Here is a 55,378-nt window from a genome sequence, read left to right on the forward strand (position 1 = left end):
GCTGTTGGGCCGACATGCCGGTCGCGGCGGTGCGAAGCGCTTGCATGGTTATCTATCCTTACTGCGGCTTGCCCAGGCGCTCGACGGCGCTCCGGGACAGTTCCGAGGTTTGATCCATCATCTTGGCCACGCTCTCGTAGGCGCGGCTGACCTCGATCAGCTTGGTGATCTGGGTGATCGACTGGACGTTGGAGGCTTCCAGCATGCCCTGGTGGATCACGGCGTCCGGGGCGGCCTGGGGGGTGTCGTTGGTGGTGTTGCGATAGAGGTTGTCGCCGTCCTTGCGGAAGCTGGCCAAGTCGGTCGGACGCACCACGGCGATCTTGCCGGAGCGCTCGGCGCCCTGGCTGACCGTGCCGTCGCGGGCGATGGTGACCGGGCCCTTCAGCGGGTCCAGCAGGATCTCGCCGCCGCCGTCGTCCAGCACGGGCTGGCCGTTCTGGGTGACCAGCTTGCCGTCGGGGTTCATCGTGAAGCGGCCGTCGCGGGTGTAGCGCTCGCCGCCGGCCGTGGAGACCTTGAAGAAGCCCTGGCCTTCCAGGGCCAAGTCGAAGTCGCCGCCGGTCTGGGTCAGGGCGCCCTGACCGAAGTCGCGCGCCACGCCGTCGTCCAGCACGAACTTCACCGGGTTCGCGCCGCCGGCGGTGCGGGCCGGTTTCGCCGGCTCGGTGCGGACCATCAGCTCCTCGACCTTGAAGCCGGTCGTGTTGGCGTTGGCGATGTTGTTGGCCACGATGTCGAGCTCGCGGCGCAGGGTCATCTGCCGCGAAAGTCCCACATAAAGTGCGTTGTCCATGACCGGTTACCGAGACGGCTGGCGCGACAAATGCGCCGCAAGTCAGCAAGCAACCCTCGTGCCAAGTCGAAAAGTGCAGTAATTTCAACGAAAAGGAAGGTTAACGGGACCCCGATGGCGGAGTCTGCCGGGCAGATTCAGCCTGCGGCGAAATGGCTTTCAAAAGACATCGTTAACCATGCTCCACGCATGAGTAGATCCGTAGATTCCAAGGAACCGCGCGCGTGGCCAACAAACCCCCCAAGGACGCTCCCGCCCCGGAAGGCGAAGAGGGCGCCGCCGAGGGCGAAGCTCCGGCTAAGAAGAAGCCGCCGATGATGATCATCATCGCGGCCGCGGCGGCCGTGGTGCTGATCGGCGGCGGCGTGACCGGGTTCCTGCTGCTGAAGCCCAAGCCCGACGCCCACGGCGAGGCGGGCCACGAAAAGCCGAAGAAGAAAGAGAAGAAGAAGGAAGAAAAGGGCGGCCACGGCGGGGGCGGCGAGGGCGCCGCGCCCGTGGCAGGCGCGCCGGTGATCAAGGAAGGCCCCGACGGCGTGGTGTTCTACACCCTGCCGGACATCGTCGTGAACATGCAGGCCGCCGACGGCAAGTCGACCTTCCTGAAGCTGAAGCTGACCTTCGAACTGCCCGACGAGGAAACGGCCGAGGCCCTGACGCCGAACCTTCCGCGTCTGCAGGACATGTTCCAGACCTTCCTGCGCGAGCTGCGTCCGGAAGACCTCAACGGCAGCCAGGGCAGCTATCAGCTGCGCGCCGAGCTGCTGCGTCGCGTTAATCTGGTCGCCGCGCCCTCCAAGGTGAACGCGGTGCTGATCGAGGAGATGCTGATCAACTAGCCCTCGGGCTGGCTGAGGCGAACCGACATGGCGGAAGACATCGACGATCAGGCCGCAATGGCCCAATGGGCCTCGGAAAACCCTCCAGGCGGCGAGGCCGGCGCCAACGAGTTTGGCGACTTCAGCGGCGGCATGGGCGGCTGGGACGACGGCGGCGGCGACGGCATGGGCGCCGAGCGCATCCTGAACCAGGACGAGATCGACAGCCTGCTAGGCTTCGACATGTCCGGCGACGGCAATGACGACCGCACCGGCATCCGCGCGATCATCAATTCGGCCCTGGTCTCTTACGAGCGCCTGCCGATGCTGGAAATCGTCTTCGACCGCCTGGTGCGGTTGATGACGACGTCCCTGCGCAACTTCACCTCCGACAACGTCGAGGTCAGCCTCGACAACATCAGCTCGATCCGCTTCGGCGACTATCTGAACTCGATCCCGCTGCCGGCCATCCTGGCGGTGTTCCGGGCCGAGGAGCTGGACAACTACGGCCTGCTGACGGTCGACTCCAACCTGATCTACTCGATCGTCGACGTGCTGCTGGGCGGCCGCCGCGGCACCGCGGCCATGCGCATCGAGGGCCGTCCCTACACCACCATCGAGCGGGTGCTGGTGCAGCGGATGGTCGAGGTGGTGCTGCATGACGCCAAGGCCGCGTTCGAACCCCTGCACCCGGTGTCGTTCAGCCTGGACCGCCTGGAGACCAATCCGCGCTTCGCCGCCATCGCCCGGCCGGCCAACGCCGCCATCCTGGTCAAGCTGCGCATCGACATGGAAGACCGCGGCGGCCGCATCGAGCTTCTGCTGCCCTACGCCACCCTCGAACCCATCCGCAAGATGCTGCTGCAGCAGTTCATGGGCGAGAAGTTCGGCCGCGACAACATCTGGGAAGGCCACTTGGCCACCGAGCTCTGGACCACCCAGATGGAGGTGCGCGCCGTGCTCGACGAGCAGCAGCTGCCGCTCAGCAAGGTGCTGAACCTGCAGGTGGGCGACACCCTGATGCTGAACGCCACGCCGGACAGTCCGGTAGAGCTGCGCGCCGGCTCGATCCCGCTGACCCGCGGGCGCATGGGCCGCCGCAATCACTCGATCGCCGTGCGGGCCGACGCGCCCCTGAGCCCGGCGGCCAAGAAGGCGGTTCAGAAGCTGAAATGAGCGTGACGGCCATCGCCCTCAACGGTCTGCTGGCGGTCCTGCTGCTGATCGCCCTGGCCTTCGGCGTGCGCCTTGAGCGTCGGCTGAAGGCCCTGCGCGACAGCCACGAGGGCTTCGCCAAGGCCGTGGCCGATCTTGACCGCGCCGCCATGCGGGCCGAGCAGGGCCTGGCTGACCTGCGCGCGGCGACCGACGAAGCCGCCGACACCCTGGCCGACCGCATTTCCCAGGCCAAGGCGTTGGCCAGCCAGCTGGACGAGCGCCTGAACCGGCCGATCGTTACGCCGCCGCCGATGCCTTCTTCAAGGGAGCCAGGCGTTCGCTCCGTCGCCGAGCCGCGCGCGGTCGAACCCCGGGCCGCCCCGCGTCCGATCCGCGCACCCGAGCCGGAGATTCCGCCGGAAACCCCGCGCCGCCTGCGGGCCGAGGATTTCGAGAAGCTGCTGGACCGCGAGGCCCGCATCCCCCGCGACGCCCCGCCGCCTTCCACCGCGCGGCCTTCGGCGCCAAAGGAAACCCCGCGTTCACGGGCGCGGATAGATGATGACCTGTTCGAGGGCCCGGAAGATCCGCCGCGCCCCGGTTCGACCTTTAGGGGCCGTCGATGAAAAACGTTCCGCGCATCCTGCCGATCGTCGGGGTCGCCGTGGTCGGCGTGCTCGCCGTCAACGCCCTGGCCGGCGCCAAGTCCGTTCCGGACCTGCTGAGCGGCGCCAAGGCCTTCGCCGAGGGCGTGGCCAAGCCCGACGCCGACAAGGCCGCTTCGGCCGCTGACGCCGGCAAGGACGCCGCGGCCAAGGCCCCGCCGGCGATCTGCGCGCCGTCGGCCAATGACCTGGCCAAGGAAGCGGGCCTGTCGCCGGCCGAACTGCGCGTGCTGCAGAGCCTGGGCCAGCGTCGCGGCCAACTGGACCAGCGGGAGCAGGACATTGACGTCCAGCTGCAGCTGCTGGCCGCCGCCGAGGCCAAGCTCGACGCCAAGATGAAGGCGCTGAACGGCATGAAGGGCGAGATCCAGGGCCTTCTGGGCCAGGCCGACGCCCAGAAGGAAGCCGAGGCCATGCGCATGGTCACGGTCTATTCGGCCATGAAGCCCAAGGACGCCGCCGCCCGCATGAGCGTGCTGGACGACAGCGTGCGCCTGCCGATCGCCGCCAAGATGAAGGAGCGGACGCTCTCGATGATCCTGGCCAACATGTCGCCGGCCGACGCCAAGATCCTGACCGAGCGCCTGGCCAACCGCCTGTCGGCCGACGCGATCGCCAAGCAGCGCGCCGCCCTGGCCGCCGCCGACAAGCCCGCCGCCGATTCCGCGGTCCAGGCCGCGGCCGCGCCGCTGGCCGGCGCGGGTCCCGAGGCCGGCAAGGCCGGCGGCAAGAAGGCCGGCTAGGACGGGAGCACGGGCGGGGGCATGACGCTGGGAGGGATCCTGAGATCGACGGTCGCGGCGATCTGCATCCTCGGGGTCGTGACCCCGACGGTGTCGATCTCGGCTGCGCCGCGCCAGGTCTCCAAGCCCGCTCCCCGCAAGGCCGCCGCGCCGCGTCCCGCCGCTTCGACGGGCCTCCAGGTCAGGGTCGCCCAGGCCCCCGACTTCACCCGCCTGGAATTCCCCGGCTCGCGCGGCATGCAGGCGCGCCGAGAGGGAACGTCGGTGGTGTTGCGTTTTCCGCGCGACGCCAACCCCAACCTCTCGCCGCTGAACGTCGGCCCGCCGCGTTGGGTCAAGGGCGCCCAGGCGCGCCACGTCGGCGGCGTGGTCGAGATCGTGGTCGCGCTCAGCGACGACGCCGACTTCCGGGCCGGCAACGCCGACGGCGACGACTTCATCAACCTGTTCGCCCGCCAGGACGCGACGCCGGCGTCGACGCCGGCCGCCGCCGTGGTCGCGCGTCGGCCCAATCCGATGCCGGCCAACGGCGCGGTGCCGGTCAAGTTCGCCAAGGTCGCGGGCCAGGTTCAACTCAGCTTCGACTGGGCCAATCCGGCGGGCGCCGCGGTGTTCCGGCGCGGCGAGGCCGTCTGGGTGGTGTTCGACGCTCCGGCCCGGCTGGACATCGGCAAGCTGCCCGCCAGCACCGCTCAATATCGCAACATCCAGGCCTTCAAGGGCGCCGACTATGCGGCGCTGCGCATCAGCACGCCGCAGGGCGCGCCGTTCTACGCCGACGGCGTCGGCTCCAACTGGACGATCGCCCTGGGCGCGGGGACCCAGGATTCGCCCGACCCGATTCGCGTGGCCCGCGACGACAACGCCAGCCCCGCCACCCTGACCGCCAACGTGGCCGGCACGACCAGGATCGCCTGGGTCTCGGATCCGGCGGTCGGCGATCGCCTGGCGGTGGCCACCGCCCTGGCCCCGTCCAAGGGACTGCCGTCGCGCCGCGACTATGTCGAGATGGCCTTGCTGCAGTCGGCCACCGGCCTGGCGGTCGAAAGCTATTCCGGCGACCTGCAGATGACCGCCGAGGGCGACATCGTCCATATTGGCCGCCCCAAGGGCTTGCTGCTGTCCTCGTCCTCCAGCGCCCAGGCCCAGGCCGACGCCGGGGCCGGCGCGCCCCAGGCCCTCGCCATGCCCGCCCTGATCGATCCCGAGCACTGGGCCAAGACCGGCTCGGGCGGCTTCATGGCCCGCTATGACGCCCTGCTGGGCGCCATCCCGGCGGCCAGCGGCGGCGACGGCAAGGGCGACGACACGGCCGCCCGCATGGTCCTTGCCCGTTTCCTGGTCGGCTCAAACCTGTCGTTCGAGGCGATCGGCGTGCTCAACGCGGCCGGCCGCGCCCACCAGACCCTGATGGGCGACGGCGAGTTCCGCGGCCTGCGCGGCGTGGCCAAGGTGCTGGCCCGCCGCTACGCCGAGGCCGAAACCGACTTCGCCTCGCCGGTGCTGAGCGACGATCCCTCGGCCGCGATGTGGCGCGGCTACATCGCCAGCAAGACCGGCCAGTGGGTAGACGCCAACCAGCGGTTCGCCGAGGGCGCCCGCGCGCTCAACATGTTCCCGGCCCTATGGCAGGCCCGTTTCCTGGGCGCCCAGGCCGAGGCGTCGGTCGGCGTCGGGGCGCCCGACACCGCCATTCGCCTGATCAACCAGGCCCTGAAGCTGCCCAACATCCCCGTCGAGGACCAGCTGGAGCTGCGTCTGACCCTGGCCAAGGCCTTCGAGGCCAAGAACGACGTCCGCGCCCTGCCGGTGTTCCAGGCGATCTCGAAGTGCGGCATCGACCGCCTGGCCGCCCCGGCCACCCTGCACGCCATCCAGCTGCGCCTGGCCAAGAACCAGATCAGCGCCGACATCGCCGCCAAGGGGCTGGACGCCCTGCGCTTCCGCTGGCGCGGCGACGGGGTCGAACTGGACACCATCCGCGCGCTGGGCCAGCTGCAGATCAGGCAGGGCCGCTATCGCGAGGCGCTGGAGGTGCTGCACTCGGCCAGCAACGTGCAGTCCGACCTGCCGCAGGCCGTCGCTCTGCGCAACGATCTGAACACCGCGTTCCGCAGCCTGTTCCTCGACGGCCTGGCCGACGGCATGCAGCCGATCCAGGCGGTGGGCCTGTTCTACGACTTCCAGGACCTGACCCCGATCGGCGCCGACGGCGACCAGATGGTCCGCAACCTGGTGCGTCGCCTGGTCGATGTCGACTTGCTGGACGAGGCCGCCAAGCTGCTCAAGTACCAGGTCGACAATCGCCTGAACGGCGTGCCCAAGGCCCAGGTGGCCACGGATCTCGCCTGGATCTACCTGATGGACCGCAAGCCCGAGAGCGCGCTGGACACCATCAACGCCACGCGCACCACGATCCTGCCGCCAGCCCTGAACGCCGAGCGCCGCCTGGCCACCGCCCGCGCCCTGATGGGCCTGGGCCGCTACGACGCCGCCCTGGAGGTGATCGAGGGCGACAAGAGCCGCGACGCCGAGGATGTCCGCGCCGAGATCGCCTGGAAGCAGCACGCCTGGCCCCAGGCCGGTGCGCTTTACGAACGCTCGCTGGCGGACCGCTGGAAGACGCCCGGCGTCCTGAACCCGGCCGACGAGTCCAAGCTGCTGCGCGCGGCCGTGGCCTTCAGTCTGGCCGACGACGACGCCGCGCTGGGCCGCCTGCGCCAGCGCTATGGCGGCTTCGTCGACGGCGCGCGCAATCCCGACGGCTTGCGCGTGGCCCTGGCCGGCGCCGATCCGGGCAGCCTGTCCAGCACCGACTTCAGCAAGGTCACCGCCGACAACGAGGCCTTCAATGGCTGGGTGGCCAAGATGAAGGACCGCTTCCGGGCCCAGGCGAGCAACTAAGGATTTCGTCGGCGTCGCTCTGTGTTCTCTAGACGGCCCAGCCGGCCAAGCCCCGCGTTGGGGCTAATTTCTCCCCGCAGCATCGCCTGCGCGGTCGCCATTTGCAGCGCGCCCGCGTTCAGCCCGCCCAGGCGGTGAACCTTCGCGTTCGAAAAGCGATTGGTCCGCTGGCGGCCCAGGCCCAAACGCCTTAGTTAGACGCCGCGCGCGCGATCCTGTCGGGACGTCGACACGGGGCCTCGGCCTTCATGTGGCGGGGTCCGCTTGCATTGCTCGAGAGGGCGTGGCATGACAACGTTGTCATAGGGTGGAAGCTTTGGCCAAAGAAACGAACGTCGACCAGACAGGTCGCGAAGTGCTGGTTCTGCTGGGCGGCGCGGGGGATCTCGCGCTTCGCATGTTGTTGCCTTCGCTGTATTTTCTCGAGGTCGACCGCCTCCTGCCGCACGACCTGCGGATCATCGGCCTGGCCCGTCACGACCACACCGCCGACAGCTATCGCAAGCTGGTGCGCGAACAGCTGGGCAAGCGCGCGACCGTCGAGGAATCGGCGTGGAACCGCCTAGCCGCCCGCCTGGACTACCTGTCGGTCGACATCACCAAGGAAGAGGGCGCCAAGGCGTTGGCCGACAAGGTCGGCCCGCACGGCGACCTCGTCGTCTATTTCGCCCTGTCGCCCAGCCTCTACGGCTCGGTCTGCACCGCCTTGCAATCGGCCGGCCTGACTGGCCCCAAGACGCGCCTGGTGCTGGAAAAGCCGATCGGCAAGGACTTCGCCAGCTCGTGCGTGATCAACGGCGCGGTCGGCGCGGTCGTCGACGAAAGCCAGATCTTCCGCATCGACCACTATCTGGGCAAGGAGACGGTCCAGAACCTGACCGCTCTGCGCTTCGGCAACGTGCTGTTCGAGCCCCTGTGGGACAACAAGCACATCGATCACGTGCAGATCACGATCGCCGAGACCGAGAAGGTCGGCGAGCGCTGGCCCTATTACGATGAATACGGCGCCCTGCGCGACATGCTGCAGAACCACCTGCTGCAGCTGCTGTGCCTCGTGGCCATGGAGGCTCCGTCGGGCTTCGACCCGGACGCGGTCCGCGACGAGAAGGTCAAGGTGCTGCGGTCCCTGCGTCCGTTCACCAAGGCCAATGTCGCCCACGACACCGTGCGCGGCCAGTACGTGGCCGGGGTGGTCGAGGGTACGGCGCGCGAGGGCTATCTGGAAGAGGTCGGCAAGCCGTCCAAGACCGAGACCTTCGTGGCCATGAAGGTCGACATCGACAACTGGCGCTGGGCCGGCGTGCCGTTCTTCCTGCGCACCGGCAAGAACCTGCCCGACCGCCGCACCCAGATCGTCGTGCAGTTCAAGCCCGTGCCGCACAACATCTTCGGGTCCGCCGCCCAGGCCGAGACCAAGGCCAACCGCCTGGTCATCGACCTGCAGCCGGACGAGGACATCTCGCTGACCGTGATGACCAAGCGTCCGGGCCTGTCGGAAGAGGGCATGCGCCTGCAGTCCCTGCCGCTGTCCCTGGCCATGAGCGCGGCCGGCAGCCGCCGCCGCATCGCCTATGAAAAGCTGCTGCTGGACGTGTTCCGCGGCGACCGCACCCTGTTCGTGCGCCGCGACGAGGTCGAGCAGGCCTGGAAGTTCGTGGACGGCGTCTCCGCCGCCTGGGCCGAGGCCAAGATCGAGCCCGCGCCCTACGCCGCCGGCACCTGGGGACCGCACAGCGCCACCGCGCTGATCTCGCCCCAGGGCCGGGCATGGAACGAGTAGGCGTGGCGACCATGGCCCTCCCCAAGATCGAGGCGTTCGCCACCCGCGAAGCCCTGTACGACGCCGCCGCCTCGGTCGTGGCCTTGGCCCTGACCGAGGCCGTGGCCAAGCGCGGCCAGGCCGGGTTCGCCGCCACCGGCGGCTCGACCCCGGCCCCGGTCTATGACCGACTGGCGACGATGACCGTCCCCTGGGACAAGGTCGTCGTCACCCTGACCGACGAGCGCTTCGTGCCGCCGTCCGACCCGAGCAGCAACGAGGGCCTGGTTCGTCGCCACCTGCTGCAAGGCGAGGCGGCCAGGGCGGGCTTCGCGCCGCTGTATTTCGACGGCGTGGCTCAGGAGGCGGTCCCGGCGAGGGCCGAGGCCGGGGTGGCCAAGGCGCTGCCGTTCGGCGTGACCCTGCTGGGCGTCGGTCCCGACGGCCACTTCGCCTCGCTGTTCCCCGGCAACCCGAAACTGGCGGAAGGCCTGGATCCCCGGTCCGAACGCACGGTGATCGCCGTGCCGCCCGGCCAACCCGCGCCGGACCTACCCCGGATCAGCTTGACCTTTCAGGCGTTGATCCAGTCGTCGCTGATCGTGCTGCTGATCACCGGCGGCGCCAAGAAGACGTTGCTCGAAGGTCCGGTCGATCAAGGCTTGCCCATCGCCGCGATTCTGAACCAGGACCGCGCCCCGGTCCGTATCCTCTGGGCGGAGTAGTCCCATGGCCTTGAACCCTGTCATCGCTGAAGTCACCGCGCGGATCATCGAGCGCAGCCGCGACAGCCGCGCGACCTATCTGGCCAACCTCGACGCAGCCGCCGCCGCCCAGCCGGGCCGGGCCAAGCTCAGCTGCGCCAACTGGGCCCACGCCTTCGCCGCTTCGCCGGCGGTGGACAAGGTCCGCGCCCTGGACGTCAACGCGCCCAACCTGGGCATCGTCTCGGCCTATAACGACATGCTGTCGGCCCACCAGCCGCTGGAGGAATATCCGGCCCTGATCAAGGACGCGGCGCGCGAGGTCGGGGCCACGGCCCAGTTCGCCGGCGGCGTTCCGGCCATGTGCGACGGCGTCACCCAGGGCCGTCCGGGCATGGAGCTGTCGCTGTTCTCGCGCGACGTGATCGCCATGGCGACCGGCATCGCCCTGACCCACGACGCGTTCGACGGCGCGCTGTATCTGGGCGTCTGCGACAAGATCGTGCCGGGCCTGCTGATCGGCGCCCTGACCTTCAGCCACCTGCCGGCGATGTTCGTGCCGGCCGGGCCGATGACCTCGGGCCTGCCCAATTCGGAGAAGGCCCGCATCCGCGCCCTCTACGCCGAGGGCAAGGTCGGTCGCGAGGAACTGCTGGCCGCCGAGAGCGCCAGCTACCACGGCCCGGGCACCTGCACCTTCTACGGCACCGCCAACACCAACCAGATGCTGATGGAGCTGATGGGCCTGCACCTGCCCGGCTCGGCCTTCGTCCATCCGCACACCCCGCTGCGCACGGCCCTGGTCAAGGAAGCCGCCAAGCGGGTGGCGGCCATCACCCACAAGGGCAACGACTGGATTCCGGTCGGCCGGGTGATCGACGAGAAGGCCGTGGTCAACGGCGTGGTCGGCCTGATGGCCACCGGCGGCTCGACCAACCTGGCGCTGCACCTGGTGGCCATGGCCCACGCCGCCGGCATCATCCTGACCCTGGAAGACCTGGACGACATCTCCAAGGCCACGCCGCTGCTGGCCAAGGTCTATCCGAACGGCTCGGCCGACGTGAACCAGTTCCACGCCGCCGGCGGCATCCACTTCGTGGTCAAGGAACTGCTGAAGGCCGGCCTGGCCCACGAAGACGTCCTGACCGTCGCCGGTCCCGGCCTGTCGCGCTACACCCAGGAGCCGGTGCTGGTCGACGGCGAGCTGGCCTGGCGCGAGGGCGCGGACGAGTCGCTGGACCTCAACATCCTGCGCCCGGCCTCCGACCCGTTCAGCCCGGAAGGCGGCCTGCGCCTGCTGACCGGCAACCTGGGGCGCGGCGTGATCAAGGTCTCGGCCGTGAAGCCAGAGCACCAGGTGATCACCGCCCCGGCGGCCGTGTTCCAGGAGCAGGAAGACTTCATCGCCGCCTTCAAGCGCGGCGAGCTGGATCGCGACGTCGTCGTTGTGGTCCGCTTCCAAGGCCCGTCGGCCAACGGCATGCCCGAGCTGCACAACCTGTCGCCGTCGATCTCGGTGCTGCTGGATCGCGGCTTCAAGGTGGCTCTGGTCACCGATGGGCGGATGTCGGGCGCCTCGGGCAAGACCCCGGCCGCGATCCACATCACGCCGGAAGCCGCCAAGGGCGGGGCCCTGGCCTATGTCGAGGATGGCGACGTCATTTCGCTGAACGCCCACACGGGCGAGCTGAAAATCCTGGTGGACGAGGCGACCCTGCGCGCCCGCACGCCGGCGCAAGTCCCGGCGTCCAAGCCGGGCTTTGGACGGGAACTCTTCGGCCTGCTGCGTTCGGGGGTCGGCGCTTCCGACCACGGCGCATCGGTGCTGTTTGCTTAGGAAGTGACGGATATGAGCGGCTTGAACTCCATCGGACTAGGCCTGGTCGGCGACATCGGCGGAACCAACGCGCGGTTCGCCCTGGTCGATTTCGATGGGGCCGACCCCAAGCTGATCGAGCCGACCTCGTACAAGGGCGAGGACTACGGCCAGGCCGAGGACGCCGTCGAGGCCTATCTGGACAAGATGGGCGTGCGCCATCCCGACCAGGCGGTGGTCGCGGTCGCCGGTCCGATCGAGCATGGCGCGGTGCAGTTCACCAACAGCGACTGGAAGCTGTCGGAGGACAGCCTGCGCCGGGCCGGCGGCTTCCGCACCGCCAAGCTGATCAATGACTTCACCGCCCAGGCCCTGGCCGCCCCGCGCCTGGCGCCCAAGGACTTGCGCCAGATCGGTCCGCTGCAGACCTCGGGCGAGGGCGACCTGGCGATCATCGGCCCGGGCACCGGCTTCGGCGCGGCGGGCATGGTGCGCCGGCACGGCGTCGAGACGCCCCTGACCACCGAGGGCGGCCATATCGCCTTCGCCCCGTTCGACGAGACCGAGGTCGAGATCCTCCGCATCCTGATGAAGCGGTTCGGCCGCTGCTCGATCGAGCGGATCCTGTCGGGCCCCGGCATGGAGGACCTGCACCTCATCCTGGCCGAGGTGGAAGGCCGCAAGACCGACGAACTGACCGCCAAGCAGATCACCGAGCACGGCGTGGCCGGCGACGAATGCTGCAAGGTCACGATCGACCGCTTCTGCGCCATCCTCGGCTCGGCGGCCGGCGATCTGGCCATGGCGCTGGGCGCCAGGGGCGGGGTGTTCATCGCCGGCGGTATCGCGCCGCGGATCATCGACCTGCTGGAAAAGGGCCAGTTCCGCGAACGATTCGAATCGAAGGGCCGGCTCAGCGACTACACCCGCGCCATCCCGACCCACGTGGTGATGAACCCGCACACGGCCCTGATCGGCGCGGCGGTGGCCATGACTCCGGACGGCAAGGCGGCCATTTCTTAGGGCTTTCGGCTCGGCGGCGCCTGTTCCGATCCCTCAAGGCGAGATTTCCACTGGAAGTGGGCTCGCCTTGACAAGGTTGTCATGCCTTTATTGCGTCGCTTGTCGATTTCCGACGCTTCGCGAGGCCGGTCTTGAGTTCCAAGGTTACGATCCACGAGGTCGCCCGCCTGTCGGGGGTGTCGATCAAGACCGTTTCGCGGGTGCTGAACCGCGAGCCGAACGTGAAGACCGACACCCGCACGCGCGTGCAGGAAGCCGTCGCGGCCCTGAACTACCGGCCGAACATCTCGGCCCGCAGTCTGGCGGGGTCGAAGGCCTATCTGATCGGCGTGTTCTTCGACAACCCCAGCCCCGCCTATGTCACCGACGTGCAGCTGGGGGCGATCGCCCGCTGTCGCGAGGAGGGCTACCACCTAATCGTCGAGCCGCTCGACTCCGAGGGCGACGTCGCCGCCCAGGTGGAGCCGATGCTGCACACCCTGCGCATGGACGGAGTGATCCTGACGCCGCCGGTCTGCGACAACGTCGCGGTGCTGGACGTGCTGGAAGCGGAGGGCGTGCCCTATGTGCGGCTGTCGCCCGACCAGGACCAGGATCGTTCGGCCCACGTTCGCATGGACGACGTGCGCGCCGCCTACGAGATGACCGCCCACCTGATCGGCCTGGGCCATACCGACATCGGCTTCATCAAGGGGCACCCCGAGCACGGCGCCTCGCACCTTCGGTACGAAGGCTACGTGACGGCGATGAAGGAGCACGGTCACGCCGTGCGCGAAGATCGCGTCGAGCAGGGTTGGTTCTCGTTCCGCTCGGGCTTCGAGGCGGCCGAACGGCTGCTGGACCGCATCGACCGCCCGACGGCGGTCTTCGCCTCCAACGACGACATGGCCTTGGGCGTGATGGCGGTGGCCAATCGCCTGCGTCTCGAAGTGCCCCAGACCCTGTCGGTGGCCGGGTTCGACGACACCCCTGGGGCCAAGGTTGTCTGGCCGCAGCTGACCACCGTGCGCCAGCCGATCCAGGCCATGGCGGCGGCGGCGGCCGATCTGCTGCTGACCGGCGCGACCCGGACGGAAGGCGAGGCGCCGCCGTCGCGCCTGCTGGACTTCGAACTGGTGGTCCGCGAGTCCACCGGGCCGATCGGCTAGGATTCAGGTTTCTCTGATCCGAAGCCCGCGTCAGGCGTTCGGAATCCCAAGGCCTTTCGCGCCCATTTTTCCGATGGAGGTGGAAAGGCTTCGGCGTTGACGCTAAGTCAGCAATGGCGAATCCAGGCCCGGGCCGCTAGACAACGTTGTCAGGCGGGAAATTCGGGAATGACGTTCGCCAAAAGCAAATCCTTTCTGCCATGCGGTATGTATTGCCGCATTGCAGCATTTTCTAGCCTCTCCGGAGCAGGTTCATGATCCGCGCGCGCCGCTCCCGCATCGTCGCCACCATCGGCCCGGCCAGCAGCTCGCCGGAGATGATCGTCACCCTCGCCAAGGCCGGGGCCGACGTGTTCCGCCTGAACTTCAGCCACGGCAGCCACGACAACCACGCCGCCGCCTACAACGCCATTCGCGCGGCCGAGGCGGTGGTCGGGCGGCCGCTGGGCATCCTGGCCGACCTGCAGGGGCCGAAGCTGCGCGTGGGCAAGTTCGCCGAGGGGCCGGTCACGCTGAAGGCCGGCCAGGCCTTCCGGTTCGACAATGACCCGACGCCGGGCGACGCGACGCGCGTGCACCTGCCCCACCCGGAGATCCTGGTGGCCATGCGCCCGGGCGCGACCCTGCTGCTGGACGACGGCAAACTGCGGATGACCGTGACCGACGCCGGCCCCGGCTACGCCAACACCACGGTGGTCAACGGCGGCAAGCTGTCGGAACGCAAGGGCGTGGCCGTGCCCGACGTGGTGATCCCGATGTCGCCGCTGACGCCGAAGGATCGCGAGGACCTGGCCTTCGCCCTGCGCCTGGGCGTCGACTGGATCGCCCTGTCGTTCGTCCAGGCCCCCGAAGACATGGCCGAGCTGCGGCGCATCGTCGAAGGCCGCGCCGCCGTCCTGGCCAAGATCGAGAAGCCCCAGGCGCTGGAAGTGCTGGGCCCGATCCTCGACCTCTGCGACGGCGTGATGGTGGCCCGCGGCGACCTGGGCGTCGAGATGGCTCCCGAAGAGGTGCCGGTGGCTCAGAAGGTCATCCTGCGCGCCGCCCGCGAGCGCGGCATCCCCGTGATCGTCGCCACCCAGATGCTGGAATCCATGACCAGCTCGCCGACCCCGACCCGGGCCGAGGCCTCGGACGTCGCCAACGCCGTCTACGAGGGCGCGGACGCGGTCATGCTGTCGGCCGAGAGCGCCGCTGGCGACTATCCGGAAGAGGCGGTGACGATGATGAGCCGCATCATCGAGCGGGTGGAGCGCGACCCGCGCTGGCCCGAGCTGATGCAGGCCGAGCAGCCGCACAACGACGAAGACGCCGACGTCCTGGTCGTGGCCGCCGCCCAGGCCGCCAAGGCCGGCTCGACCAAGTGCCTGGTGGCGTTCACCACCACCGGCGCCACCGCCCGCCGCCTGTCGCGCGAGCGTCCGCTGCAGCCGGTGCTGGCCCTGTCGCCGCGCGTCGAGGCCGTGCGCCGCATGTGCCTGGTCTGGGGCGTGGAGGCCCGCGTCAGCGGCCAGCCCGACAGCCTGGAGGTCGTCACTTCCGACGCCGTCGCCAAGGCCGTCGAACTGAACCTGGTCGGCCCGGGCGAGCGCGTGCTGATCGTCGCCGGCACGCCGTTCGGCGCGCCGGGGGCGGCCAACCTGCTGCGCCTGGCCCACGCGCCGTTCCCGACCCGCAAGCGTCGCTAGATAGGCTTTCAGCCGAACGGAAGCGGCAGCAGGCGCTCGTAGCCACGCCGCACGGCGGCGTAGCACTCGCAGGTGATGGCCTCCAGGCCGGCGCGGTCGAGAATGTCGACCACGCCCCGGCGATAGCGGATGAGGCCCTTGGCCTGCAGCGAACCGGCCACGGCCGTGACCGTGGTGCGCTGGACGCCCAGCATGTCGGCCAGGAATTCCTGGGTCAGGCTGATGGTGTCGCCTTCGATGCGATCGCGGCACGACAGCAGCCAGCGGCAGAACCGGGCCTCGACGCCGTGCAGGGCGTTGCAGGCGACCGACTGGATCGCATGACCGAATAGCGCCTCGTTATGGCGATCAACCAGGTCGCGCAGGGCGGAGCTGCGGGTCCAGGCGTCATGCAGGGCCGAGACGCTGATCCGCGAGGCCTGCCCGGAGGTCTGGATGATGGCCCGCACCAGCGACTGGCGCGGCGCCACCGCGGCCATCAAGCCCAAGGCGCCTTCGCGGCCGATCGGCGCGGACTCGATGGCCGCCCCGTTCTCCATCAGGGTCATCAGCGAGATGACGCAATCATGCGGGAAATAGATGGCCTCGATCGGATCGCCCGGATCGTACAGATGACGGCCCTTTTCCAGCTCCTGCTGGACGAGGTGGGGCGCGATCAGGCCGAAATCCTCCGTCGGCAGGGCGGCAAGCAGACGATTTTTCAAGGTGGCGGCGGCCCCGTCGAACGAATCGACCATCGGTAGGCGGAAGGGATTTGAAATCTAGGTTGGAAGTCGCCGCCGCGCTGTCGAGTAGTCGACACAGATGTGATGCGCCAAGAGCCTTCAAAACTAAGTTGGTCGCCTATCCGACGGTACGGGAATAGTTGGGAGCTCGTCGCCGTCCCGTCTCTCTTGTCGTCCTGAGTACATTACCGCTCGCTTATCGAAGCGTCGCCATTCCGCCAACCGACGGAAGCCGAGACTTTCGACGGACCAGCTTCGCCAAGCCATCAGCAGCCATCGCTTGATGAGACTTCATGCGCCCGCCTCGCCGGCGCACCGCCGTCTAGGCCAGCTTGACGTGGGCCTTGTCGCCCAGGTCGGGCGGGCTGTCGGTCAGGTTGGCCTTGGCCACCTCCCAGGCGAAGCGCACTGGGCCGCCCTTGGAGATCCACAGTTCGGCGTCCCGGACATCCAGCCGCAGCAGGGTCAGGGTTGGATCGTCCTTGCCGTCCGGAAACCAGGCGGCGACGATCGGATTCCAGTACTTGTCGATGCGGGCGGTGTCGCGGGCGGTGGACAGAACGCCGCCGATGCAGGCCTGGAACTCCTGGTCCTTGGACTGGACGATCAGCATGGCCTCGGCCCCGTCGCTGGCGTTCTTGGCGAGGTCGGTGTCGTCCCTGGTGAAGAACCAGACCTGGCCGCCCTCCGGCTCGGCGAAGGCGGTCATCGGCTGGAAATGCTGGTGAGCGTTCATCAGGCCCAGCATGCCGAACCGCGCGTCGTCCAGCTCCTTCCAGAGGCGTCTCTCGACGGCGGCCTTGTCGTTGGGATCGGTGCTCATGGCGGTCTTCCTTCTCGCTGGGGAGGAGGGGAGAACTGGTCTGAGCGAGGGCGGTTCCTAGAGCGAAGGTTGGAGCATCGAGCGTCCTTCGAGGCCCGCTGCGCGGACTCCTCTGGATGAGGAATTCAACAGCAGTTCACCTTCCTCATCCCGAGGTGCGAGCCGCAGGCGAAGCCTCGAAGGACGCAACGCGCCTCAGAAGCCGGAGAGTCTGGCATAGCGGTCGCGATGGAACGAGGCCGAACCGAACAGGGCCTCGGCCACGCGGGCCCGCTTCATGTAGAGGCCGGCGTCGTGGGCGTCGGTCATGCCGATGCCGCCATGCATCTGGACCATCTCGTTGGAGGCCAGGTGCAGCACTTCGCTGGCCTTGCCCTTGGCCAGGGAGGCCAGCAGCCGGGTGTCGGAGCCGGCGTCGGCGGCCTCCAGGGCGGCCTCGACGCAGGAGCGGGTGGTCTCCAGGTCCGTGAACAGCTTGGCCGCGCGGTGCTGCAGGGCCTGGAACGTGCCGATCACCTGGCCGAACTGGGTGCGGGTCTTGATGTAGTCCAGGGTGATCTCGAAGGCGGCGGTCGCCGCGCCCAGCATTTCGGCGGCCAGGCCGGCATAGGCGCGGTCGAGCACCGGCTCAAGGATCGCCCAGCCCTTGTCGACTTCGCCCAGCACCGCGTCGGCGCCGACCTGCACGCCGTCGAAAGCGATCCTGGCCGCGCCGCGGCTGTCGATCAGGGCCAGGTGGGTGCGGGTCACGCCGGGGGTGTCGCCAGGGACCAGGAACAGGGTGATCCCGTCGCCGTCGCCGGCCGCGCCCGAGGTGCGGGCGGCGACCACCAGCAGGTCGGCCGCGTCGCCGTCGAGGACGAAGGTCTTGGTTCCGCTGAGCACGAAGCCGGCGCCGGACGTCTTCGCCGACAGGGCGGTGTTCAGCGGCGCATGGTGCGCGCCTTCGTCGACCGCCAGGGTCGCGACAGCCTCGCCCGCCGCGATCTTCGGCAGCCATTCGGTCCTCTGGGCTTCGGACCCGCCCAGCACCAGGGCCGAGGCGGCAACCAGGGCGGTGGAGAGCAGGGGCGAGGCTACCAGATTGCGGCCGGTCTCCTCCAGGATCAGCCCCAGGCCCAGGTAACCGAAGGCCGAGCCGTCGAAGTCTTCGGGCACGATCACTCCGGCCCAACCCATCGCGCCCATCTCGCTCCAGGTCGCCGGATCGAAGCTCTGCTTGCTGCCGCCGTCGCGCAGCTTGCGCAGGGCGCCGACCGGGGCGCTGTCCTGCGTCCAGCCCTTGGCGGCGTCGCGCAGCATGGTCTGTTCTTCGGTCAGGACGGCCATGTCAGGCTTGCTCCAGAGTTTGGTGGCGGACGGCCCAGTCGAGGGCCTGCTCAAGACGGTCGTTGCCCCAGAAGAGCTCGCCGTCGGCGGTGACGAAGCTGGGCGCGCCGAACAGGCCGCGCTCCTGCGCCTGGCGGACGTGCGCCTTCAGGCGGCTCTTGACGGGATCGGTCGCGGCGGCGGCCAGCACCGCGTCCGGCGCCGCGCCGACCGAGGCGATCAGCGGGGCCAGCACCTCGGCCTGTGAGATGTCCTGGTCGTCGACGAAATTGGCCTGGTAGACGGCGCGGCTGAAGGCCGGGGTCCAGCCGTCCTCCAGTCCGCAGATCGCCACGCGGGCGGCCAGCAGCCCGTTGCGCGGGAACTGGCTGGGATGGACCAGCGGCAGGCCTTCCAGGTCGCAGACCCGCTGCAGGTCGCGCCACATGTAGTCGCCCTTGACCGGGAAGGCGTTGAACGGGCTGTCGTTCAGTCCCTGCTGCTCGTGGAACAGCGGCCCCAGCAGGAAGGGACGCCACGCCACGGTCACGCCAGCCGACTGCGCCAGGCGCTCGACGCGCATGGCGGCGGGATAGCTGTAGGTGGAGCCGAACTCGTACCAGAACTCGATCATGGCCAGAACTCGATCATGGTTCCTCGGCGCCCTTACTGGTGATCCAGCAAGCCTAGCACCCGCTTGGCGACGACGTTGAGATTGACCTCGCTGGTGCCGCCCTCGATCGAGTTGCCCTTGGCGCGCAGCATGGCGCGCGGCGCGGCCAGCTCGTCCCTGGTGAAGCCTTCGCCCTCCCAACCCAGGCCCTGCAGGCCCAGGGCCTCGACCAGCAGCTCGGTGCGCTCCTGGTTCATCTTGGCGGCGGCGTACTTGATGATCGAGACGGCGGCGCTGGGGCCCGAGCCTTGTTTGGACTCGGCTTCCGCCCGGCGCACGGTCAGCATGAAGGCGTGGGCGTCCATGCGGTGGTGGGCGATGCGGGCCCGCAGGTCGCCGTCGGCCAGCTTGCCGGACGCGTCGACGCCGACCTCCGTCTTGGCCGCCTCCACCAGGTCCAGCCCGCCGCCCCCGCCGAAGCCCGAGGCCGAGATGTTCTGGCGCTCGTACTGGAGCAGGCGCTTGGCGATGTCCCAGCCGCCGTTGACCTTGCCGACCAGCTGGTCCTTGGGGACCTTCACATTGTCGAAGAAGGTCTCGCAGAACGGCGAGGAGCCGCTGATCAGCTTGATCGGCCGAGCCTCGACGCCGGGCGAGGCCATGTCGAACAGCACGAACGAGATGCCCTCGTGCTTCTTGGTGGTGTCGGTGCGCACCAGGCAGAAGATCCAGTCGGCCTGGTCGGCGTAGCTGGTCCACACCTTCTGGCCGTTGATCAGCCAGTGGTCGCCCCTGTCCTCGCACTTGGTCTGCAGGCTGGCCAGGTCCGAGCCCGCGCCCGGCTCGCTGTAGCCCTGGCACCAGCGGGTTTCGCCGCGCACGATCTGCGGCAGGAAGCGCTGCTTCTGTTCCTCGGTGGCGTATTCCAGCAGCACCGGACCCAGCATCCAGACGCCGAAGCTCATCAGGGCCGGACGGGCCTTCAGGCGACGCAGCTCCTGCTCCAGCACCTTGTTCTCGGCCTTGGACAGGCCGCCGCCGCCATATTCCTTGGGCCACATCGGCGCGGTCCAGCCGCGCTCGGCCATGCGGTCCAGCCACAGCTTGGCGTCGGGGTTCTTCCATTGGAACCGCTTGCCGCCCCAGGGCGCGTCGTCCTCGCTCATCGGCGCGTTCAGCGATGGTGGGTAGTTGGTCTCCAGCCAGGCCCGCGTGTCGGCCCGGAAAGCCTCCAGATCGCCGCCGCCGCCGAAATCCGCCATGGCTGTTCTCCCTACCCGCATCGTTTCGCGACGCTTATGGGCGTCGTCGGGCGGCAGACTACGCCATGGAACGGCGGGGGCAAGCTGATTCAAACGATCGTTCGTCACGCGACGGGCGCCCGCTGGGGACAAGCCGCGCTATAGAGGATCGCGATGACGTGTCCCGCCGGGATTCGCCGATCAGGGGTCTAGATGTCCGCGCCGCAACTGAGGCCTGCCTTCCTCGCCGTCGCGCCGACGCTGTCGGCCATCCTGGCGGCCTGCGCCGGGATCCTGCTGCTGGCCTCGGGCGCGACCCCGTCCGAGCCGACCCGCTTCGCGATCTGGGTGGCGGTGGCCCCGGGGCCGCTGATCGAGGTCAGCCACTTCGTCTCCTCGATCCTGGGCCTGATGCTGGTCCTGCTGGCCTTCGGCCTGCGCGCGCGCCTGGACGCGGCCTGGTGGGCGGCGCTGTTCACCCTGGCCGGCGGGGCGATCCTGGCGCTGTTCAAGGGGCTGAACTGGGAAGAGACGGTCATCCTGACGGCCATCATGCTGGCCATGCTGCCGTTCCACGAGGCCTTTCCCCGCAAGGCGGCCCTGTCGCGGATGGAGATCACGCCCGGCTGGCTGCTGTCGGCCGCCGCGGCCCTGGTCGGGGTGGCGCTGTGCGGCTGGTGGACTTTCGCCCACACCGAATATGCCGACCAGTCGGTGATGAAGACGATCGGCGACCGCGAAGTGGCCCGCGCCATCCGCTCGTCGGCCGCCGCCGCCATCGTGCTGATGGCCATCGGCGTCTGGCGGCTGATCGCCACCCCGGCCACGCCGCCGGTGGTCGACGACACCGACCCGGAGTTCGACCGGGTTCGCGCCATCCTGGCCAAGGCCGAGAACGCCGAGCCGCCCTCGAACCTGGCCCTGCTGGGCGACAAGCGCTTCCTGTTCTCGGCCTCGGGCGAGAGCTTCCTGATGTTCGGCGTGCGCGGCCGCTCGTGGATCGCCATGGGGCCGCCGGTCGGGCGTGACGACGAGCGCATGGAGCTGTTCTGGCGGTTCCGCGAGCTGGCCGACGCCCACGCCGCCCGCGCCGGCTTCTACGCCCTGGGCCCCGCCGACCTGCCCGACAGCGTCGACCTGGGCCTGGCCATCCAGAAGACGGGTGAAAGCGCCGCCGTGCCGCTGGAGGCGTTCTCCCTCGCCGGCCGCCGCCGCGAGGTCCTGCGCCGCAACTGGCGCAAGGCCGGGGAGGGCGGGGCGGCCTTCGAGGTTCTGCCAGCCGACCAGGTCCACACGGTCATGCCGCAGTTGAAGGCGATCTCCGACGCCTGGCTGGCCCACCACGCCGGCGGCGAGAAAAGCTTTTCGATGGGCGGCTTCGACGAGCGCTACGTGGCCGAGTTCCCGGTGGCCCTGGTGCGGGTCGAGGACCGGATCGTGGCCTTCGCCACCCTGTGGACCACGGCCAACAAGGTCTCGTTCTCGATGGACCTGATGCGCTATTCCGATGACGCGCCCAAGAACGTCATGGACTACCTGTTCGTCGAGTTGCTGGGCTGGGGCAAGGAGCAGGGCTACCAGGCGTTCGAGTTCGGCGTCGCACCGCTGGCCGGTCTGGAAGACCGTCCGCTGGCGCCGATCATGTCACGCGTGGGCCGCCTGCTCTACGAGCGCGGCGAGGAAATCTACAATTTCCAGGGCGTTCGCCGCTACAAGGACAAGTACGATCCGGTCTGGCAGCCGCGCTACATTGCCGCGCCTCACAAGTGGGCGATCCCTTTTCTGCTCGCCGATATCGGCCTGCTGTCGTCCGGCGGCGTCTCCGGCCTGACCAAAAGGCCGCGACCTAGTAGCGCGGGTCGCCCGTCTTCATCCCCAGCAGGTTGAGGATATGGGCCGCCATCAGCAGGGCCACGACGGCGCCGGCCACCATCAGCGGCCGCCACGGCACCATGCGCGGACCCTTTAGAACATTGATCGGACGCGCGCCGCGCCAGCCGCAGAAGACGGCGAACAGCAGGGCGGCCACAGCGATGGCGAGGGTCGTCGGGAGGTCCATGCGCCTCTCATGGCCTGCGACAATCGGCCGTGCAAATAGTTAACGTTCATTAACCACAAGGAGCCGAATCTTAGGTACACACGTTAGGAAGGTGCGCCTGTTAACCATCCACAGTTAATCTTGACCATTGCTATATGTAGCGGTTTTGGTCGCGTTTACACGCTAGGAATCGGTGACTAGCGTTGGTTCCCAGGTGCAGAGGGAACGATTCGCATGACGGCCGCGGCGCCATGGAGCGTTAAGGGGATAGACCCCAAGGCACGGGAGGTCGCTAAGGACCTCGCGCGTCGCTCCGGCATGACCCTGGGCGAATGGCTCAATCGCATGATCATCGAGGGCGAGGGCTTCGACGCCGCGTCGCTCGAGGCGTTCGGCGAGCCTAGCCGCCCCTCCCTGGCCGTCAACAACGACCGCGCCAATCCTTCCTATTACGAGACCGCCCGCGGCGGCGCGCCCTCGCGCATCGAAGCCCGCGAGCATCCCGCCGACGAGGTCGGCCGGGTGGCCGTGGCCCTGGACCGGTTGACCGACCGCATCGAGGCGGCCGAGAAGCGTTCGGCCCAGGCCATTTCCGGCATCGACGAATCCGTGCGCGGCGCGCTGCAGCGTCTGGTCGCCGCCGAGCGCGAGCAGGTCGCCGTGGCCGCCCGCTTCGAGGGCGTGGCCGACGAGATCAAGTCCGAGCAGACCCGCGCCGCCGAACGGCTGCGCCGCATCGAGGCCGAAGCGGCCGGCCCGCGCTCGGCCGAAGCGCTCCGGGCGCTGGAAGGCGCCTTGGGCAAGGTCGCCGGCCACCTCTATGAAGGCGAGGCCCGCACCCGCGAGACGATCGCCCAGCTGGAACAGCGCCTGGACGCCCAGGCCGGCGCCGGCGTCGGCGATCCCTCGGCCCTGGTCGAAGAGGTCGTGGCCCGCCTGGGCCAGCGCCTGGAAGCCGCCGAGGCCCGCACGTCCGAGGCCCTGCAGGCCCTCAACACCTCGTTCAGCGCCCTGGACGGCCGTCTGCGGACAGTCGAGAGCAGCAACCCGGGCGAGGGCGTCCAGAAGCGTCTCGACGACCTGGCCGGCAGCCTGACGCAGCGCATGGAAGCCGCTCGGCTGGAAATGGCCGCCAAGCTGCGCGAATCCGCCGACGGCCGCTTCGACCGCATGGAGCGCAAGCTGGGCGAGATGACCGCCCACGTGCAGGCCGCCGAGCAACGCTCGGCCCAGGCCATCGAGCGCATGGGCCGCGAGGTGGTCGGCATGGCCGACGCCCTGAACCGCCGCGTCCAGACCTCGGAAGCCCGCAACACCGCCGCCATCGAGCAGGTCGCCGCCAGCATCGACCAGAAGCTGAACCGCGCCGACAGCGTCCAGGCCCAGGCGCTGGAGAAGCTGGGCGCCGAGATCGCCCGGATCACCGAGAAACTGGCCGAGCGGATCAGCAACGCCGAACGCCGCAACGCCCTGGCCATCGACGATGTCGGCGACCAGGTCACCCGCGTCACCGATCGCCTGAACCAGCGTCACGAACGCACCTCGCAGGAACTGGTCGACCGCATCCGCCAGAGCGAGGAGCGCACCGCTCGCCTGCTGGAGGAAGCGCGCGAGAAGATCGACACCAAGCTGGCCGAGGCCCAGCGCCGCGCCGCCGAACAGGTCGTCGCCGTCCCGGCCCCGCCGCCCGCGCGCCCGGCCCCGTCGCCGTTCGACGACGGCGAGCGTTTCTCGTTTGGCGGCGAGGCCGTTCCCGAAGACGTCTTCCACCAGCCGGCGCCCTTCATCCCGCCGCACGCCCCAGTCTCGACGCCCGCTCGCACCGCCGCGCCGGTCGTCTTCGACGTCCCTGTGTTCGAAGCGCCGGCCTTCCCGGCCAGCGAACCGCCGGCGCTGGAGTTCGGCGACGAGGATTTCGAGGCCGCCGACGGCTTCGTTTCGACGCTGGAGCCAGAAACGGCGTTCGAGCCGACCGCCGATGATGACGGCGACTTCTCGGCCCCCGACTTCTCGGCCCCCGAGTTCGCGAGCTCCGACTTCGCCGCGCCGGAGGAGCCGGTCGCGCCGTCGCGTCCGCTGTCGACCCGCGAGGTGATCGAGCAGGCCCGCGCCGCCGCCCGGCAGGCCGCCCTCTCTGGCGACGCCAAGGGCAAGGACAAGGCGAAGAAGACCGGAACCTCGCTGTTCGCCGGCTTCGGCGCCAAGAAGTCGGAGAAGAAGGTCAAGAAGGGCGCGGTGAAGACCGCCCTGATGGTCTCGGCCACCGCCGCTTGCCTGGGCGTGGCCTCGGCCGGCGCCATCATGAGCTTGGCCCAAGGTTCTGGTCCGTTGCCTGAACGCGTGGCCCAAGGCACGTCCAACAAATCCACCGGCGAGATCCGCGCCGCCGAGGCCGACACCAGCCCGACCGGCGCCCGCGCCGCAGTGGCGCTGACCTCCCAGGCTCCCGTCGAGGCGACCACGATCTCGACCGAAGGCGCGCCAGTCGCGGCCACGCCGCCCGGCGAGAACGCCCAGGCCCTCTATGATGACGGCGTGCGCCGCATCGAGGCCAAGGACCGCACCGGCCTGGACAGCCTGCGCAAGGCCGCCAATCTGGGCCTACCGCGCGCCCAGTTCTACCTGGCCAAGATGTACGAGGTCGGCGAGGGCGGGGTGAAGAAGGACCTGGTCGAGGCCCGCCGCTGGACCGAGCGCGCCGCCACGGCCGGCGAACCTCGCGCCATGCACAATCTGGCCCTCTACTACTACAAGGGCGAAGGCGGCGAGCGGAACTCGACCAAGGCCGCCAGCTGGTTCCGCAAGGCGTCGGACCTGGGCCTGGTCGACAGCCAGTTCAACCTGGCCCAGCTCTATGAAGGCGGCTGGGGCGTCAGCCAGAACCCCACCGAGGCCTACAAGTGGTACCTGATCGCCGCGCGGTCGGGCGACACGGCTTCCCGCGCCCGGGCCGCCGCCCTGCGCGCCCAACTGACCGCCGAGGGCCAGCGGATCGCCGAGCGTTCGGCCAGCGGCTTCCGCTCGCAAGCCGCCGCCCCCGTGCAAGCGGTCGCCTCGGCCGCCGCGCCCAGCGCGGGCCTGGCCACCGCCCAGCGCGCCCTGTCCAAGCTGGGCTACTACCAGGGTCCGCAGGACGGCGTGACCTCGCCGGCCCTGCAGATGGCCATCGCCGCCTACCAGCGCGACCAGAACCTGCAGCCTTCCGGCGCGCTGGACGGCGATACCCTGAGCCGCCTGTCGACCTGGGCCCGCTGATCCCGACGGCCTGTTTCGCCCCTGAAGCTGGATTTCCGAAACCTTTTTGGACGAGCATCCCAGGGTGCTCGTCCACAAGCTGTGTCCTGTGGCCAAATATCGTCCGTGGACCTATGGGCAGACCTCGGTAATAGTCGGTCCCTTCCGGGGGGAAGGGCGTGCGTCGGCATTCACGCCCGAAGGAGTAGGCATGGCGTTCGAAGCAGCAGCGGCCGATCATCCGCAGGATCGCGTGCCGGTTCCTCTGGCCGTATGGGTCTGCGGCCTGGCGACCCTGGTTCCGTTCGTGGTCTGCTCGGCGCTGTTCTGCTACGGCCCGATCGACATGCGCCAGGTGGCGCTGATCAGCCTGCTGGCCTATTCGACGGCCATGATGTCGTACCTGGGGGGCATACGCTGCGGCCTTGAGATCGAGCGCGCCCGCCCGCGCTGGATCACCCTGGGCCTGTCGCTGCTGTTTCCCCTGGCCGGCTTTGGCCTGTTGCTGGGCGGCCTGAAGTTCGAGCCGGCCTGGCAGCTTTCCGGCTTTCTGCTGGTCTTCATCCTCCAATGGCTGTGGGACGTGACCAACCACGAGGGGCCGGCCTGGCGCCCGCGCCTTCGCACCCTGCTGACCTCCGGCGCGGCCATCTCGCTGGCCTTCGCCCTGGAGCAGGCCCTCCACCTGTAGGAACGCCTACTGGGTGACGGCTACCGTTTCCGTGGCCGCCGCGTTCACCGCCGTGCCCGTGACGACGTCGGCCACCGGCGCCTGGACCGCGACCACGGCCGCACTGGCCTCCGATTTCGGCGCGTTGATCAGCGGCGTCGCCTCGTTGAGCGGGTCGGACACGCAGGCCGCCGCCACCTGTTTGCTCAGCTTTTCCGCCTTGCTGTCCTGCTTCATGCCCAGGGCCGCCGAGGCCACGGTGCCGGCCAACGGCACGACGGCGTTGCCGCCCACCTTCAACGCCTTCTTCACCAGGCCGGGCTCTTCGTAGTCGATCGCCTTGGCGCGCAGGGCCTTGCAAGCCTCGGTGTCGTACTTCGGGTCCTTGGCGTCGAGCTTGGCCACGGTCTTGACCGGGGCTTCTCCGGCCAGGGCGACCGCGGGCGCGCCCGACAGGACCAGAACGGCGCCGACGCCGATCAGGATCGGTCGCATGACGATACTCCTTCCAACGTCCCGGGGATCAAACGCCCAGGCGGGAAGGGTGATCCGTCCCGCCAGGCCTCAGTCCGGGCGCAGCGACTTCCAGCCGACCGCGTGCACTCGACGGGGGCCCAGGGCGGCGGCCAGGGCCGGTCCGCCGAACAGGGGGGCGAAGGCCTGGTCCAGGATGTTCAATCCGCCGGTGAAGGCCCCGAAGGCCGGCAGCACCAGGCGCGCGCCGTCGGTGACGAAGCAGCGCCGACGGATCGTGGCCCGGCCGCTGGTCACCCTGGCCGCCGGATGCAGGTGGCCGGCCACTTCGCCGGGCTGGGCGCCGGGCAGGGGCTCGTGGCGGAAGGTCAGGCCGGCGATCGCCGCCTCGTCGACCACGTCGCCGGGCAGGGCGCGGGGGCCGTCCTCGTCATGGTTGCCCACCGCCCAGACCAGTTGGCGACCCACGGCCAGGGCGGCGATGCGAGCGCGGTCCTCGCCCGGCAACCGATCCTCGCCGGCCCCGTCGTGGAAGCTGTCGCCCAGGAACACCAGGGTGGCGGGCGACAGGGCGGCCAGCTCGCGCTCCAGCCGGTCGAGGGTCTCGCGGGTGTCGTAGGGCGGCAGCATCTGGCCGAAGCGCGCGGCGTAGCTGCTGCCCTTCTCGAAGTGCAGGTCGGCCACCACCATTGTGCGCTCGGTTTCCAGCCATAGCGCTCCGGAGTGGCGCAGCACCGCGCGTGCGCCCGCGATCTCGAGCCGCAGGCCGCCGCAATCGCCGATCTGGAACGCCAGGCTGGTCACGCACACACTCTCATCAAGCCATCGCCTCGGCGATCAGGTCTTCCTCGGCCTCGGCCAGGATCATTTCGCCGGCCGCGTCGCCCGGCGCGCGCTCGCGGCCGATCTCCAGCATAATCGGCACGGCGATCGGCGACACGCGGTCCAGCGCCGCATGGCGGATGCGGCCCTGGACCCGCGCCAGCATCTCGCCCAGCCGCGCCACGTCCAGCGAGCCGGTCGCCGCGTCGGCGCGGGCGCAGCGCAGCAGCAGGTGGTCGGGCTGGTGGCGGCGCAGGACGTCATAGATCAGGTCGGTCGAGAACGTTACCTGGCGGCCGGACTTCTCCTGCCCCGGATGGCGACGCTCGATCAGGCCCGAGATCAGGGCGCAGGCCTTGAAGGCGCGCTTCATCAGGAAGCTTTCGGCCAGCCAGGCCTCCAGGTCGTCGCCCAGCATGTCCTGGGCGAACAGCTCGTCCAGGTCCAGGGCGTCCATAGGTTTCAGCGCCCAGATGTTGACCGCGTAGTCGTTGGCCACGAAGCCCAGCGGGCCGATGCCCAGCCGGTCCAGCCGCCGGGTCAGCAGCATGGCCAGGGTGGTGTGGGCCAGGCGACCCTCGAACGGATAGCAGACCAGGTGGAAGCGCTTGCCGTGCGGGAAGGTCTCCAGCAGCATCTCGTCGCGCTCGGGGATGATCGAGCGGACCTTCTGGTGGCCTAGCCATTCCTGGACGTCCGGGGGCAGGGCGGGCCATTCGGCCTCGTCGTGCATCATCGCCCGCACGCGGCCGGCCAGATAGGTCGACAGCGGGAACTTCGACCCGCCCCAGCTGGGCAGCATCGGATCCTTGTCCGGCGCCGGGCTGACGAAGGCGTCGGCCCCGACCAGGCTGTTGAATCGCCACACCTGGCCCGCGAAGATGAAGGTGTCGCCCGGCTTCATCTGCTCGAAGAAGCCTTCCTCGGCCTCGCCGACCTTGCGCCCGCCCATCGGCCTTTTACCGCCGCCGATCCGCACATTGATCATGGCCGGCGAGACGATGGCGCCGACGTTCATCCGGTGGGCCAGCACCGCCTGGGCGTTTCGGGCCCGCCAGAGGCCGTCCTGGCCGGGCACGATGCGGCGGAATTTGTCGTAGGTGCGAAGCGCGTAGCCGCCGGTCGAGACGAAATCGACGACGGTCTCGAAATCCTCCCACGACAGGTCGGCATAGGGGCCGGCGGTGCGGACCTCGTCATAGAGGTCGGTCAGGGCGAAGGGCTCGGAGCAGGCGCAGCCCATGATGTGCTGGGCCAGGGTGTCCAGCGTGCCGATCCGGGCCGGCTCGCCGTCCAGGTGGCCGCCCAGGATGGCGTCGGCGGCGGCGCGGCACTCCAGGTATTCGAAGCGGTTGGCCGGGGCCAGGATGGCGCGCGAGGGCTCGTCCAGGCGGTGGTTGGCGCGGCCGATCCGCTGGACCATCCGCGAGGCGCCCTTCGGCGCGGCCAGTTGGATCACCAGGTCGACGTCGCCCCAGTCGATGCCCATGTCCAGGGTCGAAGTGCAGACCACGGCCCGGATCGCGCCGCGCGCCATGGCGGCCTCGACCTTGCGCCGCTGCTCGGCCGCCAGGCTGCCATGGTGCAGGGCGATGGCCAGGCCGTCGTCGTTCAGCTTCCACAGCTCCTGGAAGGCAAATTCCGCTTGAAAGCGCGTGTTGACGAAGACCAGGGCGGTCTTGGCCCCTTTGATGATCTCGTAGATCTCGCCCATGGCGTGCTCGGCCGTGTGGCCGGCCCACGGCACGCGGCCGCCGGAGACCAGCACCTCGACGATCGGCTGCGCGCCGCCCGAGCCGAGGACCAGGTCCACATCCTTTGCTCCCCTCCCCCTTGTGGGGAGGGGTTGGGGGTGGGGGGCGGCCGGCAGGGCGGCAGACGCCGTGAGCGCGGTTCCCCCACCCCCTGCCCCCTCCCCACAAGGGGGAGGGGAAGAGTTATGGCCCAACCACCGCCGCACCAGGTCCGGGTCGTCCACCGTCGCCGACAGGCCCACCCGGCGCATCCGCGGCGCGAACAGCTGCAGCCGCGCCAGGCCCAGCGCCAGCAGGTCGCCGCGCTTGGTTGGCCACATCGCATGGGCCTCGTCGATGATCACGCAGGACAGGTCGGCGAAATAGGTGCGCGCGCCCTCCCAGGCGCAGAACAGCGCCAATTGCTCGGGCGTGGTCAGCAGGATGTCGGGCGGGCGCAGGCGCTGGCGCTGCTTGCGGGCCTCGCCGGTGTCGCCGGTGCGGCTCTCGGCGACGATGTTCAGGCCCATCTCGCGGATCGGCGTGGCCAGGTTGCGCTCGATGTCGACCGCCAGGGCCTTCAGCGGCGAGATGTAGAGGGTGTGCACCCCGGCCGGGGTGTTGCGCGGCGGGCGTTCGGCCAGCTCGATCAGGCTGGGCAGGAAGCCGGCCAGGGTCTTGCCGCCGCCGGTCGGGGCGATCAGCAGGGCGTCGCGGCCCTGCCGGCCCTTTTCGACCATGGCCAGCTGGTGCGGACGCGGCGCCCAGCCGCGCAAGGCGAACCACTGCTGAAAGCGGGGAGGAAGGGCGGTCGCCTCGGCCATTGACCGGCCTATAGCATGTTCCCGTTCCGTTTCCATGCGTCAACCTGTCTAAGTCCGGCCTTTTGACAAGGATGGTAGGCGGGGCTACCCGAAGGACAGGATCGCGAGGGGCGTGGCGCGCATGGGACGGATGGCTCGGAACGGCCTTGCAGGCTTGGCCTTGGCGGCGATGCTGGCGGTTGGTGCGCCGTCCCTGGCCGCGTCCGCTGCGCCGAAGGCCCCGGCGCGGGCCGAACTGCTGCGCCGCGCCCAGGCCGGCGATGTCGGCGCCTACGACCTGCTGGCCGACAGCTATCTGAACGCCAAGGGCGACCAGCGCGACGTCGAGGCCGCGGTGCGCTGGCTGAACGCCGGGGTCAAGGCCGGCGACACCGGCTGCATGATCGCCCTGGGCAACCTCTATTTCGTCGGCGAGGACCTGGACCAGGACGAGGCCAAGGCGCTGTCGCTGTACAAGGCCGCCGCCGCCAAGGGCGACGCCCTGGGCGCCTACAACGCCGGCCTGGTCTACGAGACCAGCGCCGAGGACCTGACCCAGGCCCTGGGCTGGTACTGGCGCGCCGCGGCGGGCGGCGATGAGGGCGGGATGTACAAGCTGGCCCTGGCCTATCAGCTGGGACGCGGCGTGACCGCCGACGAGACCCGGGCGGTCGCCTGGATGCGCAAGGCCGCCGCCGCCGGCTCGGTCGACGCGATCAACGACCTGGGGACCTACGCCCTGCAGGGCTACGGCATGCCGGTCGACGAGGGTCGGGCGCTGGCGCTCTATGCGGAGGCGGCCCAGCGCGGTTCGGCGGTGGCCCTGGCCAATGTCGCCGCCGCCTATCAGAACGGCGAGGGCGTCGACGTCGACCTCGAAAAGGCCCTGCGCCTTTATGTCCTCTCGGCCCGGGCCGGCAATTCGACGGCCTATTACGCGCTGGGCCAGATGTACGAGGATGGCGAAGGCGTGAAGGCCAGCCTGGCCAAGGCGGCGCAGCTCTATCGGATGGCCGCCGAGAGCGACGACCAGGAGGTGGCGCAAGCCGCGTCGGACGCCGCCGAGCGCCTCGAAGGCGGTTCGTCGGAAACCCCGATCGCCTGACGTTTCCGTTCGCATTTTGTTTCGGGCTCCGAACTGCTAACAAGGGGCCGTGAGCGCCCAGATTCCCACCCTCGATCTTGCCCCGGCCCTGGTGGTGCTGCCCGGGCCGCGGGCCGGCTATGCCGACGGGGCCACGGGCCGGTCGGGCGACGAAGGCGGCGGGCGGCCGCTGCGCACGCCCGACGCCCGCGACCTGTTCGAACACGGCCCTGTCCTGGTCGCCCACGCCTCCATGACCGCCAAGCGGCTGAACCTGCAGGCCCCGGCGCGCGGCCGCGGCGTGTTCGACGTGCTGGAGCTGTACGCCTTTACCCGCCCGGCCACCTTCTGCGCCCCGTCGGCGGTGGGGCTGGCCACCGCCCTGGGGCTGCCCGAGCCCAAGGGCGCTCCCGCCCAGGCCCAAACCCTGCGCGACGCGGCCGGCGCCCTGTTGCACGAACTGGCGATGACGCCCAGGCCGTCGCGCGAGGAGGCCCTGGCGGTCGCCGAGACCCTGGCCCGGGCCGGCTGGGCCTGGGGGCCGGCGGTGGTCGGCGCCCTGCGCTCGGCCCCGGTCGGCAACCAGTTCCGCAGCTCCGGCCTCGACGTCTGGGCTCGCGCGGTGGAGTGGGAAGACCAGGCGCCGCCCGGTGAGCCCGGCTCGCGCCCGGTCGATCCTGAACGCGCCAGCGAACGTCTCCGCGAGCTGCTGCAGCGCTCGGGCCTGGACGAGGCGCGCGAGGCCCAGGACACCTTCGCCCGCGAGGCGGCCTACGCCTTCGCCCCGCGGGAGCGCGAGGGCGAGCCGCAGATGATGCTGGCCGAGGCCGGCACGGGCGTCGGCAAGACCCTGGGCTATCTGGCGCCGGCCTCGGTGTGGGCCGAGATGAACGGACCCTCGGTGTGGATCAGCACCTATACCCGCGCCCTGCAGCGGCAGATCGAGCGTGAGAGCCATTCGATCTATCCCGACCCGCTGGTGCGGGCCCGCAAGGCGGTGGTCCGCAAGGGGCGCGAGAACTACTTGTGCCTGCTGAACTTTCAGGAACAGGTCAACACCGCCCAGCTGGGCAACGGTGACCTGATCGGCCTGGGCCTGGCGGCCCGCTGGGCGCGCGCCAGCCGCGACGGCGACATGACCGGCGGCGACTTTCCGGCCTGGCTGCCGACGCTGTTCGCCATTCCGCCCTCGGTCCAGGCCGGGCCGGCCAACCTGGTCGACCGGCGGGGCGAGTGCATCCACGCCGGCTGCCAGCACTACCGCGTCTGCTTCATCGAGAAGGCCGTGCGGGCCAGCAAGCGCGCCGACATCGTGATCGCCAACCACGCCCTGGTGCTGAGCCAGGCGGCCTTCGACGGGGCCCGGGCGGCGCGCGGCCTGAAGGGCGACAACGAGACCACTTCGCTCAAGCGCATCGTCTTCGACGAAGGCCACCACCTGTTCGACGCCGCCGACAGCGCCTTCTCGGCCGCCCTGTCCGGGGCCGAGGCGGCCGAGCTGCGGCGCTGGCTGCGCGGACCCGAAGGCCGCGGCCGGCGGGGCCGAGGGCTGGAGGCCCGGCTTCTGGACATCATCGGCGAGCGCGAAGGCGCCCGCGGCGCCTTGAACGCCGCCCTGCACGCCGCCGCGGCCCTGCCCGGCGAAGGCTGGTCAGGCCGGATCGCGCCGCCCGACGGTCAGGTCAATCCGATCGGGCCTATTGAAACATACTTGGTCTCGGTGATTGAACAGCTGCGGGCTCGAGTCACCGACCGTCCCGGCGCGGCCGAGCAGGGCCTGCAATGCGCCGCCCGCCCGGCCATCGAGCTGGTGCGCGAGCGGGCCGGCGAGGCGGCCAAGGCCCTGGCGGCCATCGAGGCGCCCCTGCTGGCCCTGGCCCGCCATCTGGAGGACGTGCTCGACGAGGAGGCCGACACCCTGCCCACCTCGGAGCGGGCGCGGATCGAGGGCGCCCTTCGCGGCCTGGATCGCCGGGCGCGCATGACCCTGCCGGCCTGGCGCTCGATCCTCAAGGCCATCGACGAGGACGCCGAGGACGACCCGGAGTTCGTCGACTGGTTCGAGGCCACGTTCCTGTACGGCCGGGTGGTCGACGCCGCCTGCCGCCGCCACTGGGTGGACCCGACCGAGCCGTTGCGCGCGGCGGTGCTGTCGCCCGCCCACGGCGTGCTGGTGACCAGCGCCACCCTGACCGACCCGGCCCTGGAGGACCCCTTCGCCCTGGCCGAGATGCGGACCGGCGCCGCCCGCCTGCCGCAAAGCCCCAAGGTGCTGCGCCTGGTCTCGCCGTTCGACTACGAGAAGAACGCCCGCGCCTTCGTGGTCACCGACGTCGGCAAGGATGATCCGCGCCAGGTGTCGGCGGCGATGCGCGAGCTGTTCCTGGCGGCCGGTGGCGGGGGCTTGGGCCTGTTCACCGCCATCCGCCGGTTGAAGGCCGTGCACGAGCGGATCGCCGCGCCCCTGGCCGACCAGGGCCTGGCGCTCTACGCCCAGCACGTCGACCCGCTGGAGGCCGGCGCCCTGGTCGACATCTTCCGGGCCGAGGAGGACGCCTGCCTGCTGGGCACCGACGCCATCCGCGACGGCATCGACGTGCCGGGCCGCAGCTTGCGCCTGCTGGTCTTCGACCGCGTGCCCTGGCCCCGTCCCGACGTGTTGCACAAAGCCCGCCGGGCGCGGTTTGGCGGCAAGGGCTATGACGATTCGACCGCCCGCGCCCGCATCAGCCAGGCGTTCGGCCGTCTGATCCGCCGGGCCGACGACCGGGGGGTGTTCGTGATGCTGGACGCCGCCGCGCCGACGCGCCTGTTCTCCAGTTTGCCCGAGGGCGTGACGATCGAGCGGGTCAGCCTGGTGGAAGCGATCGAGGCGACCGCCGCATTTTTGTCGGAAGATCGTTCTTAATCAGCGCGATACCAAGTTTGGGTAGAGCGTCCGAAAAGGACGTGTTCGGTCGCGTTTCGGGGAAGTTGCTGTTGGTGTTGCGTAGAGGTTGGACGGTCCTGGCGGCCGTGGCGTTGTTGGGAATCGCGCCGGTCGCTCGGGCCGGTGAGTTCGTGCGCGCCGATTGCCGGTCGGTGGTCAGGCCGACCGACGCCATCCGCTTCGACACCGACGAGCACCTGCGCTGGTACAAGCGGTTCTGGACCGGGACCTGCGATCACCTGTCGTTCTGCTTCTCGGGCTCGCCGAACTGGAACGACATCGTCGGCAAGCTGTTGGCCAAGGGCGGTCCCGCCGAGCAGCCGGCGTTGCTGCCCAAGGCCTGCCGGCTGGGCCAGCTGATCGGCCTGGAATGGGCCAGGGACAAGGACATCCAGAAGATCAGCACCAAGGACCTGAAGGTTTTCAACAGCATGCTCGAGGCGGCCGGCGACCCGCTGAAGGGCGTCGAGGCTGTCGACGCCAAAGCCCGGGCCATGGCCGGCCAGCCCAAGGTGCTCACGCCCAAAAAGCCCTGATAGAGTCGCCCCGCCGACGCAAAGGGGTCGAATTCCTGCAACGCAAAGCGCCTACACACCCGCACGGGGCCAGTGCGAGGAGCGTTGCATGACCAGATCCCAGATCACCGCCGACATGGCCGTCGACGATCAGGCCGATCCCGGCCAGGTCCGTTCGGCCCGGGCCCTGGTGCAGGGCGTGCGCTGGCGCAGTGGTCTGTCTCAGGGCGAGTTCGCGCGGGCCTTCGGCATTCCGCCGGCCCAGCTGGCGGCGCTCGAACTGGGCCAGACCCGGCCGGACGCCGCCCTGACGGCCTATCTGCGGGTGATCGATCACGCGCCGGACATGGTGCGCGAGGCGCTGGAGCGGTTTTGAAGCGGCCGGACGCCCCTCAATTTGTCCCCAGGTCCCACGTCTGGCATGGAGAGGGCGAGCAAGGAGTCTCCGCCTCGTGACCGACGTCCGCACCCACAAGCAGCGCATGCTGGCCGGCGACCTCTACAGCCCCGTCGATCCCGAGGTCATGGCCGATCACGAGGCGGCGGCGGCCTGGATGGGACGCTACAACGCCCTGGACCTGCCGCCGTCGGAGCGTCACGCCCTGCTGCGCGAGCTGTTGGCGGAGGTCGGCGACCGCGTCAGCATCCGGCCGCCGTTCCACTGCGACTACGGCTACAACATCGCCATTGGCGAGGGCGTGTTCCTCAACTTCAACTGCGTGATCCTGGACGTCACCACCGTGACCATCGGCGCGGCCACGACGATCGGGCCACATGTCCAGATCTACACCGCCGAGCATCCGCGCGATCCGGTCGAGCGCCGGACGGGCATCGAATACGCCCGCCCGGTCCGCATCGGCGAGAACGTCTGGATCGGCGGCGGATCGATCATCCTGCCCGGCGTGACCATAGGCGACGACGCCATCGTGGGCGCCGGCAGCGTGGTCACCCGCGATGTGCCCCGGGGCGCGACGGTGGTGGGCAATCCGGCCCGGGTTCGCGGCTAGGCCTTCGCCTTCACCGGCAGCCAGATCTCCAGCCCGCCTTCGCCGGTGCGCGGATCAAACTCCGAGCCGTAGCGCTCGAACAGCGGCGCGTCGGCGGCGTCATAGGCCGAGGCCGGCAGCCAGACGGTCCAGATGGCCCGCATGGTCGCGCGGATCGTGGAAATGTGCTCGGCGTGGCGGAAGACCGCGTAGCGTTGCGGCGGGATGCGCAGGGTGGAGAACCCGGCCGGCAGGTCGGAGAAGGCCGTGACCTCGACCCCGGCCAGATAGTCGAAGTCGCCGTGGTCGTCGGCATTGGCGCAGACGCCGTAGGTGACGTAGGCCAGGTCGCCGCCCACCTGGTTGGGGATGTGGCCCAGGTGGGGGACCAGCCGTCGCCATTGGCTGGGAATGCCGGCGCCGGCGTCGTTGCAGTCATAGTGCTGCTGGACGCCGGCGATCAGCAGCGGGCGGCCGTCTTCGAAGCGAGGCGGGGGCAGGTCGTTGCGGGGCGTGCTGTCGAGCATGATGGGCTCCACCAGAGTCAGGTTGGCGATATCGCGCCTGGCCCGCACCTGTTCGGGCGTGACCCCGAACTGGTCGCGGAAGGCGCGGGTGAACGCTTCGTGCGAGCCGTAGCCGGCTTCCAGGGCCACCGACAGGATGTCGGGAGCCCCTTGCGCCAGCGCCCGCGCCGCTTCCGACAGCCGCCGCGCGCGCAGATAGCCGATCACCGGGCGACCGGTGGCGACCACGAAGGCGCGGGACATGTGGAAACGCGAAATCCCGCCGGCCTCGGCGATGTCGTCCAGGTCGAGAGGCTGGGCGAAATGGCCTTCTATGAACCAGATGGCTTTCTCGACAGGGTTCATGGGCGGGTCTCGCGACGAAGCATGCAGCAGGGATAGCGCGGGCTTCCAGCGGCTATTTGATCGCGATTGCCCTCAGAGCAAAGTCCGCTGCGCCGGTTCGTCGGCCGTCGGCTCCGCGGTCTCGCCTCGGCGGCGCAGTTCGGTTTCGGCGCTGAAGCGGAGGTTCGGGTCGCGATCCTGGGCGAAGGCCCGCAGCGTTTCGATGCCGAGGCGATTCCAGGGCTTGCCGCGTTCAGGACCGGCGGGCACGCGCGGCAGCAGGCCCGGCTCGCGGCTCCAGGCCAGAAGCTGCTCCAGCGGGGCTTCGTCGAGCATGTCGCGCAGATGATGGGCGGTGACGTAGGCGTCCGGCAGGGCCCGATGGGCCGGCAGGCCCAGCTCGCGGACCAGGCCTTCGGGCCTGCGCTGGTAGCGCAGCATCTGGTTGGAGAAGCTGGTCAGGTGCGGCCACAGCCGCAGAGCGCACTTCCACGTGCAGATCCAGGGCGCGCCGCCGGTGAACCTCGGCGTGCAGTAGCGCTGTTCGAAGGCGGCGCGGTGGGCGGCGAGGGCCTGGACGCCGCCTTCGGGCTTCAGGACCTCGCCCGCCACCGCCTTCCAGAACGGCGCGCCGGCGACGTCGTCGTCGATGATGTGGTGCACCGCCATGGTTTCCGGGGTGATCGGGCGACCGGGATTGACCAGTCGGGATCCCCGGCCCTCGTCGACGCGCCAGCGGCCGTCCGGGCCCAGCGTGACATCCTGCCAGCCGATCTCGCAGACGTCATGCGGACCGTTTCCGGCGGTCTCCAGATCGATCACGCGGAGGCGGGAAGCAGCCATGCAGGGGAATATGGGCCCGGTCGCACGGTTAGGGGAGGGGCGAGGCCCTGCCCCTCCGCCTCAGGCCTTCTCCACGAAGCTGTCGATCACCTTCTTGTCGCCGGCCTTGTCGAACGACACGTTGAGCTTGTTGCCCTCGACGCCCGTCACCTTGCCGTAGCCGAACTTGACGTGGAACACCCGGTCGCCGCGCGTGTAGGCGCTGGCCGCCGAGCTGGCCGAGACCGCGACCAGCCGGCCTTCGCCCTCGATCGGCGCCGAGCGGGCGGCCGAGCCGCCGCTGCGCCAAGTGGCGCCGCGCTCACTGAAACCCGCCGTGCGCTCCTGTGCTCGCTTCCAGCCCGGGCTGTCATAGCTGCCGGCGGTGAAGGTGCTGGTCCCCGGATCGTCCCAGCGCGACGACACCGTCTGCTGCATGCCCGGTCCGCCGCCGTAATAGCCGGTCTCCGAGGCCGCATCGACGTGGGCCAGGGGCAGTTCGTCGACGAAGCGCGACGGCAGCTGGCTGGTCCAGCGGCCATAGACCTGGCGGTTGGCCACGAAGCTGATCCGCGCCTCCTCGCGGGCCCGGGTGATGCCGACATAGGCCAGGCGGCGCTCTTCCTCGAGGCCCTTCTCGCCCTTGTCGTCCATGCTGCGCTGGCTGGGGAACACGCCTTCCTCCCAACCGGGCAGGAAGACCAGCGGGAATTCCAGCCCCTTGGCCGAGTGCAGGGTCATGATCCAGACCGCGTCGTCGCCCGCCCCCTTGTCCAGGTCCATGACCAGCGACACGTGCTCCAGATAGCCTTCGAGCGTGTCGAAGGCGCTCATCGACTGGACCAGTTCCTTCAAGTTCTCCAGCCGCGTCTGGCTGGTGGGGCCCTTGTCGAGGCGCAGGGCGTCGGTATAGCCGCTCTCCTCCAGCACCGCCTCCATCACCCGCTGGTGCGGAGTGGTGGCGGCCAGCGCCCGCCAGCGATCCAGGTCGCGCAGGAAGTTGCTCAGGGCCGTACGGGTGCGGGCCGGCAGGTCGTCGCCGCCGATGATCACCCGGGCGGCGTCGACTGTGGAGATCCCCTCCAGCCGGGCGATCTGCAGCAGCTTCTGCACCGAGGTGTCGCCGATGCCGCGCTTGGGCGTGTTGACGATGCGCTCGAAGGCCAGGTCGTCGTCGGGCGACTGGATCAGGCGCAGATAGGCGTGGGCGTCGCGGATCTCGGCGCGTTCGAAGAACCTGGGGCCGCCGACCACCTTGTAGGGGATCTGCAGCATCACGAACCGCTCTTCGAAGGCCCGCATCTGGAACGAGGCGCGCACCAGGATGGCCATGTGGCTGTATTTGCGGCCGGCCCGCTTGGCCTTCTCGATCTCGTCGGCGACCATCCGGCTCTCGGCCTCGCCGTCCCAGACGCCGCTGACCTTGACCTTCTCGCCGCCCGAGGCCTCGGTCCACAGGGTCTTGCCCAGCCGGCTCTTGTTGGCGTCGATCAGGCCCGAGGCGGCGGCCAGGATGTGCTCGGTGGAGCGGTAGTTGCGCTCCAGCTTGATGACCTTGGCGCCGGGGAAGTCGCGCTCGAAGCGCAGGATGTTGTCGACCTCCGCGCCCCGCCAGCCATAGATCGACTGGTCGTCGTCGCCCACGCAGCAGACGTTCTGGCGCCCTTGGGCCAGCAGGCGCAGCCACAGGTACTGGGCGACGTTGGTGTCCTGGTACTCGTCGACCATCACGTACTGGAAGCGCCGCTGGAAGTCGGCCAGCACGTCCGGATTGGCCGTGAAGATCGTGATGTTGTGCAGCAGCAGGTCGCCGAAGTCGCAGGCGTTGAGGATGCGCAGCCGCTCCTGGTACTGGCGATAGAGGGTGATCCCCCGGCCGTTGGCGAACTCGCCCGCTTCGCTCTGCGGCACGCGGTCGGGCGTCCAGCCGCGGTTCTTCCAGGTGTCGATCAGTCCGGCCAGGGCGCGCGGCGTCCAGCGCTTGGCGTCGATATCGGCGGCCTCGATCAACTGCTTGAGCAGTCGTTCCTGGTCGTCGGTGTCGATGATCGTGTAGCTGGATTTCAGCCCCACCAGCTCGGCGTGGCGGCGCAGGATCTGAGCCGCCACGGAGTGGAACGTGCCCAGCCAGCGCAGGCCCTCGGCCTCGTCGCCGATGATGTGGGTGATCCGCTCGCGCATCTCGCGCGCGGCCTTGTTGGTGAAGGTGACGACCAGCAGCTCCCACGGCCGGGCGCGGCCCGTCGCCAGGATGTGGGCCAGGCGGGTGGTCAGCACGCGGGTCTTGCCGGTGCCGGCGCCGGCCAGCACCAGCACCGGGCCCTCGGTAGCCTCGACCGCCGCCCGCTGTTCGGGGTTCAGCCCCTCCAGATAGGTCCGCGCCGGACCCTCCGGTCCGCGCGGGCGGGCCAGGTCGGAGATGCGGGGGGCGGGAAGATCGCCGGGGAAGCCGTCGGAAGAAGGGGACGAGTCGAAGCCTTGGGACATGGAACATATGTAGCACAAAGATCGTCCGGCTTAAGCCCTTGCGCCGATCCGCCGCCCTCCCTGTCAGGAACTTCGCCCTTCACCTGCCGTTTGTTCGAATGGGACGACAACACGGGAGACCAACGTGGCTGAAGAAACCAATACGAGCGGTGGCGGCGGGACCGGCATGGCGTTCATCATCGGGGCCCTGGTGGTCGTGGTGGCGGTGATCGCCTACTTCGTCTTCGCGGGCGGCGTGACCCAGAAGAAGCGGGTCGACATCAACGTGTCCGCTCCGCAGGTCGAGGCGCCCAAGGTTCCCGACGCGCCCAAGCCCGCCGGCTAGGGTCGGCCAACGAGGAGGACGCCATGGCGCGTCATCACGATATCAGGTTGCAGCACCTGGGGGTGGCCGGCCTGACCTTGCTGGGCGTGCTGCTGCTGATCGCCGCCCTGGTGGTCGGCGGCTGGCGCTCCGGCCTGCTGACCGTGCGGTCGGCCGACCTGTCGATGCGACTGCCGGAAAGGCCGGCGCTGCCGCATCGTTCGCCCGATCCCGCGCCCCTGCCGCTTCCCAAGCCGGGGCCGGGCGTCGAGCAGGGCTAGGTCTGGGACGGTCGAAGATCTTTTGGGCCGAATTCCTCGTCCTTCGACAGGTTCAGGATGAGGAATTCTACTCAGCCGCCCTGCAAGTCGGCCTCATCCTGAGCCTGTCGAAGGACGAGGGCGAGCCTCCGGCGCTGAACGCCCAGCTGTCCACAGGTCCTAGATCGTCCCGGCCTTGCCCGCCTGAGCGCGTTGCAGGGCGAACACCCGGCAGGCCGAGGCCAGGGGGCGCTCGCCGCGTCCGGCGTCGATCCGCTGGATCAGGCCGGCGATGCTGATCTTGTCGGCCCCGGCCGCCGCCTGCAGCACGGCCCAGAATTCGGGCTCCAGGGCCAGGGAGGTCGCGTGGCCGGCCAGGTTGATCGAACGCTTCTTCAGACTGCCCATCTCGCCTGTCCCAATTGCCGTTTGGCTGTGCGCCAAGGTTCCCGCGCGGGTCTCTGAACCCTCTTGAATAAAAATGACGCCATGTCATCTTTATCGGGTCCAGCAGGAGCATGCCCCATGATCGCAGTCACGCAAGTGCTCGGTGGGCCAAAGCCTCGCGAACCGATGAGGCGGATGCGCGGCACGTTCAACCTGCAGCCTTTGCGGGCGCTGCGGGCCGTCCGGCGCCTGCTCGCCGACAAGGAGGACACCGCCCAGGTGTTCGAGATCATGCGGGCCTTGTCGGGCAAGGCGATCCCGAACGGCTACCGCCGGCTGCTGAGCACCCCCGAGGGCGGCCGCATCGCCTACGAGCGCGACGAGTTCGCCGAGCGGCTGTCGGATCCGGCGTGGCTGGAACAGTTCGGCCCCGGCACGGTCGGCGCCGCCTATCGTGACTTCATCGCCCCGCGTGGCCTGTCCGCCGCGGGCCTGGCCGAGGAAAGCCGCAAGGTTCGCGAGGGCGACGTCGACGCGGCCCATCCCCTGGCCTGGTACGCACGACGCATGCGCGACGTTCACGACGTCTGGCACGTGCTGACCGGCTACGGCACGGACGCGCTGGGCGAGGTCTGCGTGGTGGCCTTTTCCCACGCCCAGACCCGTAGCCTGGGCTTCGCGGTCATCGCCCTGGCCGGGGCGCGCCATCTGCAGAAGGCGGCGCCGGACCTGCCCTACGGCAAGGCGGTGCGCGAGGCCTGGCGCAACGGCCGGGCGGCCGCCTGGCTGCCGGCGGTCGACTATCCGGCCTTGTTCGCCTTGCCGCTGGACGAGGCGCGCCGGACCCTGAAGATCGCGCCCAACACCGCCTACCAGGGCATCCCGCCGCGGCGCCGCGACCGAGCCTAGCCGCACATGAAAGGCGCCAAGGCTTGACCGTTCCCAGCGTTCGGTAGTTGAACTACATAACGCACCAGGCGTCCGTTTTTCGAGAGTTCGCATGATCACCCGCCGCTTCAAGCTGGTCGGCCTGGCCCTGTTCGGGGTCGCCTTCGCCCTGGCCGCGACGCCCGTCCTGGCCGCCGACACCCAGGTGGCGGTCGCCGCCAACTTCACCGAGCCGGCCAAGGCGGTCGCCGCCGCCTTCAAGGCCAAGACCGGCCACACCGCCACGCTGAGCTTCGGCTCTTCGGGCCAGTTCTACACCCAGATGGCGCACGGAGCGCCGTACGAGGTGTTCCTGTCGGCCGATGCGGAACGACCGCTGAAGGCCGAGCAGGAGGGGCTGGCCGTCCCCGGCGCGCGGTTCACCTACGCCGTCGGCCGGCTGGTGCTGTATTCCCGGACGCCAGGCCTTGTCGACGGCAAGGGCGCGGTGCTGGCGTCGGACCGGTTCGCCAAGCTGGCCATCGCCGATCCCGCCGCCGCGCCCTATGGCGAGGCCGCGGTGGAGACGATGCGCAAGCTCAAGGTCTACGACGCCCTGGCGCCGAAGATCGTCCGGGGCGCCTCGATCACCCAGGCCTACCAGTATGTGGCCACCGGCAACGCCGAACTGGGCTTCGTCGCCCTGTCGCAGGTGATCGACCAGCCCGGCGGGTCGCGCTGGCTGGTCCCGGCCGCTGACCACGCCCCGATCCAGCAGCAGGCCGTGCTGCTGCGGACAGGCGAGAAGAACCCCGCGGCTCTGGCGTTCCTGACCTTTCTGAAGTCCCCGGCCGCGATCGCCATCATCAGGCGCTACGGGTACGAGGTGCGCTAGGGTCCGTGGGCCGTTGCCGGCCTTGGGCCGAATTCCTCGTCCTTCGACAAGCTCAGGATGAGGAATTCTACTCACCCTTCTTGGCGGCAGCCCTCATCCTGAGCCTGTCGAAGGACGAGGGCGCCGCCTCGACGCCGAACGGTCCACAGGACCTGGGGCGCCATAGGGCGGATTAGTCGGCGAAGCCGCTTCGCCTGCCACGCTCTAGCGTCGGCTATAGCGCGCAATCAGCGGATCGGCCGCGGCCTGGTCCAGGATCCAGTCGCGAAAGACGGCGATCTTGCGCACGCGGCGGCGTTCGGCCGGATAGGCCAGCCAGTAGCCGCCGCCGTAGTTGGCGGTAATGTCGAACGGCGCGACCAGCCGGCCCTGGGCGATCTCCTGGGCGAAGAAGATCGGCGAGCCCAGCGCGAAGCCCTGGTCGGCCAGGGCGGTAGCCACCTCCAGCGCCTGGGCGTCGGCCGACAGGCGCGGCGGGGCGCGATCGTCGCTGGCGTCGACGCCGGCCGCTTCGAACCAACGCACCCAGAAGTCAGGAGACCCGATCCGCGGGGCCCGCAAAAGGTCGGCCGGATTCGTCAGGCCGCCGGAGCGCGCCAGGACGGTGGGCGTGCACAGCACGGTCTGGACGGAGGGGACCAGCAGATGCGCCTCCATCCCCGGCCAGACGCCGCCCCCGGCCCGCAGGGCCAGGTCGAAGGGCTCGCGCTGCAGGTCGACCACCCGGCTGGAGGCGTCGAGCCGCACGGCGATGCGGGGGTGGGCGATCTGGAAGCCGCCCAGGCGCGGCGCCAGCCAGTGGCCGCCGATGCTCTGCACCGTGGTGATCGACAGCACGCCCTCCTCGGTGTCGACCAAGTCGGACACCGCCGTGCGCAGGACGCTCATCGCCTCGGTCGCCGCCCGCGACAGGCGCTCGCCCGCCGGGGTCAGGGTCACCTCGCGGGGCAGTCGCGTGAACAGGGGCTGGTCCAGGCGCTGCTCCAGCGCCTTCACCTGCCAGCTGACCGCGGCCTGGCTGACGCCCAGTTCGTCGGCGGCGCGGGTGAAGCTCTTCAGGCGTGCGGCGGCCTCGAAGATGCGGATGGCGCTGAGCGGCAGGCTGGCGAGGATGTCAGGCATAAGTAGGGCTTATGCTTACGCAAGGAAGCCGCGTTTGTCATCCCTGACGTGAAAGCCGATTTTCCACTCATGGAACGCCAGGAAGGGTGATCATGATGGACGAAGCGATCAAGACCCATAAGGAAACCACGTTCGGGTGGGTGCTGCTGGTCCAGGAGTGGATCGCCGCGCGCAGGGCCCGGCTGGCTCGTCTCGCCAGCGAGCAGGCGGCCCAGGCGGTGCGGGAGGCCCAGGCCAAGCCCCGGCGCCATCTCGCGCCACGCTAGAGCAGCAAAGTGGACGCGAAACGCTCGAGGCGCAGGTCCTCGCCAATCCGATCCCGCCTCAGAGCAGGATGCTCTCGTTCGCCGGCGTCGAAACAGGTCTTGGCCTCAGCAGTCGCGTCACGCGGGCGAGAAGCTGGGCGTCGGTGAAGGGCTTGGCCAGATAGTCGCGGGCGCCCAGGGTCAGCGCTTCCTTGATGTCGCCCGGCGCGTTGCGGGCTGTCAGCATCATGACGGGGATGTGCGCCACGCGCGGACTTTGCCTCAGGTGGCGAAGGACGCCGAAACCGTCGAGGCGCGGCATGTTGACGTCCAGAATGATGGCCGCGGGTTGCGCGCTGTGGATGCCGTCGAGCGCCTCCCAGCCGTCGCGGCCGAAGACGGTGTCGTAGCCGGCCAGACCCAACCTCGTGGTCAGCAGTTCCAGGACGCTGCGGTCATCCTCGGCGATGAAGATTCGTCTGGGTCGGGCTTCAGGCTGCATGGTCGACCGTCTCGAACTGCAGCGCGCGGTTGATCTCGTCGATCAGGGCGCGGGTTTCGAGCGGCTTGGCGACGACGCCGTCGAACACGCCGGGGGGCGCCTCCGTCGCGTCGGCGGAGAAAGCGATGATCGGAACATTGTCGTTGAGGCGGCCGCGGCGAATGGCCCGCGCCGCGGCCACCCCGCCCATGCCCGGCATCCGCAGGTCCATCAGGATGACGTCGAACGGCTCGGCCTCCGCCCGGGCCACCGCCGCTTCGCCGTCGACGGCTTCGCTGGTTTCGGCGCCGAGGGCGTCCAGCACGGTGCGGACCAGGTCGCGGTTGACGGGATTGTCGTCGACCACCAGCACGCGGCAAGCGACGGGAAGGGCAGCCGCCTGGTTCGAGGCGCTGGCCAGGGCCGCAGGCTCGACCTCGCCGGCGGGCAGTTCGAACCAGAAGCGGCTGCCCCGGCCAAGGGCGCTCTCGGCGCCGATCTGGCCGCCCATGGCCTCGACCAGCCCCTTGCAGATGGCCAGGCCCAGGCCCGTGCCGCCATGTCGGCGCGTGGAGGAGCCGTCGATCTGCGAGAAGCGCCTGAAGAGCTGGTCCAGCCGGTCGGCCGGAACGCCGCCGCCGGTGTCGCGGACCGAGATCAGCAGGCTCTTCGGGCCTCGGCGCCACGCGACCTCGACCGTGACCCCGCCGCGGTCGGTGAACTTGACGGCGTTGCCGATCAGGTTGAGCAACACCTGGCGCACCCGATCGGGCGCGATGAACAGGGCGGAGGGCAGGGTCCCTGCGCCGACGATGTCGAGCACGATCCCCTTTTCCTGGGCCTGGCAGGCGAAGAGGTCCAACGCGTCCTCGACCAGGCGGCGGGGGTCGCAGACGGCGCTTCGAATCTCGACCTGGCCGGCTTCCAGCTTGGAGAAGTCGAGGATGTCGTTGACGGTCGACATCAGGGCCTGGCCGGCGTTGGCGACCCGGTCGACGAACCGCCGGGTGGTGGGCGACAGCTCGGGCTGGCCCTCGATCAGGCGCGAGAAGCCGAGCACGGCGGTCAGCGGCGTGCGCAGTTCGTGGCTCATGTTCGACAGGAACTCGGACTTGACCGCGGCGGCGGCCTCGGCTTCGGCGCGGGCCTCCATCAGCGCCGCCTCCATCGCCTTGCGCGCGGTGATCTCGCGGGCGACGTCCTGGATGGCGACCAGCACGCCGGCTTCGTCGAAGGACAGCTTCGGCTGGCCTTCCAGCCAGATCCACCGACCGTCCTTGTGTTGCGCCCTGAACTCGTAGGGCTCCGAGATCGCGGAAGGACCGCGACCGATCAGGGCCGCATAGTAGTTGATCATGTGATCCCGGTCGTCGGGATGGGTCAGGTCGACGGCGCGCCGGCCGATCAGCTCCTCCGGCTCGCGGCCCAGCATGGTGCGACAGGCCGGCGAGATGAAGCAGATCTCCCCGTCGGGATTGAAGGTGGCGATCATGTCGCTGGCGTTGTCGGCCAGCAGGCGATAGCGCGCCTCGTTCTCGGCGAGGGCGGCTTGGGCCTTGCGGTCTTCGGTGATGTCGCGAACCGTGCCCATCATGAACGCGGGCAGGCCGTCGGCGGCCTTGACGGTGATCGAGCTGCCCGAGACGCAGCGCTCCTCTCCGTCGGGGCGGATGATGCGGGTGGGCACGTTATGGTCGTCCTCGCCGGTGCGCAGGCGTTCGGCGATCCGCGCCAGCGTCCAGGCCCGGTCGCCGGGATGGAGCCGGTCGTTGAAGAGGTCGATTTCAGGCTGCTCGACATAGTCCAGGCCATAGATCTCGAACATCTTGCGCGAGACGTCGAGATGGCGCGTGCGCAGGTCGTATCGCCAATAACCTAGGCCGCCGATGTCTTCGGCGAGCAGCGCGCGCTGGGCCTGTTCGCGGGCGTCGTCACGCGCCGCGATCAGGTCCAGCTCCAGGGCCTTGCGGTCGGAGATGTCGCGGGAAACGCTGACGATCTCCTCGGGCGCGCCGGTTCCGTCCCGCACCAGCTGCAGGTTGGATTCGACCCAGACATAGTGGCCCAGCCTGTGCCGCGACCGGTGCTGGATCGTCTTGTGGTCCAGGCCCCGCGACATCTCGCCGAACACCGTCATGACCGCGTCCCGGTCGTCTGGATGCAGGACGCTGGGGACGGTCAGTCCTACGGTCTCGGCCACGGTGTAGCCAAGCAGGCGCTGGATGGCCGGCGAGATGAACTTGCCGCGTCCCGAAAAGTCGTAGCAGGTGATGACGTCGCCCGCCCGTTCCGTGACGAGGCGGTAGCGCTGCTCGCTGCGGCGGAGGGTGTCAATCGTCCCGACCGCGTCGGTGACATCCTGGAAGAGCCCGAAAACCGCCGTCGGCCGCCCCTGGTCGTCCTGTTCGCAGACGCCGCGGCTGACCACATGTCGCAAGGCGCCGTCCGCGCGAATGAGGCGAACCTGGAAGTCGAATCCTGTCCGCGTCTCCACGGTCGAGAGCACGTGACGCCGGACCAGTTCGCGATCCTCTGGATGGTAGAAGGCGACCGTGTCGTCGATATTGGGATCGAAGGTCTCCCGATCGACGCCGTAGATGGCGTACACCGCGTCCGACCAGGCGACGGCGCCGGTGGACAGGTCCAGACGCCAATGGCCAACGCCGGCCATGGTCTCGGCCATCTCAAGCAGGCGCTGCTTTTCGCGGGTCTCCCGGTGGGCCTTGGCCAGCTCGAATTCGTCAACCACGATCCGCGCCAGCAGCCTCAGCCGCTCCAGCGCCGCGTCGTCGGGCCGGGGACGTGGCCTGTGGTCGAGGACGCACAGCGTTCCCAGGTTATGGCCGTCCTTGGTGGTCAGGGCGGCGCCGGCGTAGAAACGCAGGTCGGGCGGGCCCGTGACCAGGGGATTGTTAATGAAGCGCGGGTCGGTCGAGGCGTCCTCGACCACCATGACGGCCTCGGGCCCCAGCTCTATGGCGTAACCGCAAAAGGCGTTGTCGCGCGGCGTTTCGGTGGCGTCGACGCCGACCCTGGCCTTGAACCACAGGCGTTGTTCGTCGACGAGGGAGACCACGGCGATCGGGGTGTCGAACAGGTTCGCGGCCAGGCCGGCCAACCGGTCGATCGCAGGGTCGGCCTGGGTGTCCAGGACGCCGAAGGACCGCAAGGCGTTCAGCCTGAGCGTCTCGCGATCGCCCATGTCTCTCCTCGTCCGTCGTTTTCCCGACTTTAGGGGGGTGACGCGGCGAAAAGGCTAACGCCGTGTGTGGCGGATCAGCGCAGGTTGAGCAGGCCTTGATGCTCGCCCCTTCGGAGGGCGTTCCCCTGGCCCAAGCGCGCCTTTGATCAGAAGCGGCCCGTGGATGAGCGAACTGGCCGGGAGCGGAGGTGTCGGGGATCGCTCTGATCTGGCCGGCCGTCTCAGTCCTCGCGCCTGGAGCCGTCCAGGTCGCGCTGCAGCTTGTCGGCCCGCGCCGCGTCGAGGGTCTTGTCGGCCTTGGTTCGGCCGAACCGGGCGCGGTTCTCGGCCGCCTTGGCCTTGGCGTCGGTCTTGGCCCTGGCCTTGCGGGCCTGGTTCAGGTTGAGGATCTCGGCCATCGCCTAGCTCTTCTTTTTCGATCCAGCGGGGGCGGGCGTCGCCGGCCGCAGGATCAGCGTCGATTGCAGGCGCAGGGTCTGGCCCTTCTTCAGCACGAACGGCGCCCGCCCGGGAAAGACGCAGTTCTGCATCGACAGTTCCCTGCGCAGGATCCAGCGGGTGATCGGCGCGCCGTTGGCCTTGCAGGCCAGGCCGACGGTCCAGGCCGGCGCGCCGCCGCCGGGCGTCCAGGCGAAGCCCATGGCCTTGCCGGCCTCGACCGGCCTGACGGCCGGGGTCACGGTCTTGCCGCCGGAGCCGAAATTCAGGCGGTCCGGCTTGATCAGCCGCACCGAAAAGCCGCCATAGCCCTTCTCGTCGTCGCTGCCGCCCAGGGCCAGGGTGTCGGACCGCGCGGTGATCACCGTGTCGAAGTCGATGCGCCGCGCGCCGGCCTTCAGCGGATAGACCCGCACCTTGGTGGTCTCGCGCGCCACATAGGCCACCTCGGGCGCCGAATTGACGATCCAGTCGGCGTTGACCACCAGGGTCCCGCCGCCAGCGCTGTCGCCCTTGAAGCGCTTCTCCCGGACATGGAAGGTCAGGCCCTTCATGAACCAGCCGTCGGCGACCGCCTTCCCGTCGACCAGCACCTGGTGCCAGCTCCAGAACGCCCCGCGCTGGTGCAGGTGGTCGGCGGGACGGTCCTCGGTCAGCACCGCGCCGTCGGGCGCCCAGATCGGGTGAACATAGTTCAGCCGGCCCGCCTCGTGCGGATCGGCCGGGGCGGTGCGGTAGAACAGGACGCTCTTGCCGCCGTCGGTGAGGGTGACGCCGTCGGTGGCGAACACCGCATCGATCCGGGGCAGGGGGGAGACTGGCGCGGGCTCCGAAGGGGCGGGCGTCGCGGCCTCGGGAGGGCTTCCGGTCGCGGGCTGGGCGGCCGCGGGGGGGGCGGTCTCCGCCTGCGCGCCGGCCGTTCCCGCCGAGGCAAGGAGCCCCATCAGCGCGATCAGGGCGGCGAGCGATCGGATCATCGGTGTTTCCCCTGCGGCGGCCGGTCGAGTGATAGCCAGGAACGCGACATCCGCAAAGTCGCAACCTGCGCTAGAACATAAAGCGAACATCGGCTATCCGCAAGCCGTCTGGAAACTGCGCCGAGTCCTGGCCCGTTACCCTGCCGAACGTCCATCAACAGGAGGAACGTCATGATCAACGCTTCGCAAATCCGCGAACACCTGGAAGTGGTCGGCTCGGACGGCGGTCATGTCGGCCGGGTGGACCACGTGGTCGGCGGCGAGATCGAACTGGCCAAGCTGGACCTGGGCGGCGGCCTCAAGCACCACCTGATCCCGATCACCTGGGTCGACCATGTCGACGACGACGGCGTGCACCTGAACCTGACCAAGGACGACGCCAAGGCGCGCTGGCGCGAAAAGCACTGATGTCCATCGCGGCGCGATTGACAGCTCCGCCGTGCTGACCGATCCCTCGCCCGCCAACGGGTGAGGGATCTTTCGCATGTACCAGCTCTATTACAGCCCCAGCACGGCCAGCCTGGCGGTGCACTGGATGCTGATCGAGATCGGCGCGCCCTTCGAGCTGGTCCTGACCGATATCGACGCGGGCGCCCAAAAGACTCCCGACTATCTGAAGCTCAATCCGGGCGGGGTGGTGCCCACCCTGATCGTCGACGGCGCGCCAGTGCTGGAGAGCACGGCGATCCTGATGCTGCTGGCCGAGCGCCACCTCGACAAGGGCCTGGCGCCGGCGCCCGGGGAACCGGAGCGCGCGGCCTATCTGCAGTGGATGGTCTATCTGGCCAACGCCCTGATGCCCAGCTTCCGGGCCTGGTACTATCCGCACGAGCCGGCCGGCGAGGCCCATGCCGAGGTCGCCCAGGCGGCGGCCCGGGCGCGGGTCGAGGCGGTCTGGGACAGGGTCGACGCCCAACTGGCGGCCAAGGGGCCCTTCATGCTGGGCGAGCGGCTGTCAGCGGTGGACTTCCTGGCGACCATGCTGATGCGCTGGTCGCGCAACCTGCCCCGGCAAGCCACGGCCTGGCCCAACATCGCCCGCTACCTGGCCCGGATGCGCGCCATGCCGTCGCTGCGCGAGGTCCACGCCCGCGAGGGGCTGAGCGACTGGATCGACGGGTAGCGACGAGGTTTTCGGTTCCACGAGGGAATGTCGCCGGCCTCAGCGCGGCGGCAGGGCTCCGGCGAAGTCGATTACGCACATGTAGCCGTAGGCGCGGTGTGGGCCGCAGGCCACGCCGGCCAGCTGATAGCTGGCGGCGAAGATGTTGCGGCGGTGGCCGCGACTGGGAACGCCGCTGTCGATGATCAGCTGGCGGACGACATCGCGCGGGTCTTCGGACCCATAGGAGATGTTCTCGGCGGAAAGGCCGGCCCAGACGCCCTGGCCGCGCAGCCTCTGGCCCAGGGAGCCGGTCGGGCCGTGGCCGACGTCGCCGCGTGGCCCCTGGGCCTGGGCGTGCTGGCGCGCCGCGGCGGCGATGCGCTGATCCGGCGCCAAGGGCGGCAGCGAGGTCTGGCGCTCCAGGAAGTCGATCGCCTCCTCGACGGCGGCGGGATCGTCGCTCCTGTTCAACTCGCGGCGCAGTTCGTCGGCGTATTCGACTGGGCGGGCGCGGGCGAAGTTGAGCTCGTCCAGGACGGCGTCATCGAGGCGGGCCGTCAGGGAGGCGGCTTCGGCGGCGGGCGCCAGGGCGAGGAACAGCAGGCCGGCGAACGCCGGAGCCAAGGCCATGCGGCCGGAAATGCGCATGCGCGCTCCCGAGAATCAGACGCCCCAGGCCTGACCTAGCACGCTCCGACCAAGCGTGCAGTCGCGCGGAATGTCGCGGCCTGAACCGCGCCGCCTCAGGCCGCGACCAGGGGCGAGGCCCCGACATGGGCGTGCCGGATCGTCACCGTCATGCCGCCTGTGGACGCCACCGTCATGTGACCGTCCAGTTGCTTGACCAGCGCGTCGACGATCACCGTGCCCAGGCCGCCGTTCCTGTCAGGGGCGGGTTCGGCGGCCTTGCCGACGCCGTTGTCGCAGACCGTCAGCGTCCAGGCCTGGCCGTCGCTGGCGAAGGTCACCGTGACGCGGGCGTCGTGCCTGAACACCGGGAACGCATACTTGACGGCGTTGATCAGCAGTTCGGTGACGATCAGGCCGATGCTGACGGCCTTGTCCGAACCGATCGCGCCGTGGTCGGCGACGACCTCCAGGACGATTGGCTGGCTGTCGCCGATCATCGAGGCGGTCAGGCTGGCGCAAAGTTTTGTCAGATAAGGGCCGACCTCGATCAGGTCGACACCGCCCGACGCGTGCAGATGCGACTGCACCTCGGCCACCGAGATCACCCGCTGATGGGCGTCCTTCAGGTGAAAGCGGATTTCGTCGGAGGTGACGGCCCTGGCCTTGAGCATCAGGATGCTGGCGATGATCTGCAGGCTGTTGGCGACCCGGTGCTGCATTTCCTGCAACAGCACCTCCTTCTGGTTCAACAGATCGCGCGTGCGGGCGAGCAGGCTTTCCTTTTCGCGCTCGACCGCCCGGCGCGCCGTGATGTCGGTGAAGGCCAGCAGGATCGTCGAATTGGCGCTGGTCTCGTAGATCACCTTGCGGGCGTTCAGCAGCATGACCCGCCGACCCAGGCCGGGGAAATCGTGATTGACCTCGAAGCCGTTCATGGCCACCCGCTCGGGAATGATGGTTTCCAGCAGCTCGCGCAGGGCGGGGATGTCCCACTGCCCGTCGCCCAGGGCGTAGAGCAGGCAGCCCACCGTGTGCTCGGGGTCGACCTTGAAGGTCTCGTAGAACGACCGGCTGGCGGCCAGCACGGAAAACGCGGAGTCGAGCACCAGCAACGGCTCGTGGATGGTGTCCACGATCGCCTGGGCCAGCGTCTGTGCGTCTTCAATCCCGGGGATCGGACGCGGCATGACGAATGGAATCCGATCCTAGACGCGAGATCGCGGACGGCGACGGATGGGCGCCGATAGCTGCACCCTAGGCCTATTTCAGGTCGAAGTCCTGAAGCGTCTGAGCGATGAACGCGTCTTGCCACAAGGCCTGTTGCGCCAGATAACGCCAGGTCTGGGCCATCGACAGCAGTTCCGTCGCGAGACTCCCCGCGTCGCATGCCCCAGCCTGTCGCTCCATTTCGCTGGCTCGCGCCAGGCAGTCCTTAGCGTTCCGCATGGGCCGATCCTTCAATCCCGTGCCTTGTGCCGCAGGTTACTAACCCGGCGCGGCGCACAAGGCTCCGCGAGGATCAGCGGCCGCCGCCGGTGATTTCCTTGATCAGCGCCTGGACCGGGGCCTTGCCGCCGGCGTTCCACACGGCCTTCAGATGCGCCAGGGTCTGCTCGGCGGCGCCCTCGAACTTCCACTCGCAGTCGACGATCTTGCAGTTCCTGAACACCGGAGCCTCGCCGCCGGCGAAGGTCAGGCGGCAGTCGCGGAACTCGCAGTCGGAGAAGTGCTCGCCGTCCAGAGACACGGTTTCGTGGTTGAAGCTCGTCGAACTGGGCATGCGCCGTCTTTCACTGATCGTCGGTTGGAGGCTTGGATGCGTTTTCCGCGGCCTTGGCGGCGGCCTTGTCGGCGGCCTTCTGGGCCGCCTTCTGGGCCTTCAGGCGCTCGCGTTCCTGGCGTTCGAAGTTGTAGTTCGGGGTGCGGGCCATGACGATCTCCTGGCCGCGGGACGCGGCAAAAAGGAGCCGTAGCGCGGTTCGCGGCCGACTTACAGCCGTCATCCTCGCCAAAAGGGCCAGAATGACGGCCAAAGCCGGGAAGAAAGGCTATTTCACGCTGGCGCAGAAGCGCTGGATACGCGCGCAGGCGTCCTCCAGCACGTCATTGCTGGTGGCGTAGCTGATGCGGAAGAACGGCGACAGGCCGAACGCCGCGCCGTGCACCACAGCCACGCCCTCGGCTTCCAGCAGTTCGCCGGCGAAGTCCTCGTCGGTCGCGATCACCTTGCCCGAAGGCGCGGTCTTGCCGATCAGGCCGGCGCAGGACGGATAGACGTAGAAGGCGCCCTCCGGGGTGGGACAATGCAGGCCCGTGGCCTGGTTCAGCATCGACACCACCAGGTCGCGGCGTTCCTGGAACAGCTTGGCGTTCGGCTTGATGAAGTCCTGCGGACCGTTCAGGGCCTCCAGCGCCGCCCATTGCGAGATCGAGCAGGGGTTGGAGGTCGTCTGGCTGATCATCTTGCCCATGGCCTTGATCAGCGCCTCGGGGCCGGCCGCGTAGCCGATCCGCCAGCCGGTCATCGAATAGCCCTTGGAAACGCCGTTCATCGTCAGGGTGCGGTCGTAGAGCTTGGGCTCGACCTGGGCGATGGTGGTGAACTCGAAGTCGTCGAACACCAGGTGCTCGTACATGTCGTCGGTCAGCACCCAGACCTGCGGGTGGCGCAGCAGGACGTCGGCGATGGCCTGCAGCTCGGCGCGGGTATAGGCGCCGCCCGACGGGTTGGACGGGCTGTTGATGATCAGCCACTTGGTCTTCGGCGTGATCGCCGCTTCCAGCGCCTGCGGCGTGATCTTGAAGCCGCTTTCGGCGGTGGTCTCGACCGACACCGGCGTGCCGCCGGCCAACAGGGTCATGTCGGGATACGACACCCAGTACGGCGCGGGGATGATCACCTCGTCGCCCGGGTTCAGGGTGGCGACGAAGGCGTTGTAGATCACCGGCTTGCCGCCCGGGGCGACGTGGACCTGGCTCGGCTTGTAGTCCAGGCCGTTCTCGCGCTTGAACTTGGCGCAGATGGCGGCCTTCAACTCGGGCATGCCATCGGGATCGGTGTACTTGGTCTTGCCGGCCTTGATGGCGGCGATGGCGGCGTCCTTGATGTTGTCGGGGGTGTCGAAGTCCGGTTCGCCGGCGGAGAGGGCGATCACGTCCCGGCCGGCCGCTTTCAGGGCGCGCGCCTTGGCGCTGATCGCGATGGTGGCCGACGGGGCGATGCGCCGCAGGGCGGCGGACTCGAGCGACATGGTTCAGGACTCCCCTGGGAGGACGTGGACTCGAAAGACCGGTTTCAGGATTGCGGCGGTCTTTACGCCCGTGCTTGCCGCGGCGCAACGCAACAACGGCCCCACCGGGCGGGGTTCTTGCGCGGACGCGATAGGCACGGTACCGCTATCATCATTAAGACGAGAGCCGCCGCGTGAAAGGTGGCCCCGGGAGGAACGACCATATCGCCCGCCGACGGCGGGCGATCGACGCAACGACGTCTCTGAAACGAAGGGGGAAACCATGACCAAGATCGCCATCCTGGCCGCCGTGGCCGCGCTGAGCCTGTCCGCCACCGCGCCGCTGACGGCCAAGGCCGCCCAGCCGGCCGCGCAAGGCATCATGAAGTATGCGATCAACAAGCCGTCCATAGCCTGGAACGTCAATGGGACGGGCCAGACCAATGCTCCGGTCAAGGACAAGGCGGTGATCGGCGGGGCGGGCGTCCGCATCCAGGTCACCGCGCCAGCGCCCGACAAGCCGTGGGAGGACAGCGCCGGCCAGGGGGTGGACGGCAAGATCACCAAGGGCGACGTCGTCACCGTCGCCTTCTGGGCCAAGGCCGAGCCGGTCGACGGCGGGCCGGCCACGGCGACGATCAATTGGGTCGGGGTCCATCAGTCGGTCGCGCCGTGGAGCGGGATCGTCACCGGCCAGGTCGAAACCATCGGCGGCGATTGGAAGATGTACACCTTCAGCGGCCGGGCCGGCATGGACGCCGAGAAGGGCGCGGCGGCGGTCACCCTCCAGTTGGGCAGCGCCAAGCAGACCGTCGTGCTGGGGCCGCTGTTCGTGCTGGATTTCGGTCCCAACTACGACCCGTCGATGGCCAAGTAGGAAGGCTCAGCCTTTCCCGCGGCCCTTCTCGCGCATGTGCTGGATGAACGCGTCCAGGTGCTTGCCCAGATAGGCCAGGGTCTTTTCGTCGATCACCTGGCCGTTCTCGATCTTGGCGTGGGCCTGGCCGACCAGCATCTCGCTAAGCGGCCAGTATTCCGCCGAGACCTTGCGCAACGACTGGCGCAGGGCGTCCTGGGCGCGAACCGTGCCGGTGACGCCCGGCGAGGCGCCGACGATGCACGCGGTCTTGCCATGCAAGGCCGAGGGGCTGCCGCGCGAGGCCCAGTCGATGGCGTTCTTCAGCACCCCGGTGACCCCGCCATTGTACTCGGGGCAGGCCAGTAGCAGGGCGTCGGCGCCGCGGACGGCGTCCTTCCAGGCCGTGACCGGCGCGGGATCGCCCTGGTCCTCGACGTCCTGGTTGAACAGCGGCAGGTCGTGCAGGCCGAAGATCTGGATCGTCACCCCCGCGGGCGAACACTCCTGGGCGGCGCGCAGCAGGGCGGTGTTGAACGAGGCCGCCCGCAGGCTGCCGGAGACGCCGAGAAGTTTCATGAGAGGCTCCGCCACACGAGCGCGGAACCTAGTCGGCGCCGGCGTCCGGAGAAAGCCGGATCAGGCGGTGAGGGCGGTCCTCATCGGCGTTTCGCCGCCCAACGCACCCAGCGCGCCCAGCCCGCCCTCGACATGGGTCCAGAGGCGGTGCAGGTCGCGGGCCGCCGGGCCGCCCGGCTCGAGCTCGGCCACGCAGAGCCCATGGGCCATGGCCGTCTGGAACGCCTCGCGTGCGCGCAGGCCGTGCGGGGCCAGCGGCAGGCCGCAGAACCTCAGGGCTTCCAGGATCTCGGGGAAAGCCGTCGGCGCGACGTCCGACCGGCTGGTGTGGGCCTGGTTCAGCACCACCATGCCGTCCTTGCCCAGGCGGCGGACGGCCTCCGCCGAGCGGACGATCGGGGCCAGGTCCAGGAACGAGGG

The 55,378-nt window shown here is 69.4% G+C and carries 55 protein-coding genes (2 of these 55 cut by a window edge); 27 read left to right on the top strand and 28 right to left on the bottom strand.

What is annotated here, in order from left to right:
* Positions 1-46, bottom strand: the beginning of a protein-coding gene (gene flgG / locus ASD47_RS22175) for a flagellar basal-body rod protein FlgG (RefSeq protein WP_056761452.1). The gene continues 743 nt to the left of window position 1, outside the view; the window shows 46 of its 789 coding nt (coding positions 1-46); it begins with the start codon at positions 44-46; the stop codon falls past the left edge of the window.
* A gap of 12 nt (positions 47-58) precedes the next feature.
* Positions 59-796: a flagellar basal-body rod protein FlgF gene (gene flgF / locus ASD47_RS22180; RefSeq protein WP_056761455.1), complete on the bottom strand. Its 738-nt coding sequence runs from the start codon at positions 794-796 to the stop codon at positions 59-61.
* 224 nt (positions 797-1,020) lie between these two features.
* Between flgF and fliL the strand changes: the two genes are divergently transcribed.
* The 11 genes from fliL (at position 1,021) to pyk (ending at position 15,222) form a co-directional block, all read left to right on the top strand.
* A complete protein-coding gene (fliL, locus tag ASD47_RS22185; RefSeq protein ID WP_056761458.1) occupies positions 1,021-1,635 on the top strand; it encodes a flagellar basal body-associated protein FliL in 615 nt (204 codons plus the stop codon).
* A 27-nt stretch (positions 1,636-1,662) separates the two neighbouring features.
* Positions 1,663-2,790, top strand: coding sequence for a flagellar motor switch protein FliM (fliM, locus tag ASD47_RS22190; RefSeq protein WP_056761461.1), 1,128 nt, complete (start codon positions 1,663-1,665; stop codon positions 2,788-2,790).
* The gene (locus ASD47_RS22195) at positions 2,787-3,398 is read left to right on the top strand and encodes a DUF6468 domain-containing protein (RefSeq protein WP_056761462.1); all 612 of its coding nucleotides are present in this window, start codon (positions 2,787-2,789) and stop codon (positions 3,396-3,398) included. The genes fliM and ASD47_RS22195 overlap by 4 nt, the downstream gene beginning before the upstream one ends.
* Positions 3,395-4,180, top strand: a complete 786-nt coding sequence (locus ASD47_RS22200) for a MotE family protein (RefSeq protein WP_056761465.1) — start codon at positions 3,395-3,397, stop codon at positions 4,178-4,180. Before ASD47_RS22195 ends, ASD47_RS22200 begins: the two co-directional genes overlap by 4 nt.
* 21 nt (positions 4,181-4,201) lie before the next feature.
* On the top strand, positions 4,202-7,084 hold the full coding sequence (locus ASD47_RS22205) for a hypothetical protein (RefSeq protein ID WP_056761467.1): 2,883 nt from the start codon (positions 4,202-4,204) through the stop codon (positions 7,082-7,084).
* A 316-nt stretch (positions 7,085-7,400) separates the two neighbouring features.
* The gene (gene zwf, locus ASD47_RS22210) at positions 7,401-8,864 is read left to right on the top strand and encodes a glucose-6-phosphate dehydrogenase (RefSeq protein WP_056761470.1); all 1,464 of its coding nucleotides are present in this window, start codon (positions 7,401-7,403) and stop codon (positions 8,862-8,864) included.
* A gap of 11 nt (positions 8,865-8,875) precedes the next feature.
* Positions 8,876-9,568 (top strand): 6-phosphogluconolactonase, encoded by a 693-nt coding sequence (pgl, locus tag ASD47_RS22215; protein WP_056761689.1) that lies wholly within the window; start codon positions 8,876-8,878, stop codon positions 9,566-9,568.
* A 4-nt stretch (positions 9,569-9,572) separates the two neighbouring features.
* Positions 9,573-11,384 (top strand): phosphogluconate dehydratase, encoded by a 1,812-nt coding sequence (edd, locus tag ASD47_RS22220; protein ID WP_056761473.1) that lies wholly within the window; start codon positions 9,573-9,575, stop codon positions 11,382-11,384.
* Positions 11,385-11,396: 12 nt separating this feature from the next.
* Entirely contained in the window at positions 11,397-12,386 is a 990-nt protein-coding gene (glk, locus tag ASD47_RS22225; protein WP_056761475.1) for a glucokinase, read from the top strand.
* Between the two features lie 131 nt (positions 12,387-12,517).
* Positions 12,518-13,534, top strand: a complete 1,017-nt coding sequence (locus tag ASD47_RS22230; protein WP_056761478.1) for a LacI family DNA-binding transcriptional regulator — start codon at positions 12,518-12,520, stop codon at positions 13,532-13,534.
* A 254-nt stretch (positions 13,535-13,788) separates the two neighbouring features.
* Positions 13,789-15,222, top strand: coding sequence for a pyruvate kinase (pyk, locus tag ASD47_RS22235; protein WP_056761481.1), 1,434 nt, complete (start codon positions 13,789-13,791; stop codon positions 15,220-15,222).
* An 8-nt stretch (positions 15,223-15,230) separates the two neighbouring features.
* On the opposite strand, the gene ASD47_RS22240 is transcribed toward pyk, so the two are convergent.
* The 5 genes from ASD47_RS22240 to ASD47_RS22260 form a co-directional block, all read right to left on the bottom strand.
* Positions 15,231-15,926, bottom strand: coding sequence for a Crp/Fnr family transcriptional regulator (locus ASD47_RS22240; protein WP_082564757.1), 696 nt, complete (start codon positions 15,924-15,926; stop codon positions 15,231-15,233).
* A gap of 343 nt (positions 15,927-16,269) precedes the next feature.
* The gene (locus ASD47_RS22245) at positions 16,270-16,770 is read right to left on the bottom strand and encodes a pyridoxamine 5'-phosphate oxidase family protein (protein WP_056761486.1); all 501 of its coding nucleotides are present in this window, start codon (positions 16,768-16,770) and stop codon (positions 16,270-16,272) included.
* A gap of 195 nt (positions 16,771-16,965) precedes the next feature.
* Positions 16,966-18,099, bottom strand: a complete 1,134-nt coding sequence (locus tag ASD47_RS22250) for an acyl-CoA dehydrogenase family protein (protein WP_056761489.1) — start codon at positions 18,097-18,099, stop codon at positions 16,966-16,968.
* A 1-nt stretch (position 18,100) separates the two neighbouring features.
* Complete coding sequence (locus ASD47_RS22255; protein ID WP_056761492.1) at positions 18,101-18,712, bottom strand: 2-hydroxychromene-2-carboxylate isomerase; 612 nt, start codon at positions 18,710-18,712, stop codon at positions 18,101-18,103.
* 32 nt (positions 18,713-18,744) lie between these two features.
* Positions 18,745-19,953 (bottom strand): acyl-CoA dehydrogenase family protein, encoded by a 1,209-nt coding sequence (locus tag ASD47_RS22260; RefSeq protein WP_056761495.1) that lies wholly within the window; start codon positions 19,951-19,953, stop codon positions 18,745-18,747.
* Positions 19,954-20,145: 192 nt separating this feature from the next.
* Between ASD47_RS22260 and ASD47_RS22265 the strand changes: the two genes are divergently transcribed.
* Positions 20,146-21,819: a bifunctional lysylphosphatidylglycerol flippase/synthetase MprF gene (locus tag ASD47_RS22265; protein WP_056761498.1), complete on the top strand. Its 1,674-nt coding sequence runs from the start codon at positions 20,146-20,148 to the stop codon at positions 21,817-21,819.
* On the opposite strand, the gene ASD47_RS22270 is transcribed toward ASD47_RS22265, so the two are convergent.
* Positions 21,779-21,991: a hypothetical protein gene (locus ASD47_RS22270; RefSeq protein WP_056761501.1), complete on the bottom strand. Its 213-nt coding sequence runs from the start codon at positions 21,989-21,991 to the stop codon at positions 21,779-21,781. The two genes, ASD47_RS22265 and ASD47_RS22270, sit on opposite strands and share 41 nt — an antisense overlap.
* Before the next feature lie 213 nt (positions 21,992-22,204).
* Between ASD47_RS22270 and ASD47_RS22275 the strand changes: the two genes are divergently transcribed.
* Positions 22,205-25,225, top strand: a complete 3,021-nt coding sequence (locus ASD47_RS22275) for an SEL1-like repeat protein (RefSeq protein WP_056761502.1) — start codon at positions 22,205-22,207, stop codon at positions 25,223-25,225.
* A 190-nt stretch (positions 25,226-25,415) separates the two neighbouring features.
* Positions 25,416-25,895 (top strand): DUF3429 domain-containing protein, encoded by a 480-nt coding sequence (locus tag ASD47_RS22280; protein ID WP_056761506.1) that lies wholly within the window; start codon positions 25,416-25,418, stop codon positions 25,893-25,895.
* A gap of 6 nt (positions 25,896-25,901) precedes the next feature.
* On the opposite strand, the gene ASD47_RS22285 is transcribed toward ASD47_RS22280, so the two are convergent.
* From ASD47_RS22285 to ASD47_RS22295, 3 genes are all read right to left on the bottom strand, one after another.
* The gene (locus ASD47_RS22285; protein WP_056761509.1) at positions 25,902-26,369 is read right to left on the bottom strand and encodes a hypothetical protein; all 468 of its coding nucleotides are present in this window, start codon (positions 26,367-26,369) and stop codon (positions 25,902-25,904) included.
* Positions 26,370-26,438: 69 nt separating this feature from the next.
* The gene (pdeM, locus tag ASD47_RS22290; RefSeq protein ID WP_056761692.1) at positions 26,439-27,143 is read right to left on the bottom strand and encodes a ligase-associated DNA damage response endonuclease PdeM; all 705 of its coding nucleotides are present in this window, start codon (positions 27,141-27,143) and stop codon (positions 26,439-26,441) included.
* A gap of 22 nt (positions 27,144-27,165) precedes the next feature.
* Positions 27,166-29,727: a ligase-associated DNA damage response DEXH box helicase gene (locus tag ASD47_RS22295; RefSeq protein WP_056761512.1), complete on the bottom strand. Its 2,562-nt coding sequence runs from the start codon at positions 29,725-29,727 to the stop codon at positions 27,166-27,168.
* Positions 29,728-29,848: 121 nt separating this feature from the next.
* Here ASD47_RS22295 and ASD47_RS22300 point away from each other — a divergent pair, with 121 nt between their 5' ends.
* The 5 genes from ASD47_RS22300 to ASD47_RS22320 all read left to right on the top strand — a co-directional run bounded on the left by ASD47_RS22300 (position 29,849) and on the right by ASD47_RS22320 (position 35,241).
* A complete protein-coding gene (locus ASD47_RS22300; RefSeq protein ID WP_082564752.1) occupies positions 29,849-30,811 on the top strand; it encodes a tetratricopeptide repeat protein in 963 nt (320 codons plus the stop codon).
* 49 nt (positions 30,812-30,860) lie between these two features.
* Positions 30,861-33,698 (top strand): helicase C-terminal domain-containing protein, encoded by a 2,838-nt coding sequence (locus tag ASD47_RS22305; protein WP_056761519.1) that lies wholly within the window; start codon positions 30,861-30,863, stop codon positions 33,696-33,698.
* A 74-nt stretch (positions 33,699-33,772) separates the two neighbouring features.
* A complete protein-coding gene (locus ASD47_RS22310) occupies positions 33,773-34,255 on the top strand; it encodes a hypothetical protein (protein WP_310031876.1) in 483 nt (160 codons plus the stop codon).
* 88 nt (positions 34,256-34,343) lie between these two features.
* Positions 34,344-34,610, top strand: coding sequence for a DNA-binding transcriptional regulator (locus ASD47_RS22315; RefSeq protein ID WP_056761521.1), 267 nt, complete (start codon positions 34,344-34,346; stop codon positions 34,608-34,610).
* A 76-nt stretch (positions 34,611-34,686) separates the two neighbouring features.
* Positions 34,687-35,241 carry a sugar O-acetyltransferase gene (locus tag ASD47_RS22320; RefSeq protein ID WP_304439931.1) on the top strand — a complete coding sequence of 185 codons (555 nt, stop codon included), beginning with the start codon at positions 34,687-34,689 and terminating at the stop codon, positions 35,239-35,241.
* Here the strand turns inward: ASD47_RS22320 and ASD47_RS22325 are convergent.
* The 3 genes from ASD47_RS22325 to ASD47_RS22335 all read right to left on the bottom strand — a co-directional run bounded on the left by ASD47_RS22325 (position 35,238) and on the right by ASD47_RS22335 (position 39,380).
* Entirely contained in the window at positions 35,238-36,092 is an 855-nt protein-coding gene (locus ASD47_RS22325) for an AraC family transcriptional regulator (RefSeq protein ID WP_056761523.1), read from the bottom strand. The two genes, ASD47_RS22320 and ASD47_RS22325, sit on opposite strands and share 4 nt — an antisense overlap.
* A gap of 72 nt (positions 36,093-36,164) precedes the next feature.
* Positions 36,165-36,914, bottom strand: a complete 750-nt coding sequence (locus ASD47_RS22330; RefSeq protein ID WP_056761526.1) for a DNA polymerase III subunit epsilon — start codon at positions 36,912-36,914, stop codon at positions 36,165-36,167.
* 60 nt (positions 36,915-36,974) lie between these two features.
* Entirely contained in the window at positions 36,975-39,380 is a 2,406-nt protein-coding gene (locus ASD47_RS22335; RefSeq protein ID WP_056761529.1) for an ATP-dependent helicase, read from the bottom strand.
* 124 nt (positions 39,381-39,504) lie between these two features.
* On the opposite strand from ASD47_RS22335, the gene ASD47_RS22340 reads away from it, so the two are divergent.
* Both ASD47_RS22340 and ASD47_RS22345 read left to right on the top strand, forming a co-directional pair.
* Positions 39,505-39,705 carry a hypothetical protein gene (locus ASD47_RS22340; protein ID WP_056761532.1) on the top strand — a complete coding sequence of 67 codons (201 nt, stop codon included), beginning with the start codon at positions 39,505-39,507 and terminating at the stop codon, positions 39,703-39,705.
* Positions 39,706-39,728: 23 nt separating this feature from the next.
* Positions 39,729-39,965: a hypothetical protein gene (locus ASD47_RS22345; protein WP_056761534.1), complete on the top strand. Its 237-nt coding sequence runs from the start codon at positions 39,729-39,731 to the stop codon at positions 39,963-39,965.
* Between the two features lie 159 nt (positions 39,966-40,124).
* Here ASD47_RS22345 and ASD47_RS22350 read toward each other — a convergent pair whose 3' ends face one another.
* On the bottom strand, positions 40,125-40,352 hold the full coding sequence (locus ASD47_RS22350; protein WP_056761537.1) for a ribbon-helix-helix domain-containing protein: 228 nt from the start codon (positions 40,350-40,352) through the stop codon (positions 40,125-40,127).
* Between the two features lie 117 nt (positions 40,353-40,469).
* On the opposite strand from ASD47_RS22350, the gene ASD47_RS22355 reads away from it, so the two are divergent.
* The gene (locus ASD47_RS22355; protein ID WP_056761539.1) at positions 40,470-41,240 is read left to right on the top strand and encodes a Coq4 family protein; all 771 of its coding nucleotides are present in this window, start codon (positions 40,470-40,472) and stop codon (positions 41,238-41,240) included.
* A gap of 91 nt (positions 41,241-41,331) precedes the next feature.
* Entirely contained in the window at positions 41,332-42,093 is a 762-nt protein-coding gene (gene modA, locus ASD47_RS22360) for a molybdate ABC transporter substrate-binding protein (RefSeq protein WP_056761542.1), read from the top strand.
* A gap of 204 nt (positions 42,094-42,297) precedes the next feature.
* Here the strand turns inward: modA and ASD47_RS22365 are convergent, their stop codons facing one another.
* Positions 42,298-43,215, bottom strand: a complete 918-nt coding sequence (locus tag ASD47_RS22365) for a LysR substrate-binding domain-containing protein (protein ID WP_056761545.1) — start codon at positions 43,213-43,215, stop codon at positions 42,298-42,300.
* A 92-nt stretch (positions 43,216-43,307) separates the two neighbouring features.
* Here ASD47_RS22365 and ASD47_RS26840 point away from each other — a divergent pair, with 92 nt between their 5' ends.
* Positions 43,308-43,481 carry a hypothetical protein gene (locus ASD47_RS26840; RefSeq protein ID WP_156402378.1) on the top strand — a complete coding sequence of 58 codons (174 nt, stop codon included), beginning with the start codon at positions 43,308-43,310 and terminating at the stop codon, positions 43,479-43,481.
* Positions 43,482-43,539: 58 nt separating this feature from the next.
* Here the strand turns inward: ASD47_RS26840 and ASD47_RS22370 are convergent, their stop codons facing one another.
* From ASD47_RS22370 to ASD47_RS22380, 4 genes are all read right to left on the bottom strand, one after another.
* A complete protein-coding gene (locus ASD47_RS22370) occupies positions 43,540-43,962 on the bottom strand; it encodes a response regulator transcription factor (protein WP_056761548.1) in 423 nt (140 codons plus the stop codon).
* On the bottom strand, positions 43,952-47,143 hold the full coding sequence (locus ASD47_RS22375; RefSeq protein ID WP_056761551.1) for a PAS domain S-box protein: 3,192 nt from the start codon (positions 47,141-47,143) through the stop codon (positions 43,952-43,954). Before ASD47_RS22375 ends, ASD47_RS22370 begins: the two co-directional genes overlap by 11 nt.
* Before the next feature lie 221 nt (positions 47,144-47,364).
* A complete protein-coding gene (locus tag ASD47_RS26340) occupies positions 47,365-47,541 on the bottom strand; it encodes a DUF4169 family protein (RefSeq protein WP_082564753.1) in 177 nt (58 codons plus the stop codon).
* A 3-nt stretch (positions 47,542-47,544) separates the two neighbouring features.
* Entirely contained in the window at positions 47,545-48,558 is a 1,014-nt protein-coding gene (locus ASD47_RS22380) for a DUF6807 family protein (RefSeq protein WP_056761554.1), read from the bottom strand.
* Between the two features lie 171 nt (positions 48,559-48,729).
* Between ASD47_RS22380 and ASD47_RS22385 the strand changes: the two genes are divergently transcribed.
* Entirely contained in the window at positions 48,730-48,966 is a 237-nt protein-coding gene (locus ASD47_RS22385; RefSeq protein WP_056761558.1) for a DUF2171 domain-containing protein, read from the top strand.
* A 76-nt stretch (positions 48,967-49,042) separates the two neighbouring features.
* On the top strand, positions 49,043-49,681 hold the full coding sequence (locus ASD47_RS22390; RefSeq protein WP_056761562.1) for a glutathione S-transferase family protein: 639 nt from the start codon (positions 49,043-49,045) through the stop codon (positions 49,679-49,681).
* Positions 49,682-49,720: 39 nt separating this feature from the next.
* Here the strand turns inward: ASD47_RS22390 and ASD47_RS22395 are convergent, their stop codons facing one another.
* From ASD47_RS22395 to ASD47_RS22415, 6 genes are all read right to left on the bottom strand, one after another.
* Positions 49,721-50,311 carry a CAP domain-containing protein gene (locus tag ASD47_RS22395; protein ID WP_056761565.1) on the bottom strand — a complete coding sequence of 197 codons (591 nt, stop codon included), beginning with the start codon at positions 50,309-50,311 and terminating at the stop codon, positions 49,721-49,723.
* Between the two features lie 95 nt (positions 50,312-50,406).
* Positions 50,407-51,480 (bottom strand): sensor histidine kinase, encoded by a 1,074-nt coding sequence (locus ASD47_RS22400; protein ID WP_056761566.1) that lies wholly within the window; start codon positions 51,478-51,480, stop codon positions 50,407-50,409.
* A 73-nt stretch (positions 51,481-51,553) separates the two neighbouring features.
* Positions 51,554-51,739: a hypothetical protein gene (locus tag ASD47_RS22405; protein WP_056761569.1), complete on the bottom strand. Its 186-nt coding sequence runs from the start codon at positions 51,737-51,739 to the stop codon at positions 51,554-51,556.
* A 73-nt stretch (positions 51,740-51,812) separates the two neighbouring features.
* Positions 51,813-52,073 carry a hypothetical protein gene (locus tag ASD47_RS22410; protein ID WP_028040288.1) on the bottom strand — a complete coding sequence of 87 codons (261 nt, stop codon included), beginning with the start codon at positions 52,071-52,073 and terminating at the stop codon, positions 51,813-51,815.
* Positions 52,074-52,083: 10 nt separating this feature from the next.
* On the bottom strand, positions 52,084-52,224 hold the full coding sequence (locus ASD47_RS27165) for a hypothetical protein (RefSeq protein WP_163232564.1): 141 nt from the start codon (positions 52,222-52,224) through the stop codon (positions 52,084-52,086).
* A gap of 117 nt (positions 52,225-52,341) precedes the next feature.
* Entirely contained in the window at positions 52,342-53,544 is a 1,203-nt protein-coding gene (locus tag ASD47_RS22415; RefSeq protein WP_056761572.1) for a pyridoxal phosphate-dependent aminotransferase, read from the bottom strand.
* A gap of 262 nt (positions 53,545-53,806) precedes the next feature.
* Here ASD47_RS22415 and ASD47_RS22420 point away from each other — a divergent pair, with 262 nt between their 5' ends.
* Positions 53,807-54,400: a hypothetical protein gene (locus tag ASD47_RS22420; RefSeq protein WP_056761575.1), complete on the top strand. Its 594-nt coding sequence runs from the start codon at positions 53,807-53,809 to the stop codon at positions 54,398-54,400.
* 6 nt (positions 54,401-54,406) lie between these two features.
* Here ASD47_RS22420 and ASD47_RS22425 read toward each other — a convergent pair whose 3' ends face one another.
* Positions 54,407-54,958, bottom strand: coding sequence for an NADPH-dependent FMN reductase (locus ASD47_RS22425; protein WP_056761577.1), 552 nt, complete (start codon positions 54,956-54,958; stop codon positions 54,407-54,409).
* 60 nt (positions 54,959-55,018) lie between these two features.
* A protein-coding gene (locus ASD47_RS22430; RefSeq protein WP_056761580.1) for an AAA family ATPase crosses the window boundary here: on the bottom strand, positions 55,019-55,378 show its 3' portion. 324 nt of this gene lie beyond the right edge of the window; only the last 360 of its 684 coding nucleotides appear in the window; the start codon falls outside the window, past its right edge; the stop codon is at positions 55,019-55,021.

Origin of the sequence: Caulobacter sp. Root1472 (assembly GCF_001426985.1) — a bacterium.
GTDB classification, from domain to species: Bacteria; Pseudomonadota; Alphaproteobacteria; order Caulobacterales; family Caulobacteraceae; genus Caulobacter; species Caulobacter rhizosphaerae.

Excerpts from the sequence above, each read along its gene's own strand:
- ASD47_RS22355 (WP_056761539.1), top strand. The coding sequence starts at position 40,470 with ATGATCGCAGTCACGCAAGTGCTCGGTGGGCCAAAGCCTCGCGAACCG.
- ASD47_RS22390 (WP_056761562.1), top strand. The coding sequence starts at position 49,043 with ATGTACCAGCTCTATTACAGCCCCAGCACGGCCAGCCTGGCGGTGCAC.
- ASD47_RS22420 (WP_056761575.1), top strand. The coding sequence starts at position 53,807 with ATGACCAAGATCGCCATCCTGGCCGCCGTGGCCGCGCTGAGCCTGTCC.
- modA (WP_056761542.1), top strand. The coding sequence starts at position 41,332 with ATGATCACCCGCCGCTTCAAGCTGGTCGGCCTGGCCCTGTTCGGGGTC.
- ASD47_RS22405 (WP_056761569.1), bottom strand. The coding sequence starts at position 51,739 with ATGCGGAACGCTAAGGACTGCCTGGCGCGAGCCAGCGAAATGGAGCGA.
- ASD47_RS22275 (WP_056761502.1), top strand. The coding sequence starts at position 22,205 with ATGACGGCCGCGGCGCCATGGAGCGTTAAGGGGATAGACCCCAAGGCA.
- edd (WP_056761473.1), top strand. The coding sequence starts at position 9,573 with ATGGCCTTGAACCCTGTCATCGCTGAAGTCACCGCGCGGATCATCGAG.
- ASD47_RS22265 (WP_056761498.1), top strand. The coding sequence starts at position 20,146 with ATGTCCGCGCCGCAACTGAGGCCTGCCTTCCTCGCCGTCGCGCCGACG.
- flgF (WP_056761455.1), bottom strand. The coding sequence starts at position 796 with ATGGACAACGCACTTTATGTGGGACTTTCGCGGCAGATGACCCTGCGC.
- pgl (WP_056761689.1), top strand. The coding sequence starts at position 8,876 with ATGGCCCTCCCCAAGATCGAGGCGTTCGCCACCCGCGAAGCCCTGTAC.
- ASD47_RS26340 (WP_082564753.1), bottom strand. The coding sequence starts at position 47,541 with ATGGCCGAGATCCTCAACCTGAACCAGGCCCGCAAGGCCAGGGCCAAG.
- ASD47_RS22385 (WP_056761558.1), top strand. The coding sequence starts at position 48,730 with ATGATCAACGCTTCGCAAATCCGCGAACACCTGGAAGTGGTCGGCTCG.
- ASD47_RS22205 (WP_056761467.1), top strand. The coding sequence starts at position 4,202 with ATGACGCTGGGAGGGATCCTGAGATCGACGGTCGCGGCGATCTGCATC.
- ASD47_RS26840 (WP_156402378.1), top strand. The coding sequence starts at position 43,308 with ATGATGGACGAAGCGATCAAGACCCATAAGGAAACCACGTTCGGGTGG.
- glk (WP_056761475.1), top strand. The coding sequence starts at position 11,397 with ATGAGCGGCTTGAACTCCATCGGACTAGGCCTGGTCGGCGACATCGGC.
- ASD47_RS22280 (WP_056761506.1), top strand. The coding sequence starts at position 25,416 with ATGGCGTTCGAAGCAGCAGCGGCCGATCATCCGCAGGATCGCGTGCCG.
- ASD47_RS22380 (WP_056761554.1), bottom strand. The coding sequence starts at position 48,558 with ATGATCCGATCGCTCGCCGCCCTGATCGCGCTGATGGGGCTCCTTGCC.
- ASD47_RS22335 (WP_056761529.1), bottom strand. The coding sequence starts at position 39,380 with ATGTCCCAAGGCTTCGACTCGTCCCCTTCTTCCGACGGCTTCCCCGGC.
- ASD47_RS22400 (WP_056761566.1), bottom strand. The coding sequence starts at position 51,480 with ATGCCGCGTCCGATCCCCGGGATTGAAGACGCACAGACGCTGGCCCAG.
- ASD47_RS22250 (WP_056761489.1), bottom strand. The coding sequence starts at position 18,099 with ATGGCCGTCCTGACCGAAGAACAGACCATGCTGCGCGACGCCGCCAAG.
- ASD47_RS22315 (WP_056761521.1), top strand. The coding sequence starts at position 34,344 with ATGACCAGATCCCAGATCACCGCCGACATGGCCGTCGACGATCAGGCC.
- ASD47_RS22415 (WP_056761572.1), bottom strand. The coding sequence starts at position 53,544 with ATGTCGCTCGAGTCCGCCGCCCTGCGGCGCATCGCCCCGTCGGCCACC.
- ASD47_RS27165 (WP_163232564.1), bottom strand. The coding sequence starts at position 52,224 with ATGGCCCGCACCCCGAACTACAACTTCGAACGCCAGGAACGCGAGCGC.
- ASD47_RS22195 (WP_056761462.1), top strand. The coding sequence starts at position 2,787 with ATGAGCGTGACGGCCATCGCCCTCAACGGTCTGCTGGCGGTCCTGCTG.
- ASD47_RS22285 (WP_056761509.1), bottom strand. The coding sequence starts at position 26,369 with ATGCGACCGATCCTGATCGGCGTCGGCGCCGTTCTGGTCCTGTCGGGC.
- ASD47_RS22425 (WP_056761577.1), bottom strand. The coding sequence starts at position 54,958 with ATGAAACTTCTCGGCGTCTCCGGCAGCCTGCGGGCGGCCTCGTTCAAC.
- ASD47_RS22260 (WP_056761495.1), bottom strand. The coding sequence starts at position 19,953 with ATGGCGGATTTCGGCGGCGGCGGCGATCTGGAGGCTTTCCGGGCCGAC.
- ASD47_RS22255 (WP_056761492.1), bottom strand. The coding sequence starts at position 18,712 with ATGATCGAGTTCTGGTACGAGTTCGGCTCCACCTACAGCTATCCCGCC.
- fliM (WP_056761461.1), top strand. The coding sequence starts at position 1,663 with ATGGCGGAAGACATCGACGATCAGGCCGCAATGGCCCAATGGGCCTCG.
- ASD47_RS22350 (WP_056761537.1), bottom strand. The coding sequence starts at position 40,352 with ATGGGCAGTCTGAAGAAGCGTTCGATCAACCTGGCCGGCCACGCGACC.
- ASD47_RS22245 (WP_056761486.1), bottom strand. The coding sequence starts at position 16,770 with ATGAGCACCGATCCCAACGACAAGGCCGCCGTCGAGAGACGCCTCTGG.
- ASD47_RS22395 (WP_056761565.1), bottom strand. The coding sequence starts at position 50,311 with ATGCGCATTTCCGGCCGCATGGCCTTGGCTCCGGCGTTCGCCGGCCTG.
- pyk (WP_056761481.1), top strand. The coding sequence starts at position 13,789 with ATGATCCGCGCGCGCCGCTCCCGCATCGTCGCCACCATCGGCCCGGCC.
- ASD47_RS22295 (WP_056761512.1), bottom strand. The coding sequence starts at position 29,727 with ATGGCCGAGGCGACCGCCCTTCCTCCCCGCTTTCAGCAGTGGTTCGCC.
- ASD47_RS22270 (WP_056761501.1), bottom strand. The coding sequence starts at position 21,991 with ATGGACCTCCCGACGACCCTCGCCATCGCTGTGGCCGCCCTGCTGTTC.
- ASD47_RS22375 (WP_056761551.1), bottom strand. The coding sequence starts at position 47,143 with ATGGGCGATCGCGAGACGCTCAGGCTGAACGCCTTGCGGTCCTTCGGC.
- ASD47_RS22200 (WP_056761465.1), top strand. The coding sequence starts at position 3,395 with ATGAAAAACGTTCCGCGCATCCTGCCGATCGTCGGGGTCGCCGTGGTC.
- ASD47_RS22370 (WP_056761548.1), bottom strand. The coding sequence starts at position 43,962 with ATGCAGCCTGAAGCCCGACCCAGACGAATCTTCATCGCCGAGGATGAC.
- ASD47_RS22300 (WP_082564752.1), top strand. The coding sequence starts at position 29,849 with ATGGGACGGATGGCTCGGAACGGCCTTGCAGGCTTGGCCTTGGCGGCG.
- ASD47_RS22325 (WP_056761523.1), bottom strand. The coding sequence starts at position 36,092 with ATGAACCCTGTCGAGAAAGCCATCTGGTTCATAGAAGGCCATTTCGCC.
- ASD47_RS22365 (WP_056761545.1), bottom strand. The coding sequence starts at position 43,215 with ATGCCTGACATCCTCGCCAGCCTGCCGCTCAGCGCCATCCGCATCTTC.
- ASD47_RS22330 (WP_056761526.1), bottom strand. The coding sequence starts at position 36,914 with ATGGCTGCTTCCCGCCTCCGCGTGATCGATCTGGAGACCGCCGGAAAC.
- ASD47_RS22345 (WP_056761534.1), top strand. The coding sequence starts at position 39,729 with ATGGCGCGTCATCACGATATCAGGTTGCAGCACCTGGGGGTGGCCGGC.
- ASD47_RS22410 (WP_028040288.1), bottom strand. The coding sequence starts at position 52,073 with ATGCCCAGTTCGACGAGCTTCAACCACGAAACCGTGTCTCTGGACGGC.